Source organism: Streptomyces longispororuber (genome assembly GCF_024448165.1).
GTDB classification, from domain to species: Bacteria; Actinomycetota; Actinomycetes; order Streptomycetales; family Streptomycetaceae; genus Streptomyces; species Streptomyces longispororuber_A.
On record NZ_JAMOLN010000075.1, the window covers coordinates 1 to 41,651 of the forward strand.

The 41,651-nt window shown below is 73.5% G+C and carries 41 protein-coding genes; 12 read left to right on the plus strand and 29 right to left on the minus strand.

Features of this window, described 5'->3' with window-relative positions:
• Both M4J07_RS21465 and M4J07_RS21470 read right to left on the minus strand, forming a co-directional pair.
• Positions 1 to 529, minus strand: a 529-nt coding sequence (locus tag M4J07_RS21465; protein WP_255974333.1) for an MBL fold metallo-hydrolase, incomplete at its 3' end; no start/stop codon positions are given.
• A gap of 100 nt (positions 530 to 629) precedes the next feature.
• Complete coding sequence (locus tag M4J07_RS21470) at positions 630 to 1,445, minus strand: GntR family transcriptional regulator (RefSeq protein WP_255974335.1); 816 nt, start codon at positions 1,443 to 1,445, stop codon at positions 630 to 632.
• Between the two features lie 130 nt (positions 1,446 to 1,575).
• On the opposite strand from M4J07_RS21470, the gene M4J07_RS21475 reads away from it, so the two are divergent.
• Both M4J07_RS21475 and M4J07_RS21480 read left to right on the plus strand, forming a co-directional pair.
• Positions 1,576 to 2,781: an NAD(P)/FAD-dependent oxidoreductase gene (locus tag M4J07_RS21475; protein WP_255974337.1), complete on the plus strand. Its 1,206-nt coding sequence runs from the start codon at positions 1,576 to 1,578 to the stop codon at positions 2,779 to 2,781.
• A gap of 272 nt (positions 2,782 to 3,053) precedes the next feature.
• Positions 3,054 to 3,569: a DinB family protein gene (locus tag M4J07_RS21480; RefSeq protein WP_255974338.1), complete on the plus strand. Its 516-nt coding sequence runs from the start codon at positions 3,054 to 3,056 to the stop codon at positions 3,567 to 3,569.
• Between the two features lie 42 nt (positions 3,570 to 3,611).
• On the opposite strand, the gene M4J07_RS21485 is transcribed toward M4J07_RS21480, so the two are convergent.
• Complete coding sequence (locus M4J07_RS21485; protein ID WP_255974340.1) at positions 3,612 to 4,697, minus strand: DUF5937 family protein; 1,086 nt, start codon at positions 4,695 to 4,697, stop codon at positions 3,612 to 3,614.
• 100 nt (positions 4,698 to 4,797) lie between these two features.
• Between M4J07_RS21485 and M4J07_RS21490 the strand changes: the two genes are divergently transcribed.
• On the plus strand, positions 4,798 to 6,006 hold the full coding sequence (locus tag M4J07_RS21490) for an MFS transporter (protein ID WP_255974341.1): 1,209 nt from the start codon (positions 4,798 to 4,800) through the stop codon (positions 6,004 to 6,006).
• Between the two features lie 72 nt (positions 6,007 to 6,078).
• Here the strand turns inward: M4J07_RS21490 and M4J07_RS21495 are convergent, their stop codons facing one another.
• The 5 genes from M4J07_RS21495 to M4J07_RS21515 all read right to left on the minus strand — a co-directional run bounded on the left by M4J07_RS21495 (position 6,079) and on the right by M4J07_RS21515 (position 13,581).
• A complete protein-coding gene (locus M4J07_RS21495; RefSeq protein ID WP_255974343.1) occupies positions 6,079 to 6,513 on the minus strand; it encodes a DUF6299 family protein in 435 nt (144 codons plus the stop codon).
• 63 nt (positions 6,514 to 6,576) lie between these two features.
• Entirely contained in the window at positions 6,577 to 8,133 is a 1,557-nt protein-coding gene (locus M4J07_RS21500) for a hypothetical protein (RefSeq protein ID WP_255974344.1), read from the minus strand.
• A gap of 113 nt (positions 8,134 to 8,246) precedes the next feature.
• A complete protein-coding gene (locus tag M4J07_RS21505; RefSeq protein WP_255974346.1) occupies positions 8,247 to 8,810 on the minus strand; it encodes a GNAT family N-acetyltransferase in 564 nt (187 codons plus the stop codon).
• Between the two features lie 10 nt (positions 8,811 to 8,820).
• Entirely contained in the window at positions 8,821 to 11,577 is a 2,757-nt protein-coding gene (locus M4J07_RS21510) for a cation-translocating P-type ATPase (protein WP_255974347.1), read from the minus strand.
• A 96-nt stretch (positions 11,578 to 11,673) separates the two neighbouring features.
• Positions 11,674 to 13,581 carry an ATP-binding protein gene (locus M4J07_RS21515; RefSeq protein ID WP_255974349.1) on the minus strand — a complete coding sequence of 636 codons (1,908 nt, stop codon included), beginning with the start codon at positions 13,579 to 13,581 and terminating at the stop codon, positions 11,674 to 11,676.
• A 713-nt stretch (positions 13,582 to 14,294) separates the two neighbouring features.
• Between M4J07_RS21515 and M4J07_RS21520 the strand changes: the two genes are divergently transcribed.
• Positions 14,295 to 14,477 (plus strand): hypothetical protein, encoded by a 183-nt coding sequence (locus M4J07_RS21520; protein WP_255974351.1) that lies wholly within the window; start codon positions 14,295 to 14,297, stop codon positions 14,475 to 14,477.
• Positions 14,478 to 14,582: 105 nt separating this feature from the next.
• Here M4J07_RS21520 and M4J07_RS21525 read toward each other — a convergent pair whose 3' ends face one another.
• The 9 genes from M4J07_RS21525 to M4J07_RS21565 form a co-directional block, all read right to left on the minus strand.
• On the minus strand, positions 14,583 to 15,386 hold the full coding sequence (locus tag M4J07_RS21525; protein WP_255974353.1) for a MerR family transcriptional regulator: 804 nt from the start codon (positions 15,384 to 15,386) through the stop codon (positions 14,583 to 14,585).
• Positions 15,379 to 15,915: a VOC family protein gene (locus M4J07_RS21530; RefSeq protein ID WP_255974355.1), complete on the minus strand. Its 537-nt coding sequence runs from the start codon at positions 15,913 to 15,915 to the stop codon at positions 15,379 to 15,381. Before M4J07_RS21530 ends, M4J07_RS21525 begins: the two co-directional genes overlap by 8 nt.
• An 87-nt stretch (positions 15,916 to 16,002) precedes the next feature.
• Positions 16,003 to 16,647, minus strand: coding sequence for a dihydrofolate reductase family protein (locus M4J07_RS21535; protein WP_255974357.1), 645 nt, complete (start codon positions 16,645 to 16,647; stop codon positions 16,003 to 16,005).
• A 123-nt stretch (positions 16,648 to 16,770) separates the two neighbouring features.
• A complete protein-coding gene (locus M4J07_RS21540; protein WP_255974359.1) occupies positions 16,771 to 17,259 on the minus strand; it encodes a carboxymuconolactone decarboxylase family protein in 489 nt (162 codons plus the stop codon).
• Between the two features lie 123 nt (positions 17,260 to 17,382).
• Entirely contained in the window at positions 17,383 to 17,940 is a 558-nt protein-coding gene (locus M4J07_RS21545; protein WP_255974361.1) for a hypothetical protein, read from the minus strand.
• A 70-nt stretch (positions 17,941 to 18,010) separates the two neighbouring features.
• On the minus strand, positions 18,011 to 21,166 hold the full coding sequence (locus tag M4J07_RS21550; RefSeq protein ID WP_255974402.1) for a discoidin domain-containing protein: 3,156 nt from the start codon (positions 21,164 to 21,166) through the stop codon (positions 18,011 to 18,013).
• A gap of 118 nt (positions 21,167 to 21,284) precedes the next feature.
• Complete coding sequence (locus tag M4J07_RS21555; RefSeq protein ID WP_255974363.1) at positions 21,285 to 21,905, minus strand: TetR/AcrR family transcriptional regulator; 621 nt, start codon at positions 21,903 to 21,905, stop codon at positions 21,285 to 21,287.
• 84 nt (positions 21,906 to 21,989) lie between these two features.
• The gene (locus tag M4J07_RS21560; protein ID WP_255974365.1) at positions 21,990 to 22,892 is read right to left on the minus strand and encodes an SDR family oxidoreductase; all 903 of its coding nucleotides are present in this window, start codon (positions 22,890 to 22,892) and stop codon (positions 21,990 to 21,992) included.
• 55 nt (positions 22,893 to 22,947) lie between these two features.
• Positions 22,948 to 23,697, minus strand: coding sequence for an SDR family oxidoreductase (locus M4J07_RS21565; RefSeq protein WP_255974367.1), 750 nt, complete (start codon positions 23,695 to 23,697; stop codon positions 22,948 to 22,950).
• 179 nt (positions 23,698 to 23,876) lie between these two features.
• On the opposite strand from M4J07_RS21565, the gene M4J07_RS21570 reads away from it, so the two are divergent.
• The gene (locus M4J07_RS21570) at positions 23,877 to 24,464 is read left to right on the plus strand and encodes a TetR/AcrR family transcriptional regulator (RefSeq protein ID WP_255974368.1); all 588 of its coding nucleotides are present in this window, start codon (positions 23,877 to 23,879) and stop codon (positions 24,462 to 24,464) included.
• Between the two features lie 16 nt (positions 24,465 to 24,480).
• Here M4J07_RS21570 and M4J07_RS21575 read toward each other — a convergent pair whose 3' ends face one another.
• A complete protein-coding gene (locus tag M4J07_RS21575) occupies positions 24,481 to 25,239 on the minus strand; it encodes a DeoR/GlpR family DNA-binding transcription regulator (protein ID WP_255974370.1) in 759 nt (252 codons plus the stop codon).
• Between the two features lie 58 nt (positions 25,240 to 25,297).
• Between M4J07_RS21575 and M4J07_RS21580 the strand changes: the two genes are divergently transcribed.
• Positions 25,298 to 25,681 carry a DUF4406 domain-containing protein gene (locus M4J07_RS21580; RefSeq protein ID WP_255974372.1) on the plus strand — a complete coding sequence of 128 codons (384 nt, stop codon included), beginning with the start codon at positions 25,298 to 25,300 and terminating at the stop codon, positions 25,679 to 25,681.
• A gap of 5 nt (positions 25,682 to 25,686) precedes the next feature.
• A complete protein-coding gene (locus M4J07_RS21585; protein ID WP_255974404.1) occupies positions 25,687 to 26,361 on the plus strand; it encodes an NUDIX domain-containing protein in 675 nt (224 codons plus the stop codon).
• On the opposite strand, the gene M4J07_RS21590 is transcribed toward M4J07_RS21585, so the two are convergent.
• Complete coding sequence (locus M4J07_RS21590; RefSeq protein ID WP_255974373.1) at positions 26,362 to 26,796, minus strand: hydrolase; 435 nt, start codon at positions 26,794 to 26,796, stop codon at positions 26,362 to 26,364.
• 216 nt (positions 26,797 to 27,012) lie between these two features.
• Between M4J07_RS21590 and M4J07_RS21595 the strand changes: the two genes are divergently transcribed.
• Both M4J07_RS21595 and M4J07_RS21600 read left to right on the plus strand, forming a co-directional pair.
• A complete protein-coding gene (locus tag M4J07_RS21595; protein WP_255974375.1) occupies positions 27,013 to 28,854 on the plus strand; it encodes a glycoside hydrolase family 3 protein in 1,842 nt (613 codons plus the stop codon).
• Positions 28,855 to 29,050: 196 nt separating this feature from the next.
• Complete coding sequence (locus tag M4J07_RS21600) at positions 29,051 to 29,533, plus strand: GNAT family N-acetyltransferase (protein WP_255974377.1); 483 nt, start codon at positions 29,051 to 29,053, stop codon at positions 29,531 to 29,533.
• A 53-nt stretch (positions 29,534 to 29,586) separates the two neighbouring features.
• Here the strand turns inward: M4J07_RS21600 and M4J07_RS21605 are convergent, their stop codons facing one another.
• The 4 genes from M4J07_RS21605 to M4J07_RS21620 all read right to left on the minus strand — a co-directional run bounded on the left by M4J07_RS21605 (position 29,587) and on the right by M4J07_RS21620 (position 34,313).
• The gene (locus M4J07_RS21605) at positions 29,587 to 31,611 is read right to left on the minus strand and encodes a hypothetical protein (RefSeq protein ID WP_255974378.1); all 2,025 of its coding nucleotides are present in this window, start codon (positions 31,609 to 31,611) and stop codon (positions 29,587 to 29,589) included.
• Positions 31,612 to 31,782: 171 nt separating this feature from the next.
• A complete protein-coding gene (locus M4J07_RS21610) occupies positions 31,783 to 32,280 on the minus strand; it encodes a hypothetical protein (RefSeq protein ID WP_255974380.1) in 498 nt (165 codons plus the stop codon).
• A gap of 243 nt (positions 32,281 to 32,523) precedes the next feature.
• Positions 32,524 to 33,603: an endonuclease/exonuclease/phosphatase family protein gene (locus tag M4J07_RS21615; RefSeq protein ID WP_305127995.1), complete on the minus strand. Its 1,080-nt coding sequence runs from the start codon at positions 33,601 to 33,603 to the stop codon at positions 32,524 to 32,526.
• A 23-nt stretch (positions 33,604 to 33,626) separates the two neighbouring features.
• A complete protein-coding gene (locus M4J07_RS21620; protein ID WP_255974384.1) occupies positions 33,627 to 34,313 on the minus strand; it encodes a M15 family metallopeptidase in 687 nt (228 codons plus the stop codon).
• A gap of 87 nt (positions 34,314 to 34,400) precedes the next feature.
• On the opposite strand from M4J07_RS21620, the gene M4J07_RS21625 reads away from it, so the two are divergent.
• The gene (locus M4J07_RS21625; RefSeq protein ID WP_255974386.1) at positions 34,401 to 35,093 is read left to right on the plus strand and encodes a response regulator transcription factor; all 693 of its coding nucleotides are present in this window, start codon (positions 34,401 to 34,403) and stop codon (positions 35,091 to 35,093) included.
• Positions 35,086 to 36,177: a sensor histidine kinase gene (locus tag M4J07_RS21630; protein ID WP_255974388.1), complete on the plus strand. Its 1,092-nt coding sequence runs from the start codon at positions 35,086 to 35,088 to the stop codon at positions 36,175 to 36,177. The genes M4J07_RS21625 and M4J07_RS21630 overlap by 8 nt, the downstream gene beginning before the upstream one ends.
• Before the next feature lie 33 nt (positions 36,178 to 36,210).
• On the opposite strand, the gene M4J07_RS21635 is transcribed toward M4J07_RS21630, so the two are convergent.
• On the minus strand, positions 36,211 to 36,591 hold the full coding sequence (locus tag M4J07_RS21635; protein ID WP_255974390.1) for a nuclear transport factor 2 family protein: 381 nt from the start codon (positions 36,589 to 36,591) through the stop codon (positions 36,211 to 36,213).
• A gap of 48 nt (positions 36,592 to 36,639) precedes the next feature.
• Positions 36,640 to 38,052 (minus strand): aminopeptidase P family protein, encoded by a 1,413-nt coding sequence (locus M4J07_RS21640; protein ID WP_255974392.1) that lies wholly within the window; start codon positions 38,050 to 38,052, stop codon positions 36,640 to 36,642.
• A 143-nt stretch (positions 38,053 to 38,195) separates the two neighbouring features.
• On the opposite strand from M4J07_RS21640, the gene M4J07_RS21645 reads away from it, so the two are divergent.
• Entirely contained in the window at positions 38,196 to 39,179 is a 984-nt protein-coding gene (locus tag M4J07_RS21645) for a LuxR family transcriptional regulator (protein ID WP_255974394.1), read from the plus strand.
• On the opposite strand, the gene M4J07_RS21650 is transcribed toward M4J07_RS21645, so the two are convergent.
• The 4 genes from M4J07_RS21650 to M4J07_RS21665 all read right to left on the minus strand — a co-directional run.
• Entirely contained in the window at positions 39,073 to 39,687 is a 615-nt protein-coding gene (locus tag M4J07_RS21650) for a hypothetical protein (protein ID WP_255974396.1), read from the minus strand. The genes M4J07_RS21645 and M4J07_RS21650 overlap by 107 nt on opposite strands.
• Positions 39,688 to 39,748: 61 nt before the next feature.
• Entirely contained in the window at positions 39,749 to 40,633 is an 885-nt protein-coding gene (locus tag M4J07_RS21655; RefSeq protein WP_255974398.1) for an aldo/keto reductase, read from the minus strand.
• 149 nt (positions 40,634 to 40,782) lie between these two features.
• Entirely contained in the window at positions 40,783 to 41,259 is a 477-nt protein-coding gene (locus M4J07_RS21660; RefSeq protein ID WP_255974400.1) for a helix-turn-helix domain-containing protein, read from the minus strand.
• A 103-nt stretch (positions 41,260 to 41,362) separates the two neighbouring features.
• Positions 41,363 to 41,651, minus strand: a 289-nt coding sequence (locus M4J07_RS21665; protein WP_305127990.1) for a GNAT family N-acetyltransferase, incomplete at its 5' end; no start/stop codon positions are given.

The window sequence follows — 41,651 nt, forward strand, 5'->3', positions numbered from 1 at the left end:
ATTCCAGCCGCTCGGTCAGCTTCCCCTCGCGGCCGACCATGCGCCGCACCCGCTGGGCCCGGGCCAGTTCCTCGGTCAGTCGTGGTTCGACCAGGTCGGGGCGGCCCACGGTGCCGATCAGCAGCGATCCCCCGGTGAACACCGCGGCCACCGTGCCGTGCTGTTCGAGCGCGTACGCGGTGTGGTGCGGGGTGTGTCCTGGTGTGGCCAGCGCTTCGAGGACGAGGCCGGTGTCGACGGCGGTGCGGTCGCCGTCGTGCACGGGTGTCCGCTCGAAGGAGACGCCGGCCTTGGCGGGCACGAGGTAGACGGCGCCCGTGAGGCGAGCCAGTTCCAGGCCACCGGTGACGTAGTCGTTGTGGATGTGCGTCTCGGCGACGTGCGAGATCCGCACCCCGCGGCGGGCCGCCGCCGCGAGCACCCGGTCGATGTCGCGCGGCGGGTCGACGGCGACGGCGGTGCGCTCGCCGCCCGCGAGGTAGCTGCGGTTGCCGAGTCCGGCCGTCTCGATGGTGTCGACGAAGAACATGGCGTGCACTCCTTCCGGCACCCGGCCGGCCTGTGGGCCACCGGGTGCGGGGTGTGGGCGTTGACTGCTTCTCGGGCGAACCGGCCCGGCCCGGTGGGGTTCAGAGGACCGGGTCGAGTCCGCGGAGGCTCCGGCGCGGGCGGGTGAAGGGGGCCGGGGCGGGGTCCAGGCGGTATCCGGTGCGGGCGTCGAAGCGGGCCACGACGCTGAAGCGGTCGCCTCGGATGAGGGTCGTGCGCCATTCGACGGTGCGGCCGTGCGTACGGCCGAGCCGCTCGATGGAGAACGCGGCCACTCCGTCGGGAAGGCCGAGGAGCTTCTGCTCGGCGGCCGTGGGGGTGACGGCCTTGATGTGCTCCTCGCCGCCGACCAGACGGATGCCGCAGCGCACGGCGAGTTCGTCGTAGAGCGCGGTGTGGCCGAAGTCGACGTCGAGCAGGGCGCGGGCGTCCGAGGCCAGCATCCACACCTTGTCGTGCGCGAGGGGTTCGCCGTCGGCCAGGCGGATGCGCTCCAGGTACAGCAGGGGCGTGGACTCCTCCATGCCGAGGCGCACCGCGACGTGCGCGTCGGCGCGGACGTCGAGGGCGCGGACGATGCTGCGCTGCTCCAGACCGGCTGCCTCGACGGAGGCGAACAGGCTGTAGACGGCACCGACGGGCTGCTCTATGACGGCCTCGCCGGCCGCCCGCGGCCGTCGGCCGCGCGCCGCGGTGACCAGGCCTTCCTGCCGCAGGTCGCGCAGCGCGGCCCGAACGGTGTGCCGGCTCACCTCGTACCGCTTGGCCAGCTCCATCTCACCGGGAAAGGAGTCGCCGAACTCCCCCTGCTCCAGCCGGGCCCTGAGGTCGTCACGCACATGACGCCACAGCGGGGTCCGGTCCCGGCCGCCCTCGGGGGTGGGTTCCTCGCTCATGATTCCCATCCTTGTGTACGTACATTTGACTGGCTAATGTACGTACATTAACGCGCACCGCCAGAACAGGGAAGCACGACCCCCGCACCGGCCAGTCGGCACGACCCCTCGAACCGGATGGAGCACGGGAATGACCACGCACGCGCACCACAAGGTCCTCATCGTCGGCGGCGGCAGTGCCGGCGTCAGCGTCGCCGCGCGGCTGCGGCGCCAGGGCGTCGCGGACGTCGGACTGGTCGAGCCGTCGGACACGCACTACTACCAGCCGCTGTGGACCCTGGTCGGCGGCGGCCGGGCGGCCGCCCGGGAGAGCGCCCGGCCGCAGCGTTCCGTCATGCCGAAGGGGGTCTCCTGGATCCGCGACCGCGTGGCGGGCGTGGCTCCCGGGGAGCGGACGGTCGCCCTGGCCGACGGCCGGACCGTCGGCTACGACCGGCTCGTGGTCTGCCCGGGCATCCAGCTCGACTGGGACGCGGTGCCCGGCATGGCGCAGGCCGTCACGGCGCCGCACACCTCCAGCAACTACGCCTACGAGCTGGCGCCCAAGACCTGGGACCTGATCCGCTCGATGCGCTCGGGCACGGCCGTGTTCACCATGCCGTCGGGGCCGATCAAGTGCGCGGGTGCGCCGCAGAAGATCGCCTACCTGGCCGCCGACCACTGGCGCGAGCAGGGCGTCCTCAAAGACATCCGGGTGGTGCTCGTGCTGCCGACGCCCGGGATGTTCGGCGTCCCCGTGTTCGCCCGGGAACTGGAGCGGGTCGCGGCCCGGTACGGCATCGAGGTGCGCACCAGCAGCGAACTGGTCGAGGTGGACCCGGACGGCCGCGCCGCGACGGTGGTCGATCACGGGACCGGCGCGAAGGACCGCATCGGGTTCGACATGCTGCACGTGGTGCCGCCGCAGTCGGCCCCCGACTGGCTGAAGGCGACCGACCTGGCCGATCCGGCGAACCCGGCCGGTTACGTGGAGATCGACAAGTACACCCTGCGCCACGTGCGCCACCCCGACGTCTACGCCCTCGGAGACGCCGGTTCCTCGCCCAACTCCAAGACGGGCGCGGCGATCCGCAAGCAGGCGCCGGTGGTCGCCCGGAACGTCGTCGCCGATCTGGCGGGTGCCGGGGCGCCGCCCGCGTCGTACGACGGGTACGCCTCCTGCCCCATCACCACCTCACGGCACAGCATGCTGCTCGCCGAGTTCGACTACACGCTGCAGCACCGCCCGACCCTCCCCCTGATCGACACGACGCGCGAGCGCCGGGACATGTGGTACCTGAAGCGCTACGGACTGCCGTTCCTCTACTGGAACTTGATGCTTCGCGGACGCGCGTGAGGTGCGGGCCGGACACCTGCCCGGATCCCTTGCGCTTTCCATGCCGAGGCCCATAAGTAGCTGACAGGTAGGGGTCGAGCGAGTCTTCGCGCGGCTGCCGCTCGCCGTCGCCGAGGACACCGGGCAGATCGCCGGTCTCGACCCGGACCTCACGGCCTTCCAGATCGACGCCGTGCTCAACGCCACCAACCAGAGCAGCGGCGGGAGTTCACCGTCGTACGGCGTCGAAAACGTGACGACAGCCGGTGATCGGGCAGGCTAGCGTCGGCTGCATGAGCCCTTCACTCGAACGTCCTCCCCTTCAGGCCGACGAACGGACCGCGCTCGTCGGCTGGCTGGACCTCCAGCGCCAGATCCTGCGGTGGAAGTGCGAGGGCCTGGCCGAGGCGGACGCGCACCGCGCCGTCGTCCCGACCTCCCCGGCGATGACGATGGCCGGGCTGATCAGCCACATGCGGTGGGTCGAACACACCTGGCTTGAGGTGCTGTTCCTCGGCGGCGACGAGAAGCAGAACCCGTCCTTCGACGAGACGGTCGAGGACGCCGACTGGCACACCGACGGCGCCACGCTGAAGGACCTGCTCGCGGCCTACGAGGCGCAGTGCGCCCGCAGCAACGAGATCGCGGCCGCGGCCTCCCTCGACGACGTGGGCCGCCACCCCGACTACCGCTCCGCCAAGGCCAACCTTCGCTGGATCCTCCTGCACCTCGTCGAGGAGACCGGCCGGCACGCGGGCCACGCGGACATCGTGCGGGAGCTGCTCGACGGGTCCAAGGGCTACTTCTAGCCGCCCCTGCCTCGGGCTCGCGCACGGCGGATCTCCTGCACCTCAGCGCAGCACGGCCGCCAGCAGATCGGTGCCCAGCGCCGTCAGACCGGACGGTTCGAGGGTGTGCCGGACGTACCGGCCGTGCCGCCGCGCGGTGAGCAGGCCGGCACGGCGCAGCACCGCGAGATGGCGGGACACCTCCGGGCGGGACAGTTCCCAGACATGGGCCAGCTCGCCGGTGGTGTGCGGGCCGCGGGCCAGCGTGCGCAGCAGCCGCAGGCGCACCGGATGGGCGAGCGCCGCCAGGCGCAGGGTGACCGTCTCCAGGGACACCGGTTCCGCCGGGTTCGGCTCGGCCACCGGGTACTGCACCACCGGATGCCAGCCGGGTGCGTGGACCACCACCAGGTGCGGGCTGTTGAACACGCTGGGGATGAAGGTGACTCCGGTGTCGTCGGCCTGCGTCGCCTTGTCCTGGAGCTTGTCCACCAGGATGCAGTCGCCGTCCGGCGACAGGGTGACCGCACCGGAGACCGAGGCGAGCGCGGCCGCCGCGCCCTGCCGCTTGAGCAGATCGTTCTTCAGGCGCAGATCGGTGGCGAGCCGGACAGCGGCAGCCGTCCAGGCCGTGTCGAAGAAGGCCTCGGCGCACTGGGTGAGGGTGTCCCGCACCCGTTCCCGCACCGCCGCCGGGTCCGCGAGCAGCCGTTCCGCGAAGGCCTCCTGGCGCGGGCCACGGGCCTGGGCCAGGTCGAGCGCCCGCTCCCGCGCCGTCGCGTCGGTGAGCGGCGACCGCGCGGCGACGGGTGCCCGGATGCCGCCGCACGTGGTGACGAGCGCGGCGGTCACGTACGTCTCGTCGTCGATCCGGTCCACGTCGTCCAGCTCGTCGGCGAGCGCCGGCCGGGGCCGCGCGGGGAACAGGAAGTCGGCCTGCGAGGACCGCCAGAGGAACTCCGCCTCCCTGAGCCGTTCGGCCAGTTCGGGCCGCAGCCCGGCCCAGACGTCCGCGGCCCACACCGCGTGTCGCGGATGGTGCCCGGGCTCGGCCAGCACGTGCAGCATCGCGGTCAGTTCGGCCAGCGGGGAGGCCGCGAACCGCAGCCGCTCCGACGGCACACCGCCGATGTCGATCCTCAACGTCATCCCCTCATGATCGCGGCTGCGCCGGGCGGGACCGGCGCCGGTTGACGGATAACGTCAACCGACGTGCCCGGTCCGGGTGCCGACCGCATCGTTCGGTGCCATGACGACCACGACCGGCCTGCGGCCCCGCGCCCTCGTCCGTGCCTCCGGAGGCCCCCGCTACGCCGTCGCCCTGGCGGTGGACGCGCTCGGCACCGGCCTGCTCCGGCCCTTCCTGCTGCTCTACGGCGTGACGGTCCTCCGGCTGTCCGCGCCGGTGACCGGCGTCGCCATGACCGTCGGCGTCGTGGCCGGTCTCGTGTGCATGCCCGCGGTGGGCCGGTGGCTGGACCGGGGCGCCCGCAGCACGGTCGTGGCGGCGTCGATGCTGGTGCGCGTGGTGGGCGTCGCGCTGCTCCTGGCCACCCCTGAGGGGAACACCGGGCTGTTCGCGGCGGCGGCGCTCTTCCTCGGTGTCGGCAACCAGGCCTGGCCGGCCGCCCACGCGGCGCTCGTGGCGACCGTCACCCACGGCCGGGAGCGCGACACGGCTCTCGCGGCGGGCCGCGCGCTGCGCAACGGCGCGCTGGGCGTGGGCGCGCTCATCGCCACCGCCTGCCTGGCCGGTGGCACCACCGCGCTCCAGGCGCTCGCCGCCGTCACCGGGGTCGCCTATCTCGGCGCGGCCGCCCTGGCCTGGTCGGTCCACCTGCACGCCCGTCCCGCCACCACGTCCACGGACGCGGACGCAGACCCGGACCCGGACCCGGGAAAGGGCGCCGTACCGCGGATGCGCGCCCTGCTCGCCGCCAACGTGATCTACGTCTTCTGCCTCAACGTCCCCGAGATCGCACTCCCGTTGATCCTGGTGACGCAACTGCACGCGTCCCCGGTGTGGTCGGCGGCCGTCTTCGTGGCCAACACGGTGCTGGTGGTCACCCTCCAGGTCCCGGTCACCGCGTTCATGTCCCGCTTCCCGCGCCGCACCGTCCTCGCGCTCGCCGGGGTGGTGCTCGCCCTGTCCTACCTGGGATTCCTCGCGGCGGCGTCGCAGGGACCCGGCTGGGGCGCCCCGGCCGTCGCCGCCGTCTCCGTCGTCTGCACGCTCGGCGAGATCCTCTACGCGGGCAGCGCCACCGCGCTCGTCACCGCACTCGCCCCCACCCGCGTCCTGGGCCGCACCCTCGCCCGCTTCGAACTCTCCACGGGCCTGGGCCTGGCCGTCTCCCCCGCGGCCATCACCGCGCTCGCACCGCACGGCCCGGCCGCCCTCTGGGGCACGCTCACCGCCGCGACACTGGCCGCCGCCTCCGCCGTCCGGGGCCGGTGAGCACCACGGCAGGAGCGGGGGAGGTACGGGGCCAGTTCGGCGGGCGTCGGACGGCCGTCGTGCCGCGCGGGCTCAGTCCTGCGCCGTCAGCGTCGCGTCCTCCTTGTCCACCGCGTGGAAGTACGGCAGGGGCAGACCGTTCTTGGAGCGGAGTTCCATGACGGTCGCCTCGATCTGCACGGCGCCGGGCGCGACCGTGTCCGCCGGTGGCGTGCCCGTGTTCACCCACGGGTGCTCCAGGCCGTCGCACACGGCCGGGGTGCCGCCGATGCCGTGCCGCGCGGGGTCGGAGCCCTGCCGCACCGACGACGAGACGAAGGCGAGGCCCGAGGTGTCGTGGCACCGGTACGTGCCGGACAGCGTCACCGTGCCGTCCGGGGCGACGGATCCGACCTTGTCGATGGTCACGGACTCGTCCGGGGCCGCGGCGGTCGCCACCGGTGCCGCGAGCAGCAGGGTCACGGCGCCGGCGGCGGCTCCGAGAGCCGGACGGATACGGGATGACATGGGAGAACCTCCTTGTTGGGGGCCTCCATTGATATCCGGGTCACCCCGGGCGCCCGCCGATCATCACCCCTTAGACGGCGAGTCCCGACGGGCCCCTGACGCCCTCCGGACACGTCGGCGGAGCAGCAGCGCTCCGACGGCCGTCACCCCGGCCACCGCGACGGCGCCGACCGTCCACGCGAGGGTGCCGCTGCGCGCCGCGGGTGGGGCGGCCTCGGCCGGAACCACCACGACCCGGGCCGTGTTGTCGGACGGATCGGGGTCGGCGGTCCGCTCGTCCGGGGCGCCGCGCGGCTTCAGCCGGACGAGTCCGTCGCCGTCGCCTGCCGCGAGGCGCAGCGTGAAGGTGAGGGTCCGCTCCTCGCCGGGTTCGTGGGCGGTGCTCGGACAGGTGTAGGTGTCGCCCTTGTGCGGGCACAGCGGCTCGAAGACGTCGTCGTCGATCTCCTGCATCGGCTCCTTCACCACCGTGCTGCCCCGCGGCGGGGTGAAGACGAGGTCGAAGGCGCCGCCCTGGCCGGGGTCGCCCGGGCCGTCGTTGCGCGCGCCGATCCGCACGTCGCGGACATCGCCCGGCGCGCCCGCCACCCGGTCGCCGATCGCCACGTAGTCCGCCGGGTTGTCCGTGTGGACCATGGTCCACACCTCGGCGTCGTCGCTCCACGCACCCCGGCCGCCCGCGCGCACCACCGGTTCGAGCCGGGGACCGTCGCCGGCCGGACCCGGGCTCGTCATGCGCACGGCTTCGTACGGGCCGAGGTCGAGCGGCCAGGCAGACTGGCGCAGGTCCGCGTGGTCGATGACCTTCGGGGTGCGCATCCGCAGGCCGGGGCCGAACACCACGGTCCGGCCCGGTGGCAGGCGCAGATCGGGGAACGTACAGTACGCGGTCTGCGCACCGCGATCGGCCCCGCTGTAGCGGCAGTTCGCGAAGTGCTGTGACAGGGGAAGCTCGTTGTCGACGGTGAGCAGCAGGGCGATGCCGTGGGCGGTGGTCTCGCCCGTGTTGCGCACCGCGAGGTCCATGCTCGTCTCGGCGCCGGGACGGATTCCGTCGACGACCTTCGGGGCGCGGACCTCGAGGATCGGTCCGCCGACCACCACGCGCGTCGTCGCGGTGGCGACGTGCCCGTCGGGAGCCTCGTACGTCATGCGCAGCCGACCGCTGTCGCCGGCCTTGCTGCCGGGTGCCGCGTAGGGCAGCGCACCGGACCAGCCCGCCCAGCTGTCGTACCGCGTACCGACGTCGCACACCACGACGAGGTCCGCGGTGTTCGTACAGCCGCTGCCGAACTTCTTCAGGCGCAGCACGTCCTTGGCGGCGCTGACGTCCATGGTCAAGTGCCCGGACTTCGGGCCCACTTCGCCCGCGGCGTCCGGGTCGTCCGGGGCGTACCGGATGTGGAGGCGCTTGTCGCGCTCCGGCCGCTTCCGGCCGCCGGGCGGCTTCACGTGATAAGTGCCGGGCGCCGTGAGCACGGGCCGTTCGCCCGGTGCGGGACCCGCCCGGAACTCCCTGAGGGTGAGCACGGCGAGGGCTCCGGCGGCCAGCACGGCGACGGTCACCGCGAGCGGGCGGAGCACGCGACGCCGGTCACGCTCCGTAGGGTGTGCGGGCATGCCGGTCAGTCGAACACGGGTGGGTTCGCCCCGGCCAGGATCCCGGTGTCACGACTGGGCAACAGCCGTCGGCCCTGGTGGACGGGTCGGGCACGCGCCGCTCGTCCGCCCCTTCAGGACGTGCGCTCCGCGAAGGCCGCCGGTGAGAAGGTGAACGCCACGTAGGTGCGTCCGCCACGTTCGAACCGCGCCGCCTCGGTCATCCCGTAGTGGCGGTGCACGGCCAGGGAGCGTTCGTTGGCCGTCTCGACGAACGCGACCGCGAGATCGAAGTCGTCCCGAAGGGCCCGGCTCAGCGCCGTGATCAGCCGGGTCAGCACGCCGCGGCCCTGGAACCGGTCGTCGACCGCGACCGGCCCGTAGAGGAACATCCTGCCCAGGTCGCGTCCTCGGGCCGCTTCGACGACCGCGGTGACGGCCGCCGACGCCGGGTGCTCGGGCGGCAGTCCGCCCGCTTCGCTCGTGATCGCGAAGCCGGCGAGTTCCCCGGCGGCGTCGGCGACGAAGATGCCGGGCCCGTCCTGGAACCGTTCGAGGAGCTCCGGGGTCATGCTCCCCTGCACGAAGCCGCGCCGGGCCCGCTCCTCGTCGCTGAGCCCGAGTCCGCGGGCCCGGTCCATCAGGGCCAGGATCGCCGCGTGGTCGTCGGGCCGGGACCTGCGCACGGTGATCGTCACTCGGCAGACCCTACGCAGCCGGGCCGTGGTCCGGGACCGAGAGGGACGCCCGTGCGTGGCGGCGCTCCCACGCCTTGCCCGCCTCGACCAGCAGGAAGATCACCACGGCGAACCCGATGGTGAGCCCCCACTCCCGCAGCCCCACCGAGGCGGTCGCGAACCAGTCGTGCATGAACGGCGTGTACGTGAAGAAGATCTGGAAGGCGATCAGCAGGGCGCTCGACCACCAGATGACGGCGTTTCCGCGCAGCACGTCGGGGGTGAGGCTGGAGCGGTTCAGGAAGCGGCAGTTGAACAGGTACGCCAGCTGCCCGAGCGCCAGCATGAGGACGGCCGTCGTCTGCGCCTCGGCGAGCGGCACGCCCCGCGCGGTCTCCATGTAGAAGACACCCATCGTCGCGGCGCCGATCAGGACCGAGCCGACGGCGATGCGCCGGGCGAACTCCGCGTTCAACAGCGGGGCGTCGGGGGCCCGCGGCGGCCTGGTCATGATGCCGCTCTCGGCCTTCTCGCCGGCCAGCGCCAGGGAGAGGGTGACCGCGGTGACCATGTTGATCCACAGCACCTGCACGGGCTGCAGCGGCAGGGTCCAGCCGAACAGCACGGCGACCAGGATGACCAGCGACTGGGCGCCGTTGGTGGGCAGCAGGAACAGCACCGACTTGCGCAGGTTGTCGTAGATCCTGCGGCCTTCCTCGACCGCGCGCTCGATGGTGGCGAAGTTGTCGTCGGCGAGCACGATCTCCGCCGCGTCCTTGGTCGCCTCGGTGCCCTTGATGCCCATGGCGACGCCGATGTCGGCCTGGGTCAGTGCCGGGGCGTCGTTGACGCCGTCGCCGGTCATGGCGACCACTTCGCCGTGGTGCTGCAGCGCGGACACGATACGGATCTTGTGCTCGGGCGAGGTCCGTGCGTACACGTCGACGTCGCGCACCACCTGCCGCAGTTCCGCGTCGTCCATGGCCTCCAGTTCGGCACCGGTGAGGCGGCGCGGTTCGGCGGCGTCGACGATGCCCATCTCCCGGGCGATGGCGACGGCCGTGCCCGCGTGGTCACCGGTGATCATCTTGACCCGGATGCCGGCCCGCAGGCACTCGGCGATGGCCGTGACGGCCTCGGGGCGCGGTGGGTCCACGATGCCGACGACGCCGAGGAACTCCAGGCCGGTCCCGACGTCGGCGGGATCGAGCCGGGTGCGGTCGGGGGCGGCCGGGAGCCGTGCGGCGGCCAGCACCCGCAGCCCGCGCGCCCCGATCTCGTCGATCTGCGCCTCCCAGAATGCGGCGTTCAGCGGCTCGGCGGTGCCGTCGGCGGCGGTCTGGGTGGTGCTGCGGGCGAGGATCCGGTCCGGGGCACCCTTGACGAGGACGTGCCGGGAGCCGTCGGCGGCCTCGTCGAGCACGGCCATGTACTTCGTGTCGGACTCGAAGGGGATCACCGCGCGCCGCCGGTGCTCCGCCCCGTCGTGGCCCGCGGTCATGCCGAGCGTGCGCAGCGCTCCCTCGGTGGGCTCGCCGACCAGCTCCCAGCGGCCGCTCTCACCGCGGACGACGCGGGCGTCGTTGCACTCGGCCATCACCTCGATCAGCGCGCGCAGGTCCGGATGGGCGGTGAGCGGGGCCGGTGCGCCGTTCAGGGTCACCTCGCCCTCGGGTGCGTAGCCGAGGCCGCTGACGTCGTAGGCGTGCGCACGGGTGCGGACGAGCCGGGCGGTCATCTCGTTGGTGGTGAGCGTGCCCGTCTTGTCGGAGCAGATCGTGGTGACGGAGCCGAGCGCCTCCACGGCGGGCAGCTTGCGCGTGATGGCCCGCCGCCGGGCCATCTGCTGCACGCCGAGCGCCAGGGTGATGGTCACCAGCGCGGGCAGGCCCTCCGGGACCGCCGCGACGGCGAAGCCGATGGCCGCCGACACGAGCTCCGATCCGGTGAAGTCGTGCAGGACCCCACCGACCAGGAGCATCACGGCGGCCGCCACCAGGATCACCACCGCGAGCCGCTTGCCGAACGCGGCGAGGGTCCGGGACAGCGGTGTCTCCAGCGACTCGACCTCGTCGATCATCGTCTGGATCCGGCCGATCTCGGTGGCCCCACCGGTGGAGACGACCACGCCGGTGCCGGTGCCCGCCGCGACCAGGGTGCCGGAGTACAGCATCGAGGACCGGTCGCCGATCCCCGCGTCGGCGTCGACCGGGTCGGTGCGCTTGGCCGCGGTCACCGACTCGCCGGTCAGGGCCGCCTCGTCGACCTGCAGCGCGGTGGCCTCCAGCAGGCGCAGGTCCGCCGGGATCCGGTCGCCCGACCGCAGCCGCACCACGTCGCCCGGCACCAGGTCCTCGGCGTCGACCTCCGCCCATGCGCCGTCCCGGTGAACGTGCGCGGAGACGGAGAGCATCGCCCGGATCCCGTCGAGCGCCTTCTCCGCCCGCCCCTCCTGGACGAAGCCGATGGCGGCGTTGATCACCGCGACGGCGAGGATCACCGAGAAGTCCACCCAGTCGCCGAGCAGTGCCTTCAGCACGGCGGAGACGAGCAGGATGTAGATCAGGACGTCCTGGAAGTGCGACAGGATCCGGCGCCACAGCGGCGTGGGCGCGGGCGGCGCGAGCCGGTTGGGGCCCGTCTCGGCGAGGCGGCGGGCGGCCTCGGTTCCGGTCAGGCCGTCCTGTGCCGAGTCCAGGCGGTCGAGGACCGCCTGCCCGGACAGCGACCACGGTGCCGCCGGCTCCTCACGGAACCGGGGCGGCTGCGTCTCTGGTGCACCCGTCATCGTTCCAGTCAATGCCGGAACCGCTGCCGTGTCGCGGTGAGAACGTCCCGAACGCGCGGGCACGAGGGCCCGGGACCAAAGCCCTCCTGCCGGGGGTCACCGGGAGATTCCCGGGACGGGACGGCGGTCGAGGACCGCGGCGGCCCGCTCCACCCGGGTGGCGCACGGCACCGTCTCGCCCGACTCCACGGCGTGCAGCAGGTCCTTGAGCGCGGCGTACGTGTTCGGCGCGCAGATAGCGGCGCCCGGCTGGGCCAGCGCCCGCCTGGCCCGGTTCCAGGCCCGGGCGGTGCGCCCCTGCTGCCGGTCGACGAAGGCCCGGGCGTAGTGGGCGCGCAGCGCCGACCACTGGTCGTCGCGCAGTTCGGGCTGGGCCAGTGCGGCGCGGGCGGCCCGCTGCGCTGCGGCCGGGTCCTGGACGGTGCGGGCGACCGCGAGCGCGGCGAGGTAGACGGCCCGCCCCGGTCCCCCGGGCGCCCGGTCGGGCGTGCACTCGCTCGCGTGCTCGAAGCATTCGGCGGCCTTGACCGTGTCCCCGCGGAACAACGCGACGAGGCCCTGCACGTGGGAGATCCGGGCGATCAGCAGGTCGTCGCCGGCCAGCAGCGCCTGCGGCCACAGGTGGCGCAGCAGGGTCTCGGCGGTGTCCGGGTCGCTGCGTGCGGCCAGCCAGGCGGCGAGCCACTGGGCGGTGCCGCTCTCCGGCCGGTCCAGGGGGTGGAGGCTGAGCAGCTGCAGCAGATGGCGCAGGCCCTCTGACGTGTGCTGCCGCTTGGTCCACCAGAACCACAGCCGGCCCGCGGCGTCGAGGGCGTCCTGCGCCAGGTCGGGCCGCTGCACCGCGTGCCGCATCATGGCCTTCAGGTCGTGCTGTTCCTCCTCCAGGAGCTGCATGGCGTGGCCCTGGCAGCCGTGCTGCCACAGGTGCTCGGCGATCTGCGCGACCTGCCGTACGTGGCTGGCCCGCCGCTCCAGCGCGACCTCGGTCTCGCCCGCCTCGGCCAGTCGCAGGCCGCCGAACTCCCGTACCGCGCGCGGCATCCGGTAGCGGGGCTGCGCCGGGCCGTGCGGATCGTGGTCGCTCTCGAGGACGCCCTGCGCGGCCAGCCGGGCCAGCAGTCCCGGCACCTCGTGGGCCGCCACCCCACCGCCGGCGCACACCAGTTCCGCGGCGGCCTGGCCGAACGGTCCGGCGAAGACACTGGCGCGGCTCCAGACGATGCGCAGCTGCCGCTCGCAGCGGGCGTAGCCGGCCCCGATGGCCCGGGCCAGGCTGCGGTGGCGGCGCAGTGCCGGGTGCGGGCTGCTGAGCCAGCACTGGCCGTGCCGCACGAGTTCGGCCAGTTGCTGCGCCGAGTGCGTGCGGGTCTTCGCCGCGGCCAGTTCGAGTGCCAGCGGCAGCCCTTCCACGGCGCGGCCGATGTCGTCGGCGGCCCGCAGCACGGTGCGGTCCTGGCGCAGACCGGTCAGCCGGGCGGCTCGGCTGAGGAACAGGGCGGCCGCGGGCGACGGGACGCCGTCAGCGGGTGCCTCCGTGGCCAGCGGGGCGAGTTCGAGCAGGCCCTCGGCGCCGAGTCCCAGGGGTTGGCACGAGGTGACCAGCACGTGCAGCCACGGTCGCTGCATCACGGCTCGCTGCACCCAGCCCGCGCACTCGGGGTGGGCCGCGTCGACGTCGTCGAGCAGCAACAGGGCCTGACCCCGGCTGCCGCGAGGACCCGTCGTGCGCGGCGCTCTGCGGTGCGGGCGCAGTCCGGCCAACGCGTCGTCGGCGGCGCGGGCGAGCCGCTCCTGGGCCGTGGGGCCGCCGGGGCAGCGCAGGCAGGCGGCGCTCTGCCAGGACGACTGGAAGGCCCTGACCGCGGCCCGGGCGAGATGGCTCTTGCCGACCCCGGTCCGGCCGGTGACCGTGACCACCTGATGGTGGGCCAGCAGGTCACCCAGTTGCGCCAACTCCCTTTCCCTGCCGATGAGTTCGCCCGGTTCGCCCGGCGGGCCGCCCACTGTCGGCAGAGTGGTTCTGGGCTGGTGCAGCACGCTGTGTCCCCCGGATGGTTCTGATGCGGATCGTTCGGGCTCCCCCGCCTGCCCGGCACTGCCGCGGGCCCGGACAGCGATGCCGGACCGACCACTGCAGAACCGTCACTGCTCGGGAGTCACGCACTCCCAACGCGCCCCTCGTACCCCGGTTGTGCGCCAGATCGGGGAATCACCCGCACAGGTGAGATGTCCGTGCCCGGAAGAGCCGTCGTTGACCGGCCGCACCGTGCCTCCGCACCGTGCGCACGCGATGTCCACCACGGCAGACGGACCCGGAGAGTCCGCCTCCGCGGCGGTCACGGCACAATCCGGCCCGCCCTCCGTCCGACGCCTCCCCCGGCCCGCCGCGCACCGGGACGGCCGCGCGTACCGGAACTCCGCACGTACGGGGCCGATCCACCGCCCGCCCGGGCGGCCCGCCCCCGCCGGGGGGCCGGTGCGCATCCGGCCAAGACGTCCGCTCACGCCACGCCCGCACACCCCTGGTGCCTACGCTGTGAGCGGCCGTCTCGGTGGATTCCCCCGTGCCACCGAGGCGGCCTTCCCCCTGCGGCACGCGGCGTCACGCGCTCCGCGGACCGGGCTGACCGGCGGCCGCACCACCAGTGGCGGTGGCCGGGGGCCAGGATCCCTGGCGTTCGGGTGACAGGGGGAACGGCCTTCGAAGGAGCCGGGGCATGAGCGACGATCCGATCCACGCCGAGCTCGACCAGCGGGCCACGGCCGTCGAGCAGCAGGTCGTCGCGTGGCGGCACCACCTCCACCGGAACCCAGAGCTGTCCCATCGCGAGGTCGCCACGGCCGGGCTGATCGCGGGCGGACGCGGGATGGCCCCAACCACAACCCGCGCGTCTACGTGAACGACGACGCCCTGCTGCACGGCGTGCGCCTGCACCGCAACGTCGCCTACGACCACCTGACCGGCACGCTCGCTCCCCGGACGTGACGCGGGGCCCCGCCCGCTGCTACTCCCAGGTCGCGGTGTCCGGGTCGATGCCGTGGGCGCGTGCACTGGCGTCGACGATGCGCCGGAACCAGGTGGCGAGGCCGGTGCGGATGCCGTCGTAGTGCGCGGCGAATCCCGGGTCGGTCTCGTACGTGCGACCGAGGCACACCTGCATCTGCCGGGTCAGCGGAAAGTACGCGGCGAACACGTGGCGGTGCCGCTCGACGAGTGCGTTCGCCGCTGAACTGCCCGGTGCCACATCGGCGTCCATCGCCTCGGCCAGCGCGCGGTCGAGGTCGGTCATGGTGTCGGTGACGGCCTGCCAGTCCTCCGGGCCGCGCGCGGCGGAGCGTTCCGCGAACTGCTGCCACTGGGGCGTGTCCCCGTAGAGCTGGCGGGCCTTGACGGGCCCTTCCGGGTCCCAGCCGGGGCCGAAGACCGCGGCCTGCTCCTCGACGGTGAGCAGCACGCCGCGCTGGTGGGCGTCGATCATCCGGTCGAGTGCGGCGCCGAGCCGCTGGAGTCGTTCGATCCGCTCGGCGACCTGGGTGCGCTGGGCCCGCAGGGCGCCGGGGACGTCCATGGCCGGGTCGTCCAGGACGGCCCTGATCCGGTCCAGGCCGAGTCCCAGCTCGCGGTGGACGACGATGCGGTGCAGCCGTTCCAGGTCCGCGGGAGTGTAGAGCCGGTATCCGGCGGCCGTGCGCAGCGAGGGCCGCGCCAGGCCGATCTCGTCCCAGTGGTGCAGCGCGCGAACCGTCACGCCCACCCGCGCCCCGGCCTGACCGACGGTCAGGCCCTCGGTGTCCCGTGCGTCATGCATGGGCCACATTGTCGCCCGGGCCGCTGTCGGGTCCGGTGATCCCGATGGCCGCGAGGTTCCGTGCCTCCTCGCCGGCCGGGTCGTAGGGCTTCGCCGCGGTGAACACGATCCGCGCGTTCTCGGGGGTGATCACTTCCACGTCGCGGGTGTTCCAGGGAGTGTCCCGCGGTCCGTCGACCGAGTCCGGGCGCACCGCACGGCAGGCCTCGACCAGGGCATCGACCTGGCCGAGCACGCACGCGAAGCTGACGGAGATCGCCGGCGCCGTCTCCGGCGCGCTCGCCCCGGTGACGAGGAGGACGTCCTGGAACGCCCACCGGCGCAGATGGACGAGCCTGCCGGGTATGCCGAACAGTTCGAAGAATCCGAGTCCACGGGTCCAGAAGTCCACGGAAGCAGCCAGGTCGTCCGTCGGGATCGTCACGAACGCGGGCATGCCGTAGATGCCGCGGAACAGCTCCGGCGGCACGGCGTCCGGGCCGGGGTCGGGCACGGGGCTCATCTCGAACGCGTTGTAGTAGTCGCTCATGGACGCCACTTTCGGCCCTCCCGCAGCGTGAGGGTCAAGCCGCGTCCGAACCAGCACGCCGGCTCGCTCCCGCCCGCCCGGTCCCGCTCAGTCGGCACTCCCCAGGCCCCGGTCGGGCGCGCTCATGTCCCCGGTGGCGGGGACGCCGTCGGCGAGCCCGTAGCGCAGGTACACGGCGCCCTTGGAGCTGGCGACCGGGGGTTCGAGCAGCTTGACGTTGGTGGGCACCGCGCCGTCCTCGAACACCTTCTTCCCGGCGCCGAGCACGATGGGGTGCAGCCAGAGGTCGATGCGGTCGAAGAGCCGCTCGCGCAGCAGGCTCTGCACGAGGTCCAGGCTTCCGACCACCTTGATGTTCTCGTGCCGCTCGCGGAGCTCGCGCACCGCGTCGGCCAGATCCGGGCCGAGCTGGGTGGACCCGTCCCACGGCAGGTCGGGCTTGCCGCGCGAGGCCACGTACTTCGGGATGCTGTTGAAGAGTGTGGCGATCTCGTTGTCGGGACCGCCCTTCTGGTGCGGCCAGTAGGCGGCGAAGATGTCGTACGTGCGCCGGCCGAGCAGCAGCGCGTCGGTGCCTTCGTAGGCGGCCTGGATCTGCGCTCCGACGGCTTCGTCGATCAGGGGTGCCTGCCAGCCGCCGAACCGGAAACCGGCCGGATCCTCCTCGGGGCCGCCGGGCGCCTGCCCGACCAGGTCGAGGGTGGCGAAGAGCTCGAGGTGGATGAGGCCCATGGTCTGCTCCCGGTGAGTCGGTCGTTCCCCGTCAAGAGATAGACCGGCGGGCGCCCGCAGACTCATCGCCGCGCCGAAGGTCCCGGGCCGGCCCGTCGCCGGGCCCGGCGTCCGAGGACGGTCTCAGTCCCACTGCTCCTGGGCGAGGGAGTCGACGGGCTGCGGCTTGCCGATGAGGGCCAGGGCGATGAAGAAGTTGATCTGGCCGATCGCGATCATCAGGGTGGCCAGCGCCTTCTGGTCGTAGTGCCGCGCCACCTCGGCGTACAGCTCGTCGGAGACGCGCTCCTTGCCGGTCGCGGCGGGCTGGAGGGTGGCCTCCACCAGGGCGAGGGCGGCGCGTTCGGCGGGGGTGAAGTACGGGGCGTCCTGCCAGGAGGAGACGGCGGTGATGCGGTCCTCGGACTCCCCGGCCTTGCGCAGGAAGCTGGTGTTCAGGACGGTCAGATAGGTGTTCTGGACGATCTGTCCGGCGCGCAGGTGGACGAGGCTCATCGTGGTGCGCGGCACCGAGTGGTTGCCCGTGGCCCGGAACAGGGCGGCACTGATGTCGCCCAGCTCCGGTACGAACTCGGTGGGGTTCGGCATCCGCGAGATCGAGGTGCTGGTCATGGCTGGTCTCCTTCGCTCCGGCCTGGCGGCCCGGTCGGCGTCTTCACTGTCATGACGGACCGGCTCACGAAGGTGTGACGGGATGCGGGAAGTTTTCTCGCGGCGGGAGTGTGACGACAGGCCTCAGTCCGTCGGGGCCGCTTCCCCGGCCATGAACTCCCCCACCAGGTCTGCCGGGTTGGCGGCCGCGGTCAGCTCGAACATCGCGTCGGGGTCGAACATGTCGTAGAGGACCACGGGCGTCGGGCGGCCCAGCGCCGCCACGATCCGGCCGCTCTCGTGGAGGTGCCGGGCCGCGCCCACGCACACCTCGGCGAACCACTCGGCCAGCCGCTCGTCGCGCTCGTCCGGCTCCTCGTCGTCCTCGAACCACAGTCCCCGGGCCTCGGCCTCCCGCCGATGGGCCAGGCCCGCGCCGTCGTCCCGGCCGGCGACCCGTACGCCTTCGAGGCCCGTCGGCGGGAAGAACGCGTAACTCCAGCGCGCCTCCCAGGCGTCCGACGTCTGCCCGGCGGCCTCCGCGGCGTCGGCTTCGGTGGTGTAGCCGACGGCCACGTACGGATAGCGCGGGTCCTGGTCCACGCTGTCGATCCGGAACGTCACCGCGTAGATCCCGCGATCCGCCGGAAACCCGCCGACCACCTCGTCGGCGACGTGCTGTACCTGTTCCGCGAACGTCATTCGGCCTCCTCGTCCGTGCCGAGGATTCCAGAGCCGGTGGCGCCCCGGCGGACCGGGGCGCCGTCGACGTTCAGGATCCGGGCGTGACGGTGACCGCCGAAGGCCGGGCGTCGGTCCGGGACCAGCCGCGCACGCCGACGGCGACGTACCGCGCGGTGCCGTCGAGCCGGACGCTGCTCTGCCGCGTCGGCCGTGGGCCGCGCCGGTAGGTACGGCCGTCCTCGCTGAACTCCGCGTACCAGTCGGGGACGTGCCCCGTGAGCCATGCGACCCGCACGTCCGCGATCGGGCGGACCGCTCCGAGGTCGACGACCATCCGGCCGTCGGGGCCCGGCGTCCAGGCGGTGGCCGGGTCGCCGTCGACCAGGACCGCCGGGTCCGACATTCCGGCCGGCCGTGGCGCGGTGGGGAACGTGGTCCGTCCCAGCGCGAGATCGGCCACGGGGAAGCGGACGGCCCGCGGCACCGTGACCGTCGTCGTCCGCCCGGCGTGCACCACGGCCTGCCTGCTGCGGCCCTGCGCCGTCACGGTCACCCGGCCCGCGGCACCGCCCAGCCGGACCGTCGCCGCGTCGACGACCTCGGCACGCAGGCCCTGCGGGAGCCGGGCCGCGGTGAGGGTCATGCGCGGCGGCAGGACGACCGCCTGGGCCGCTTCCAGACGGACCGTCAGCTCGGTGCCCTCGTCCCGCACGGTCTGCGCCCCCTCGAACAGGACGGTCGCCGCCCCCTCCGACGTCGTCCCCCTCGCGGTCGCCCCCTGCGGCACGCGGACCCGGGTGGTGACCGGCGCGTCCGAGAGGTTGAACAGCGTCAGGTGCCCGTCCACGAGCGCCGCTCGTACCTGGGGCGCGTCGGTCGTGGGCGTGGAGCGTGCGGCCAGGTCGCCGAGTTCCTTCGCGCTCGCGCCGGGGTGCCCTTCGACGAGCAGCGGCTCGGGTCCGCCGTCCGAGAGGATCACGGTGTTGCCGTACACCGACAGCGGGTTGGTGGCCCGCGTGTCCCCCGCGCCGCGGCGCAGGACGAATCCGGCCCGTCCGTCGACGTCGAGCCAGTCTCCGGTTGCGGTGAGCACGGGCCGGGGCCACACGACGAGGTCCGTCCAGGTGCGGCCGTCCGTCGAGCCCTGGACCCGGAAGGCGCGTCCGGCGGCGCTCTCCCAGCTCAGCGTCACCCGGTCGACGTCCTGTTCCGCACCCAGGTCGACGGCGATCCAGCTGTCCGCCCGGGGCCGGTCGGCGCGGGACACGGCCCACCGGGTCGCGGCGTCGCCGTCGACCGCGCGGGTCGGCTCCTTGCCCGTGTCGGAGGAGGAGGCGGCGCAGGCGGCGCCCCGGGCCAGGTCCGTCCCGTCGGCGCCGGCCCGGACCTCGAACGCGTACAGCGAGTACCCGTAGGCGGGGTCGGGCCGCACGCCGAGCATCCGCACGTGCCGCACCCGGCTGCGCGGGAAGGTGAGTTCGTCCACGCGCGGGCCGCCCTCGTCCTGGGTCGGTGTGACGTCCGCCGCACCCCCGGCCGTCCGGAAGGTGCGCCGGCCGGTCAGCCCGGGCATGCCCGGCATGTCGAGGTTGTGGACCTTGACGACGCCTTCTCCCGGCCCCGTGCCGGTCGTCGCGTAGACCACCGCGCCGGAGGGCAGCGTGGCGAACCCGGCGTACCCGGCGTCGGCCAGGGTGAACAGGGAGGCGCTCGCCTCGAAGCCGTCCCGGCCCTTCTCGTAGGTGACGACCGAGCGTCCGATGACCTTGGCGGCGGTCGAGGGCAGGAACACGGGGGTGCTGCCGCTGAGCGCGAACAGCCAGTCGTCGTGGTCGGGCTGCCAGGCGAACTTCACGAACCCGGCCTTGCTCACGGCGCCGGCCCAGGCCCGCCGGGTCTGGTGCGCCACAAGACCGGGCCCCGCCCCGAAGTCCACGGCCCCGCCGGCCCGCTCGAACAACTCCTGTTGCGTCAGGGGCTGTACGGCCGGACGGCCCGAGCGCGAGCGCCACTCGTGGAAGAGGTAGCTGATGGCGACCTCGGCGCGGGCCTCCGGCTCGTACTTGGGCTCGCCGGAGAACTTGGCGATGCGGTGGGTCGGCGGATACTGCTGATACGCCTCCAGGCGCCGGGCCAGCGCGAGTTCGCAGGCCGCGGCCGACCGGTCGCCCAGGACCTGGGCGAGGAAGGCGAGCGGAATCACGTCCCTGCCGTACAGGTGCTCCCGGTCGGCGACCATCGGCATCAGCGGCTCGCCCGCGTCACTCATCACCGTCAGCAGGGTGCGCCAGAGCGGCCCCGCGTTCGGCTGGTCGGTGAGCACCTGGGGCAACTCCCGCCCGGCGAGCAGGAAGTGGACGGCGTTGCGCCCCGCGGTGCGCCACAGTTCTTCCTGGTAGTGCGGGCCGAACGAGCCGTGGTTCTCGACGATGAACGTGTCGTAGAGGTTCTGCGCGGTGTTGGCGGCCACCGGCACGCCGTCCACGCGCGCCGGATTGGCGAGGTCCGCGGCCGGCAGCCCGGCCTCGTTGCGGCTCCACCGTCCGAACGCGTCGCTCCAGTCGCCGTGGCGCGGATCGTCCGACGCCCAGGCGAGGGCGGGGGCCAGCGACTGCGCGTAGACGCCCATCTCCTCCAGCTTGGTGTCGCCGACGAATCCGCCGGTTCCTCCGTGCGGCGTCCAGTCGCCGGACGCCGGGTCGTCGGCCGTCCCCAACTCCGTGGTGAACGCGGCCTGTTCGCGGGTGATGGCGTCGATGTCCGCCCGGACCTGATCGTCCAGGTCGGCCCAGAGCAGGCGGGCGGCGAGGACGAAGTACGACTGGAAGGTCGTGTCGAAGAACAGCTTCTTGCCCCACACGCCGCCACCGGTCAGCCGGTTGGTCGCCGCGAACTGCTTGATGGTGGCCAGCGTCCGCTTCCGCAGGGTCTCGCGGTCGACTCCGGCGCGCTCGGCGTCGTACGTGCCGCGGGTCAGCAGGACGGCGTGGCCGAGGACGACGGCGAACCCGAAGTCCTTGTCCGTGTAGAAGCCGCGGGCGGCGTCCCACTGGGTCTCCGACCACCGCGTGTGGTCCAGGAGCACGCGGTAGTACGTGTCCGCCACCTCGTCGGTACCGGGCGCGGTCGCGGCGCGGGCCACCGCCGCTTCCGGGAACGTGAGCGTCGGCACCGCGGTCAACGCGGCGGCCGAGCCGGCCAGTTGGACGAACCGGCGACGGCTCGGACCGGACCCTGGAAACATCATGCGCCCCACCCTCACGACAACGTTGTCAGATCGCGATCATTGTTGGCCGCCTCCCCACCGCCGTCAAGGGTTCGCTCGCACCGCGCCGCACCGACGACCCCCGGCCGCCGCCCGCCTACTTCGGGCCGACGCCATCCAGGAGGTTGCCGACGAGCGCGACGACGAAGGCGTCGGTGACGGGTTCGTCCGGGATGAGGAGCCGGTGGTACGCGGCGCCCCAGAGCTGGTCGACGAGGACCTGCACGTCGACGTCGGCGCGGATCTGGCCGGCTTCCTGCGCCCGCTGGAGACGCTCGCCGGCCAGTCGGCGCCGGGGCGAGGAGTACAGGTTCCGGTACGCGGCGGCCAGGTCCTTGTCCGTCTGGGCCGCGCCGATCAGCTCGGCCAGCACCCGTCCCCCCGGGGTCCGCGTCATGACGTGGGCGAAGGAGCGGAGCTGGGTGAGCAGGTCGGCGCGGACGTCCCCGGTGTCGGGGAAGGCCAGCGTCTCCTCGACGGCGTGGAAGTAGCCGTCCAGGGCGAGCGCGCCCTTGGAGGGCCACCACTTGTAGAGGGTGGTCTTGCTGACGCCGGCGGCCTTGGCGACGCGTTCGAAGGTGAGGTCGCCGGTGCCTTCGGCGAGCAGCAGGTCACCGACGGTGCGCAGGACGTCCGCCCGGACCTCGTCCGCGGGACGGCGCCCCCGCCCGCGGCCGCCGCCTTCCTTGGCGGCCAATCCGCCGGTCTTGTTCGTCACGTGTGCTCCTGCTGGGTCCCGGGTGGTGGCGGACGGGGCGTCACCGCTGGTCATACCGATCCTCTCAGGTCGTCACCGGTCGCCTCAGGGCCGGACCGTGAGGAGGTCGGCGAGGTCGATGCGGGTGAGGAACTCGCGGCGGATCCGGTCGGCGGTGTCGGAGACCTCCTGGGACCCGTCGTCGGCGGGGTCGACGTGCACGCGGAAGGGGCGCTTCCCGGCAGGCAGGGCGATGACGCGGGCGATCTCGTCGGAGACGAGTGACGCGGTCACGCCTTCGGGAGCGAGGGCGGCGAGCTTGCCGGCCACCTGGTCCATCAGCCCGGCGTACCTGGTCTCGTACGCGGCCTCGACGGCGGCGTCGTCGGGGTGGCCGGAGTGGGCGAAGTGGTTGGTGCCACTGGTGAACGAACCGGGGACGACGATGGTGGTCTCCACTCCCCAGCGCGCGAGTTCGCCCGCGTAGGACACGGCGAGCGAGTCCATGGCCGCCTTGGCGGCGAAGTACGGGGCGAGGTACGGCGGGGTGCCGCCCTTGACGCTGGAGCTGGACACCCAGAGGACCAGTCCCCGGCCGCGCCGTCGCATGCCGGGCAGCGCCGCGCGGTTGACGCGCTGGGTGGACAGCACGTTCACGTCGTAGAGCTCGGCGAGCTGGTCGGGGGTGAACGCCTCGGCGGGGCCGGTCGCCATGTGCCCGGCGTTGTGGATCAGTACGTCGATGCGGCCGTGCTCGGCCTCGATCCGGGCGATCGCCGCGTCGACCGACTCCTGGGAGTTCACGTCGAGTTCGACGGCGCGCAGGTCGACCCGGTGCTCGTGCGCGTAGTCCGCGGCGGCCTGCACCTGCGGCGCGTTGCGGCCGGTGGTCAGGCGCATGCCGGCGTACACGGTGTGGCCGGCGTCGGCCAGCGCGCGGGCGGTGAGCGCCCCGAAGCCGCTGGAGGCGCCGGTGATGACGACGATGTCGCCGGTGGTGGTGGTCATGATCGTGGTTCCTTCCCGGGAGGCCGGTGGGGCGGGGTTCGGTGGGCGGTGCCGGTCAGGCGAGGCCGCCGTTGGCGTAGAGGACCTGGCCGTTGACCCAGCGCGCGGGTCCGGCGAGGAACGAGACGGCCTCGGCGATGTCCTCGGGGCGCCCCAGTCGTTCGAGCGGGGCCGCCTGGCCGAACTTCGCGATGGTGGCGTCGTCCTTGCCGTCCAGGAACAGCGGGGTGGCGGTGGGGCCGGGCGCGACGACGTTGACGGTGATGTCGCGGCCGCGCAGTTCGCGGGCCAGCGTGAGGGTCATGCCCTCGACCGCGGCCTTGCTGGCCACGTAGGCGCCGTAGGTGGGCAGCTGGGTGCGGACCACGGACGTGGAGAAGTTGACGATCGCGCCGCCGGGGCGGATGCGCCGCGCGGCCTGCTGGGCGACGACGAAGGTGCCGCGGATGTTCGTGCGGTGCATGCGGTCGAGGTCGGCGAGGTCGAACGTCTCGATCGGCGCCAGGACCATGATGCCCGCGGTGTTGACGACCACGTCGATGCCGCCGAAGGCCGACTCGACCGCGTCGAACGCGGCGCCCATGTCGGTCTCGTCGGCGACGTCGCCGCCCACCGCCATGGCCCTGCCGCCCGCCGCGGTGATCGCGGCCACGGTGTCCTCGGCCTTGGCCCGGTTGCCCGCGTAGTGCACGGCGACCGCGAGGCCGTCCTGGGCGAGCCGCTCGGCCACGGCCCGGCCGATGCCGCCGGAGCCACCGGTGACGAGGGCGACGCGGGCGACTCGGTCGGCGAGAGGGGTGCTCATGAGGGTTCTCCTTCGATCACTTCAAATGAACGCTGCGTCCATATAACCACGAAATGAACGAGCCGTCCACATACCTGACGGCTCCGGCGCGCACTCGGGGCGAGCCGGCCCGGCGTTGCGTTGGACACCGATGTCGACGGGCGGGCCGGCTCCGCCGGCGGGTCGGCGGAGGTGGTCCCATGGCCGGAGTGCGCCAGTTCGACGAGCGGGAGACGCTCGGACGCGCCCTGGAAGTCTTCGGCCTGCGCGGGTACCGGGCGACGTCGATGCCGGACCTCGCCACCGGGACCGGGGTGCAGCGCGGCTCGCTGTACCACGCCTACGGCGGCAAGGAGCAGCTCTTCCTGCGCGTCTTCGACACCTGCACGCGGGAGTTCCTGGCCGACACGGCCCGGGCGCTGCGCGCCGCTGACACGCGCTCCGCGCTGCTGGCCTTCTTCGACCACTGCGTCCGCTCGATCGCCTCGGGCACTCCGTCGCGCGGCTGTCTGTCCACCCGGACGGTGATCGACGCGAGCGCCGACGTCCCGCAGGTGGCGACGGCGGCCCGCGCGTTCCTCGACGACCTCGAATCGGTCGTCCACGACGGGCTGGTGGCCGTCGGCGACGCCGGCACCGTCCTCGGACCGCGCCCGGCGGCCCGCCTCGTGGTCACCACGACCCGGGGGCTGGCTGTCATGGAACGGGCGCACCACACACCCGACGAGCTGCGGAGCATCGCCGCCGACTTCGTCGACTGCCTCACCGGCGGCGCCGGGACCCGGTAGGGCGGTCGCCCGCCGGTCAGCCTGCCGCCAGGACCTCCACGCCCCGCGCCGCGAGTTCCCCGACGACCGGGTGGCGGGGATCGGCGTCGGTGATCAGTCCGCTGATGCCGTCCCAGGGCAGGACCCGGAACCGGGAGGCGGTTCCGATCTTCTCGGACGACGCGAGGACGTAGGTGTCCGCGGCACGGGCGGCCAGGGCGCGCTTCATCGCGGCCTCCTCGGCGTCACCCGTGGTCAGTCCCGCATCGGGGTGGACGCCGGTGACACCGAGGAGACACAGGTCGGCCGAGACGTTCTGCGCGGCTTCGAGTGCGGCGGCGCCGCAGGCGACCGCGGAGTGCTTGAAGACGCGGCCGCCGAGCAGGAAGAGCTCGGCGCGGGGATGGTCGAGGAGTGCGGCGGCGACGGTGGGGCTGTGCGTGATCACGGTGCAGTCGAGTTCCTGCGGCAGGGCGTGGGCCACGGCGAGCGCGGTGGTGCCGCCGTCCAGGATCAGGGCGCTGCCCGGCCGGACCAGCGCGGCGGCGACCGCGGCGACCTTGCGCTTGCCGTCGGGCGTGACCGCCTGCCGGGCCGCGTAGTCGACGACGGCCGGGGACACCGGGAGGGCGCCGCCGTAGACCCGCTGGCACAGGCCCTCGGCGGCGAGGTCTCGCAGGTCGCGCCGCACGCTGTCCTCGGAGATGCCCAGGTCCGTGGCGACGGACTTGGCGACGATCTTGCCCTCGCGGGCGAGCAGTTCCAGCAGGTGGTCGCGTCGCTCAGCGGCCAGCATCCGCACTCCTTCACGGTCTTGCACGTTTCTGCACGTTCTCTGTGTATCGTAGCGCGTCATGACCGACAAGCCGATGCTCATCCTCATCGCCGGGCCCTACCGCTCCGGCACCGACGGCTCTCCGGAGGCCATGACGGCGAACCTGGCCCGTCTCGAAGCCGCCGCATGGCCGGTGTTCGCCGCCGGGCATGTCCCCGTGATCGGCGAGTGGATCGCCCTGCCCGTCCTGCGTTCGGCCGGCGCGGGCCCCACCGACGACCTCGCCGACCAGGTGCTCTATCCGACCGCCCGGCGCCTGCTGACCCACTGCGACGCCGCGCTGCGGCTGCCGGGCGACTCCACCGGAGCCGATCAGGACGTCGCCGTCGCGCGCCGCCGCGGCCTGCCCGTCTACCACCACGTCGACGAGATCCCCCACCGCTCGCCGCAGGAGGCCGCGTGACCAGCCTGTCGGCCGGCCCCGGCCTCGACGTCCCCGACCACCGCGGCCGCACCGGACTCGACCGCGCCGGACGCGATCTGGTCCGCAACCCCGACGTCGTCGTCCGCGACGTGGAGCTCACGTCCCAGGGCTGGCACGTGCTGCGCCGCACCACCTACGACTACCGGCGCCGCGACGGCCGCTGGGAGACGCAGCAGCGCGAGACGTACGACCGGGGCAACGGCGCGGTCGTGCTCCCCTACGACGCGGAGCGCGGCTGCGTGCTGCTCACCCGTCAGTTCCGGTACCCGGCCTACGTCAACGACCATCCCGACGGCATGCTCGTCGAGGCGGCGGCCGGACTGCTCGACGACGACGCGCCGCAGGCCGCCGTCCGGCGCGAGGCCGCCGAGGAGCTCGGCGTCGAGCTCGGCCCGCTCACCCACGTCCTCGACGCCTACATGAGTCCGGGTTCGGTCACCGAACGCCTGCACTTCTACGCCGCTCCGTACACCCCGGCCGATCGCACGGGCAGCGGCGGCGGCCTGGCGGAGGAGGGCGAGGACATCGAGGTGCTCGAACTCCCCTTCACCGAGGCCCTGGCCATGGTCGGCGACGGCCGCATCGCGGACGGCAAGACCGTCCTGCTCCTGCAGTGGGCTGCGCTCCACGGCCCCTTCTCCCCCACGGCAGCGGGGTGATCAGCCCGGCGCCGGCCGCCCGGTCACCCGCTTGATCCCCACCAGGACGCGATACCGCCGCCGCGCCGCGAACTCGGCCAGCCCCCACACGGCGGGCCGCCCCACCTCGGCGCACAGGTGAAGCACCGCGTCCTCGCCGGCCCACAGGCCGACATGAGCGCCGTAGGCGTCGCCGTCCGCGCTGAAGAGCAGCAGGTCCAGGGGCTCAGGGGACGGCACGCGCACGCTGTGCTCCGCGTCCTCCCACAGCTCGCTGGAACGCAGGTCCGCGGGCCGGCGGCCGAAGTGCCGCAGCACCTCGTACGCGTACAACTGACAGTTGGCCCCCGCCGCGACCCCGGGCAGCCCGGCCACGACGGCCGCCCCGGGGAAGCGCGCCCCGTCGTACCGCACGTCCCGGAGAGCGGCCGGGAGCCGGGAGAGGATCGGTTCCACGTACCCATCATGCCAACCGGCGCACACCGGGGCCGACTTCCTCTCCCGCCCCTCTCCCACGCCTCTCTCGCACCTCTCTCGCACCTCTCCCGCGCCCGCCGCGTCCGGGGCATCGGCAGCGAAGGGGCCACCGAGCCGCACCACGGGATGCCTCGCCGGGCGGGGCGCCTTTCGCGGCAGGTGTCGCATCGCTCAGTAGAGTGCGGTGATTCGTCCGTGTTTGTTCTCGTCGGCAAGGAGCGGTCCATCGCCACGCAGCCCTCAGGTTCCCGGATGACGTCCCGCAGGCACGCTCTGGCCGGACTGGCCGGTGCCGCTTGGGCGTTGAGCGGCGTCGGGTCGCCCTCCGCCGCCGCTGCCGTCCGTGACACCGCCCGTGCGCTCGCCGGCCGGATGACGCTGGAGCAGAAGGTAGGCCAGCTCTTCGTCATCGAGGTGGCGGGCCAGGACGCCTTCCACGTGGACGAGGCGGCCGCGGCGCTCAACCAGCAGCGTTACGGGGTCGCCACGCCCGCCGAGGCGGTCCGCGCCTTCGCCCCGGGCGGAGTGATCTACTTCTCCGCCCGGGGCGACGACAACCTCCGCTCACCGGGCCAACTCGCGCGCCTCTCCAACGGGTTGCAGGAGGCGTCCACCGGTGTCGCGGGCATCCCGTTGATCATCTCGGTGGACCAGGAGGGCGGCGCCGTCTCCCGGATGCCCACCCCGCCCGCCACGCCCCAGCCCGGCAACATGGCCCTGGGCGCCACCTGGTCACCGGCGGACGCCCACCGCGCGTACCGGATCACCGGTGCCGAACTGCACGCCTGCGGCATCACCGCCGACCACGCGCCGGTGGCCGACGTGAACGTCGATCCGGCCAATCCGGTGATCGGGGTCCGCTCGTTCGGCTCGGAGCCACGGGCCGTGTCCGCCTTCGTCCGGGCCGCCGTCCGCGGGCTGCACCACGGCGGGGTCGCCGCCACCGTCAAGCACTTCCCCGGCCACGGGGACACGGACACCGACAGCCACGTCGGGCTGCCCCGGATCACCCACAGCCGGGCCCAGCTCGACGCCATCGATCTGCCGCCGTTCCGCGCGGCCGTCGCCGCGGGCGTCGACATCGTCATGACCGCGCACATCAGTGTCCCCGCGCTCGATCCCTCCCTCGCGCCGGCCACCATGTCCCGGGCCGTCGTCACGGGCCTGCTCCGCGAGGAGCTGGGCTTCGACGGACTGATCGTCACCGACGCGCTCGACATGCAGGGCGCCAGCGCCGCCTACCCGCCGGACAAGGCCGCCGTCACCGCGATCGGCGCGGGCGTCGACATGCTCGTCCTCTCCCCCGACCTGCCGCGCGCCCACGCGGCCGTCCTCGCCGCCGTACGGTCCGGAGAGATCCCCGAGTCCCGGCTCGACGCCTCGGTCTTCCGCATCCTCAGTCACAAGATCCGCCACGGCCTGCGCCACGTCCGGAGCAGCGAGGCGCGAGCCGAACGCGTCGTCGGCTCACCGGCGTTCCTGGCCGCCGCCGACGCGATCACCGGCCGCAGCACCACCCTGATCAGGAACGAGGGCTCCGCGCTCCCCCTCGCCCCCGGCGCCCGGAGCGTGCTGGTCACCGGCTGGGACGCCACCGCGGTGACCCACCTGGACGCCTCGTTCGGCGCGCGCGGCCACACCACGACCGCGCTCGCGACCGGCGCCGTACCGGACCGGGCGGCGACGGACGCGGCGGTGCGCGCCGCGGCGTCCGCGGACCTCGTGGTCGTCGCCAGCTGTCTGGCCCTGGCCGGCAAGGAGGAGAACGGCGTCGCCCAAGTGACCTTGATCGAGGCCCTGTTGTCGACGAGCCGACCGGTCGTCGTGATCGGGGTGCGCAACCCGTACGACATCAACCGCTTCCCCTCCGCGCCGCTGTACCTCGCGACGTACGGCACGGGCACCGGCAACCTCGACCACGCGGTGCAGGTGATCCTCGGCGAGCACGGCCCGCGCGGACGCCTCCCCGTGGCCGTCCCGGCGGCCGACGATCCGTCGCGGGTTCTGTATCCCGTGGGGCACGGCCTGCGGTACTGAATCCGCGCGCGCCCGACCGGTCCCGCCGGTCCGCCGACAGGGCTACGATGCGCGCCATGGAGTGTTACGCCGCCGGACGTACCCGCCGCTGAGGGCCCGGCTCACCGCCGGTCCCCGGCCGTGAGCGGGCCGACCCGACGCCCTGGTCGACCAGGGCCCACCGGATCCCAGGCCCCAGCCCGAAAGGCGCACTCCCATGCTCATTCGCGCGTACACCCCGCACGACCTGACCCCCCTCACCGACCTGACCATCGAGACGTTCCGGCCGTTCTACGAGGACTCCTTCCGCCCCCTGGTGGGAGAGACCGTCTTCGCCGTCCAGCACGGCAACTGGCGCGACGACTACCGCACCCAGGTCGCCGGGCTCCACGCACCCGAACGGCACGCCCACGTCGCCGTCGCCCTGGTCGACGACGCCATCGCGGGCTACGTGGCGTGGACCGTCGACCCCGCCGGCCGGAAGGGCACGGTGGTGCTCCTCGCGGTCGCGGACGGCCACCGGCGGCACCACGTGGGCACCGGGCTCTGCGAGCACGCCTTCGCGCACATGCGGGAAGGCGGCGCGGAGGCGGTCGAGATCGGTACCGGCGGCGACGCCTTCCACGCCCCGGCCCGGGCCCTCTATGAACGGCTCGGATGCACTCCGCTCCCGGTCGCGGTCTACTTCCGCGAGCTGTGAACGCCTGGCCGTACACCAGGTGATGCTCCGTCAGGGTCGCTCCGTGCCTGCGGTCACTTCCGGCGCCCGCCCCGCCGCTCGTCCACCACGGCGACGACCCGCGTGCTGTCCTCGCCGTCCCGGCACAGCACCAGCGCCGTCGCGGTGGTCGTGTCGGCGAGCAGGCTCCGCGTGCCGTCGCATTCCTCGCGGGCGATCTCGCTCGTGGGGCCTGCTTCGAGGCGGGTCGTCAGCGAGGGGCCGTCGTCGGTCGTCTCCGCGTCGACGTGGTACGTCACGGAGGTCAGGCGACCCGAGGCGCCCAGGGCGAGCAGCGCGTCCCCGTCGCCCGCCCTGTCGCGGGGTCCGGCGAGCGCGACGATCCGCTCGCCCGCGCGGACGGTCACCCGTCCCCTCCAGTGGTTCTCGGCCTCCCCGGACCCGAGCCCGACCCCGTCGCCGACCGCCGCCACGTCGTCGTACTTGGCCTCGGCGATCGGCAGTACGGGCACCTCTCCGGGCGCCCGGCGCCGCCACGGCGCGAAGCGGTCGGCGTCGGGGTCGGGCCGGGTCAGGTCGAGGCGCCGGTTCGCGGTGGTCCTGCGCCCGGTCCTGCCGCAGGCCCAACTCCCGGTCAGGAACACGTGGTGGCCGTAGGAGCGGATGCGCTCGACGTCCCCGTCCCGGCACCCGGCGGGGCCGGACACCGTCATGTCGGCGTCCGCGAACAGCGGGGGCAGGACCGGGGAGCGGTAGTCGACGGCGCGCTCCGGCCGGTCGAGCCGGGAGACGTCGGGGAGGGGCACCAGGACGTCGCCCGCTCCGCACCCGCCGGCGAACAGGGTGCCCGGCGAGCCGGGTCCCCCGTAGTCGACGAGGTAGGAGCAGTAGGCCCGGCCGACCCCCCAGGCCAGCGGGTGGACGTCCGCGCGCCGGACGGCGACGACACCGGCCTCGGCGGCGGCCACGTGCAGGAGGTCGGCGGCCGGCAGCGTCACCAGGGCGGGCGGCCGGTCGGCCTGGCGGTAGGAGGTGACGAATCGCCAGCCGTCCCGGCCGGGCTTCGGCAGCACGGTGCCGCCGTGGGCCCGGCCCGTGTACGTGTCGATGCCGATGAGCACCGACCCGATCAGCACGAACACCGAGCAGCCCGCGCTGACCGCCACCTGCCCGAGTTCCGTCCGCTTTCCCAGGCGCACGGTGAAGGCCCAGCGGCGGCTGCCGTCACGGGTGTCGTGGCCGGTGACCGTAGCCTTGGCTCGAGTGCGCTCCAGGGCGACGAGTGTCGCGCGTGCGTGCCCGTCGTGGGCGCAGGTGCTCAGGGCGGTGGGGCCACGGAACGTCCGCCGCCAGGCGACGTGTTCGGGCCGGGTGGGGAGTCCGGGCTCGGCGGCTCCCCTGGCGTCCCCGTCGCCGCTCTTGTTCGCGCTGTTCGCCCGGTCCGCCTCGGTCAGGCGCCGTGCGCCCCGATGGAGCTTGTCGGCGGGTACGGGCCGCGACGCGGTGTACTCGCTCCACCAGGGGCCCAGGGCGTCCGTGCGGGTCGCGCGGATCTGCTGGGCCCCGAGGACGCTCGCCTCGGCCAGCAGCACACCCACCACGATCCCGGCCACCGCGCCGTACATGACGCCGCGGGGCCGTGCCGCCCTCGGCTGCCGCTCGGAAGCGGCCGGTTGCTCGCCGTGGGGCTCGGGCCACGCCCCGGACGCCGACACCAGCGCGATCACCGCCACCCCGGCTGCCGCCAGGGCCACCGCGAGGCTCGCCGCGGTCGGCCAGGCGGTCAGGAGGGCGTGCAGTTCCCGGTCGACCGGCCCCATCCACCACGCGCCCGACGACGCGGCGGCCCGGTCGGCGGCCCGCGCGTCGGCGATCTCGTCGGCCCGGCTCCACAGCACGAACCTGAGCGCCCCGCCGACGGCGACGGCCGTCGCGACGCCGGCCGCCGCCGTGACGTAGCGCCGCCGGCGCTCCACCACTCCGACGAGCAGCACCACCCCGGCCACCGCGAGCGGCACCCGCAACCACCAGGGTGCGGTGCCGAATCCACCGGCGCCGCCCTCGTCCTGCCCGACCCACCAGGGAAAGGCGCCGGCCACGGCCAGCGCCCCTCCGCCTGCTGCCAGGAACGGCCGCCACCGCCCCGCAGCCCTCGCACGGACCCGCATATCGCCCCCCTGAGGGAGCGTAAGCGCGAATTGTCCCTTCCGTGCCGGGCAGGTGGCCGGGGGCGTCCGCTGACGCCGACGCCCCCGGCCGGGAGGTCCGGCTCAGTCGAACACGAACGGGCCGGGCGCCTGCGCGGACGTGGCGGTGCAGCTCGCGGTGATGCCGAACACCACCACGGTCAGCGAGGTGGCCTCCAGGCTGTCGCCGGCCGCGACGGTCCCGTTGAGCGGGCCGGTGGAGACCGCGCTGCCCGCGGGGATCGCGGGGTTGGAGTTGCCGGTGAACGTGACCTCGCCCGCCCCGTGGTTGGTCAGGGCGAGCGTGGAGTTCACCGAGCCCGCGGCCACGTCGATGGGCGCGGTGATGGCGGAGGTGGACACCTCGATGGTGGCCGCGGTGCCGTTCTGGGTGGCGGTCAGCGTGGCGCTGCCGGAACCCCAGGTACCGCAGTCGAAGGAGATGGTGGCGCTCTGGGGTGCGACGGCGCCGGCGGCGGGCGCCAGGGCGAGCACGCCCGTGGCGGCCGCGCCCGCGCCGAGAGCGGCGCACAGCCCGAGCCGTCGGGGGCCGCGCCGGGAGGAAAGGATGCCGTGTCTCATGGGGGGTTGCCCTTCATGTGGGGGAAGGTCGTGCCCGTGGGGATCGTCGTGCGGTGTCGTGCGGGGCACACCATCTCTGACGGTCCGTCAGTGGCGATGGCGGGCCCATTGAGGCACGACGCCCTCGAGACAACAACCCACAGGCCACCCCTTATTGACACGCTACGAACAAAACAAGCCTGCCTGCGCAGAGGCGGGGTGGCTTCACAACTCCCCTTGATTCACGGCTGGTTCAGAGCACGTTCACCAGTCCAACGCCGCCGCCACCGGGCGGTGGTCACTGCCGTTCGACGGCAGCACCGACGAGCTCACCGGCTCGACCCCGCGGACCAGGATCTGGTCGATCCGGGCCACCGGGAACGTCGCCGGCCAGCTGAAGCCGAAGCCGTCCCCGGCCGCGTCCTGGACCGAGCGCAGCCGCGAGGTGAGGCCGTCGAAGGCACGGTCGTCCGTGGTGCCGTTCAGATCGCCGAGCAGCACCACCCGCTCGTTCTTCTCGGCGGCGACGGCCTCCGCCAGCGCCGCCGCGTTGCGGTCCCTGGTCTCCGTCCAGAAGCCCGTCCGCGGAGTCACCCGGACCGATCCGAGGTGGGCGACGTACACCGCCAGCGGCCCGTGCTCCGTGGCCACCGTGGTGCGCAGCGCCCGGTTGTCGACCAGTTTCACGGCGTCCGGCTTGGTGTCGCCCAGCGGGCCGACGTCCGTCTTGATGTCGACCGGCTCGGTGTCCGACAGCGGAAGCCTGCTCCACAGCCCGACCGTGCCCTGCACCGTGTGGTGCGGGTACGCCTCGGCCAGTTCCTTCTCGTACGTGCCCCGGGCCCGGTCGGCCAGCTCCTCCAGCGCCACCAGGTCCGCGCCGGAGGCGGCCAGGGAGCGCGCCGTGCCGGCCGGGTCGGTGTTCTCGGCGCCGACGTTCTGGCTCACCACGGTGAGGTCGCCACCCTGCCCGGACTTGTCCCCGAGCAGCCCGCCGAACAGGCTCAGCCACGCCACAACCGGCAGCAGCAGCGCGACCACCGCGGAGGCGGAGCGCCGCCACAGCGCCGCGGCCAGCAGCAGCGGCACGAACAGACCGAACCACGGCAGGAAGGTCTCCACCAGGCTGCCGAGGTTCCCGGCGCCGTTCGGGATCCTCGCGTGCAGCAGCAGAAGGAGGCCCAGCAGCAGCGCCAGAGCGGTGAGCACCGGGCCGCGCTTCCAGGCGTCCGGCCGGGTGCCCCTGCGGATCACCCGGCGGACGCCCGCCCGCCGGGTCCCGGCTGCCGCAGCTCCGGCCCCGGCTGTTCTGCGCCCGACGTCCGCCGTGTCCGCCGGTGTCATCGTCGTTCCTCGCTCGGTGCCGGTCACTGCTGCATCCTCGGGTCATGGGTGGGGTCGGCGTACTGGCGCGGGCAACCGCCGTCGGTCGCGTCGGCGCGCAGTTCGTAGTGCCAGGGTTCGTTGGCGTAGATCTGACAGAGCCCGTACGCGGCGCCGTGGGCGGACAGCCAGGCCGTGGCGGCGGAGCGGCCGAGGTCGACCGCGTCCCCCGACACGTGCGGCGAGGTGTCCGCGGTGGCCACCCAGCGGGCGGCCTCGGCCTCGGAGCCGTACGTGGCGACCGCCTTCCGCAGAAGCTCCGTCTGGTACTCCGGGGAGCGCCAGCCGCTGTTCACGTAGAAGGAGACTCCGTCGTCCCCGGCGTCCGTCGCCGCCCGTCGCAGGACCTTCAGCAGATCCGGATCGAGGTTGGCGACGGCCGGGAGCGTGTCGTCGAAGACGGTGACGCCGTCGGGCACCGCGCCGCCCGCCTCGCCCAGCCCGCCGCCCAGCTGCCGGCGTCCGGTGTGCGGCGAGGGCGCCGAGCCGGTCCCGGGGGGCGACTCGGCCGCGGCGGTCCCCCTGGGTGGTGCGGCCGTGGAGGACGTGGACGTCGATGTCACGTGCACGAGGACCGCGGTGATCGCCGCGACCACGGCCACCAGGCCGATGACCAGGAGCGGGCGGATCCGGCGTGGCGTCGTCCGCGCTGACGGTGGGTTTCGAGTCATACCGGCAGTCAAGAGAGGGCGCTGTTGCCGACGCGTATGCGGTTTTCGATATGCCGACGATACGCGGCTGCTCGTAGCCTCGACGGCATGCGTGTGCTGATCGTCGAGGACGAGCCCTATCTGGCAGAAGCCATCCGCGACGGCCTGCGCCTGGAAGCGGTCGCCGCCGACATCGCCGGTGACGGCGACACCGCTCTGGAACTGCTGAGCGTCAACAGTTACGACATCGCCGTCCTCGACCGCGACGTCCCCGGCCCGTCCGGTGACGAGATCGCCCGGCGCATCGTCGCCTCCGGCAGCGGCCTGCCGATCCTCATGCTCACCGCGGCCGACCGGCTCGACGACAAGGTGTCCGGGTTCGAACTGGGCGCGGACGACTACCTCACGAAGCCCTTCGCGCTCCAGGAACTCGTGGTCAGGCTCAGGGCGCTCGACCGCAGACGGGCCCACAGCCGGCCGCCCGTGCGGGAGATCGCGGGTCTGCGGCTCGACCCGTTCCGCAGGGAGGTCTACCGCGACGACCGGTACGTCGCCCTGACCAGGAAGCAGTTCGCCGTCCTCGAAGTCCTCGTCGCCGCCGAAGGCGGTGTCATCAGCGCCGAGGAACTGCTGGAACGCGCGTGGGACGAGAACGCCGATCCGTTCACCAACGCCGTGCGCATCACCGTCTCGGCCCTGCGCAAGCGGCTCGGCGAGCCCTGGATCATCGCCACCGTGCCGGGCGTCGGCTACCGCATCGACACGCAGCCCGCGGCCGGCGGGAGCGAGGACCGTGGATAGGGAGCCCGGCCTGAGCGTCCGGATCAGACTCACCCTCAGCTACGCCGGATTCCTCATGGTCGCCGGCGTCCTGCTGCTCGGGGCGATGTACTGGTACCTGGTGCACTCCCTGCCCGACGTGACCAGCGTCGCCGGCGGACACCTCCTCGTCCGCTCCGAGCTGCTGCGCGGCTTCCTGCCCGCGGCGGTCGCCGTCATGGCGGTCCTGCTGGTGCTCGGCCTCCTGGGCGGCTGGATCCTCGCGGGCCACATGCTCGCCCCGCTCACCCGCATTACGCACGCCACCCGGCTCGCCACCCGCGGATCGCTGGCCCATCGCATCGGGCTGCCGGGCCGCCAGGACGAGTTCCGCGAACTCGCCGACGCCTTCGACGGCATGCTGGCGCGCCTGGAGGCGCACGTCGCCGAGCAGCGGCGGTTCGCGGCGAACGCCTCCCACGAGCTGCGCACCCCGCTCGCGATCTCGAAGTCGCTCCTCGACGTCGCCCACGCCACCCCGGACCAGGACACGGGCCGGCTCCTGGACCGCCTCCGGGTGGTCAACACCCGGGCGATCGACCTCACCGAGGCACTGCTCCTGCTCAGCCGCGCCGAGCAGCGGTCCTTCACCCCGGAACCCGTCGACCTGTCCCTCCTGGCGGAGGAGGCCACCGAAACCCTCCTCCCCCTCGCGGAGGAACAGGGCGTCACCATCGAGACCCGCGGCGAGATCGCCCGCACGAACGGCTCGCAGGCACTCCTGCTGCAGCTGACCACGAACCTCGTGCACAACGCGATCGTCCACAACCTGCCCGGCCTGGGCGCCGTGTGGGTCGACACCACGGCAGGACCCGGAACCGTGACGCTCACGGTCGAGAACACCGGCGAGAAGCTCTGTCCCGAACTGGTCTCGACGCTCGCCGAACCGTTCCGGCGCGGCACCGAGCGCGTGCGCACCGACCATGCGGGCGTCGGCCTCGGCCTGGCCATCGTGCAGACCATCGCCCAGGCCCACCACGGGACACTCACCCTCGCCCCGCGCCCGGCCGGCGGCCTCCGCGTCACCGTGGAACTCCCGGCGGCAGCCCGGCCCGCCGGCCCCTGAGCGGCCGCTACGCCGGACCGGCCGGGGGCCGGGTCACGCCCGCGCCCCGGCCGGGTTGGCGTCCTCGCCGAGATAGGTGCCGGCGCCCTCGACGACCAGCGGGCCGTCGAAGTTCAGCACCTCGTTCACGAGGCCGCCCTTCTGGTTGCGGTAGTTGATGACCACGCAGTCCACGCCGACGTAGTGCCCGACCACCTCGAAGCGCAGGTCCGGGATCCGCCGCAGGCCCTCGGTCCAGTAGGCGCGCAGCCCGTCCTTGCCCCGGATCACCCCGTCGCCGCCGAGGAGTTGCGCGGCCACCGGCGACCGGAACGTGACGTCGTCCGCGAAGTGGGCCAGCAGGGCTTCCAGGTCGTGCGCGTTCCACGCCGTCACCCAGGAGTCGACGAACGCCCGCGCTTGTCCATGATCCATGAAGGCCATCATGCCGTTGCCCGCGCGGGCGCCGCCAGTGCCCTTCGGTCAGCCCGCGTGCCGGGACAGCCAGGCCTCGACCTCGTCGGCCGAGCGCGGCAGCCCGCCCGACAGGTTCTCGTGGCCGTCCTCGGTGACGAGCAGGTCGTCCTCGATGCGGACGCCGATGCCGCGCCACTCCTCCGGCACCGTCAGGTCGTCCGGCTGGAAGTACAGACCGGGCTCGACGGTGAGCACCATGCCCGGCTCCAGGGCGCCGTCGACGTACTCCTCGGTCCTGGCCTGCGCGCAGTCGTGGACGTCGAGGCCCAGCATGTGGCCGGTGCCGGCCATCGTGAAGCGCCGCTGCAGCCCGAGCTCGTACGCGCGCTCCGCGGGGCCCTCGATGAAGCCCCACTCGACCAGCCGCGCCGCCAGGTGCCGCTGCGCCGCCTCGTGGAAGTCCCGGTACGCGGCGCCCGGCTTGACGGCCGCGAAACCCGCCTCCTGTGCCTCGTACACCGCGTCGTAGACCTTGCGCTGGACCGGCGTGAACGTGCCGTCGATCGGGAGGGTGCGGGTGACGTCGGCGGTGTAGAGGGTGCGCGACTCGACGCCGGCGTCGAGCAGCAGCAGTTCGCCGGGGCGCACCGGGCCGTCGTTGTCGGTCCAGTGCATGATCGTGGCGTGCTCGCCCGCGGCGCAGATCGTGCCGTAGCCGACGGCGTTGCCCTCCAGGCGGGCGCGGCGGAAGAAGGTGCCCTCGATCCAGCGCTCGGACGTGGCGACGGCCCGGGACAGCTCTCCGACGACGTCGGTGAAGCCGCGCACCGTGGCGTCGACGGCCTTGCGCAGCTCGCCGATCTCCCAGGCGTCCTTCACGGAGCGCAGGTCGCTGAGCGCCTCCTCCAGCTCGGCGTCCCGCTCCGGGTCGGTGCTGACGGCGGCCTCCAGGGCCGGGTCGACGCCGCGCACGATCCGGGTCGGGACGGCCGCGCCGCCCGCGAGGTCGGCGGCCGCCGTGCGGACGTCGCGGCAGGGCAGGCCGAGGACGCGCTCCGCCTCGGCGAGGGAGTGGCGCCGGCCCATCCACAGCTCGGCGTGGGCGCCGGTCCAGAACTCGTCGTCGTTGCGGCTGTCGCGCGGCAGCTGGAAGCAGTAGGCGTCGTGGCCGCCGTCCGCCCGGGGTTCGAGGACGAGCGCGCCGTCACGGGCCTGGTCCCCGGTCATGTGCACGTAGCCGGAGTACGGGCGGAACGGGTACGTGTCGTCGTTGGAGCGGACCTTGAGGTTGCCCGAGGGGACCACGAGCCGCTCGCCGGGGAAGCGCGCGGAGAGCGCGGCGCGGCGGGCGGCCGCGTACGGGGCCTGCTCGTCGGGCTGCAGCTCGTGCCGCTCGGTGTCCGCCCAGCCCGTCCGCATCAACGCGGAGAGCTCCTCGGAGATCCCTGAGTACAGTCCGTTCTTCCGGCCTTCCGCCACTGCGTCCGCCTTCCCGGGGTCGGTTGTCGCCGCGCGTCGGCGACGTCGGGACGCTATCCCGCCCCGCCCGCCACCGGCGCCCATGAGTGCCAGTGGCACGGATCGGACACGACGGGTCGCGGCGGGCGGCCGATAATGCGGTCATGACGAACGCGAAACTCGGTGACGCCCTGCGGCTCCTGGGCCTCGACCGGGCGACGGTCCGGGTCTATCTCGCCCTGCTGGAGAAGGCCCCCGCCCCGCTCACCGAGATCGCGGCCGCGGCCGGTCTGGACGGTGCCGCGCTGGTCACGGCGTACGACGCGCTGGTGGACGCCGGTCTGGCGAGCGCCGCCGAGGGCGACAGCGGTGTGGTCGCGCCGGTGCCGCCCGCCGCCGGTCTCGAGGCGCTGGCGCGGCGGCGCGCGGCGGAGGTCGAGGAGTCCCGGATCGCGGTCGGCGGCGCCTTCGAGTCGTTCCGGCGCCAGCGGCTCGCGGCCTACAACGACGGCCTCGTCGAGATCGTCACCGGCGAGGCCGTCGGCCCGCGCATACGGCAGGCCTGGACGAGCGCCCGCGAACAGATCCGGCAGTTCGAGTCCCCGCCCTACTTCCCGCTGGCCACGGCCACCGACGACGCGCTGGCCACCCTGGCCCGCGGGGTCACGCAGCGGGTCGTCTACTCCCGTGCCTCGCTGGAGCACCCGGGGCACCTGAAGAACGTCATCGAACCGTGCGTCAACGCCGGTGAGCAGGCCCGGGTCCTGCCGACGGTCCCGGTCAAACTCGTGATCATCGACGAGGCGTACGCCCTGGTGTCGTTGTCCATCAAGGAAGCCGACGTGCACAACACCATGCTGGTCGTGCAGCCGTGCGGACTGCTCTCCGCGCTCATGGCGCTGTTCGAGCAGTCCTGGCACAACGCCCTGCCGTTCCACGGCAGTACGGCCCGTCCGGGCGGACTCGCGCCCGCCGACCGCCGACTGCTGTGGCTGCTGGCGGGCGGCGCGGGCGACGAGGTCATCGCCCACGAGCTGGGCATCAGCCGGCGCACTCTCTTCCGCCGCCTGCAGATCCTGATGGCCAGGCTCGGCGCCGCCAACCGCTTCCAGATGGCCCTTCAGGCGCAGCGCAACGGGTGGCTGTGAACCTCGCCCTCAGCCCCGGCCCGGGCCAGGGCCTGGCACGCGCCGTGGCGAGCTCCTGCTCGGTGCGGGCGAGCCAACGCCGGTACCACTGCGCGAAGTCGAGCCCGGTCGGCACGATGCCCCGGTCCATGGGCCGCAGGTCTTCCCAGATCTCGCCGCGGTGCGGGCCGGTCGTCACGAGCAGCGACGTGTAGCCGCACCCCTGCTCGCCGAGGAACACGGCGCCCGCCTCCTGGGCGTCGTACAGCTCCTCGTAGCGCGCGTTCCAGGCGGCGGACGCCTGCCGGTACGCGTCGTCGTCGGCGAAGTCGTCCGCCCGCGGCTCGTCCGCGTCGAGCACGTCGATCTCGGTCTGCAGCGCGGCATCCAGGGACAGCAGTTGCTCCTCACCGAGGACCGGTCCGAGCCGAAAGCCGTGCCCGCGGGCCCCGAAGACCCGGTCCGCCCCGGGATGCCGGGCGAACCCGCGCACCCGCTCCCGCACACCCGCCCACGTGTCCATGCTCATGAGGCCACGCCAGTGAGCCGCACCCCGGACCGGCACCGCATTTTCCCCGGCTGTCAGGGCCTCATGCCGCGTCGAGGCGGGCCAGTTGCTCCGGCGTGAGGGTGAGGTCGGCGGCCGCGGCCGAGTCGGTGATGGAGGCCGGGCGCTTGGCCCCGGGGATCGGGACGACGACGGGCGACTGGGCGAGTTCCCAGGCCAGGGTGACCTGTTGGGGGCTCACGTCGAGTTCGTCGGCGACGGCCCGGAAGGCGGGGTGGCGGTCGGCGAGGCCCTTGGCGCGGTCGAGGCCGCCGAGCGGGCTCCACGGCAGGAAGGCCAGGCCGAGTTCGGCGCAGACGTCGATCTCGGGGCGGCTGCTGCGGAAGGCGGGCGAGAACTGGTTCTGGACGCTGACCAGCGCGGTGCCGAGCACGGCGTGGGCCTGCCTGATCTGCTCGGGGTTCGCGTTGGACAGGCCGAGCATCGCGACCTTGCCGCTGTCGTGGACCTCCTTGAGGGTGCCGAGGACCTCCTCGTAGGGGACGGCGGGGTCGGGGCGGTGGTGCTGCCACAGGGCGATCTGCTCGACGCCGAGGCGGCGCAGCGAGTCGTCCACGGACTTGCGCAGATGCGGCGCCGAGCTGTCGGTGTCCCAGCCGCCGCCGTCGGTGCGGACGTGCCCGGCCTTGGTGGCGAGCAGCACCTGGTCGCGCACGCCGAGTTCGTCGAGCAGGCCGGCGATCAGCTGCTCGTTCTCGCCCTGCGCTCCCGCGCCCTTCTCCTTGCCGGGACCGTAGGCGTCGGCGGTGTCGAAGAGGGTGACGCCGGCGGCCAGTGCGGCACTCACCGTGTCGAGCAGCTGCTGTCGCGGCTGGGGCCCGGTCTGGTCGAACGTCATCAGACCCAGGCCGACGGCCCCGACCTCGTGCCGTCCGACGGTGTCGTTGCCGATGGTGCGCGTGTGCATGCGGGGCTTCCTCATCCTCGGTCTGGCGGTGGCCGGTGGTACGTCGGATGTGCCGACGCCCACCGACGTTACCGGCGCCGGACCGGTTCAAACCTGGCGGGCGTGGGCCGGGCACCGGGGTGCCCGGCCCACGCTGTCGCCGGAGCGCGTCAGCGTGCCGCCGCCGGAGCGGCCGCGGCCGCCGACCAGCGTCCGTCCTCCGTCTGTTCGGCGAGGCCGCCGTCGGCCAGCGCCTTCAGGTGGCGGCTGACCGTGCGCGGCGTCCAGCCGACGGCTTCACACATCTGCTCCAGCGTCATGCCGCCGGGCGCCTGCTCGAGCCGCTGCCAGGTCAGGCGCGTGTTCTTCCCCAGGTCCCCCAGGGCAACCGGGGCCTGGGCCGCGGGCGTTGCGGGGGCCGCCGGGGCCGGACGCTCTCCCGGGTACGGGGCGGGCGCGGCCGGAGCCGGCACCCGCAGCCGCCCGTAGCCGAGTCTGCGCAGGACCCGGTCCACGTCGGGCCCGCTCTGCTGCTGCGGCACCGGTGCCGTCGTCCGCTCCGCGGTCGCCGCCGTGGTGGTCACCGGCCGCGGGGTGCGGTTGACCGTGCGGTGCCTGCGGCCCTTCTTCTTGGTCCTGTTGCTCATCCGCCGTCTCCTCGAACGCGTTGATCATGGTCACGTGTTCAACGACGAACCCGCCGTGAGGACTCGCCCACGGCTCCATCGGGGGGACCGGCGGCCGGTCGGGTCAGCGCTTGAGGACGCCGTCCAGCCACTCCAGGACCTCAGGGGTGACCGGGTCGGTGATGTCGGCGTACTCCTCGTGCTTCTTGAGGAACTTCGCGACGTACGGGCAGACGGGGACGATCCGCTTGCCGGAGCTCCGCACGTCGTCCAGGGCTTCCCTGACGAGGATCGAGGCGAGGCCCTGGCCCGCGTACGCGTCGTCGATCTCGGTGTGGAAGAAGACCCGCCGGTCGTCCCGGTCGCGGTAGGCGGTGAAGCCGGCGGTGGCGCCATCGACCTCGATCGCGTAG

Bases quoted from the DNA above. Each gene is read 5' to 3' on its own strand.
- M4J07_RS21470 (WP_255974335.1), bottom strand. From the start codon at position 1,445: ATGAGCGAGGAACCCACCCCCGAGGGCGGCCGGGACCGGACCCCGCTG.
- M4J07_RS21475 (WP_255974337.1), top strand. From the start codon at position 1,576: ATGACCACGCACGCGCACCACAAGGTCCTCATCGTCGGCGGCGGCAGT.
- M4J07_RS21480 (WP_255974338.1), top strand. From the start codon at position 3,054: ATGAGCCCTTCACTCGAACGTCCTCCCCTTCAGGCCGACGAACGGACC.
- M4J07_RS21485 (WP_255974340.1), bottom strand. From the start codon at position 4,697: ATGACGTTGAGGATCGACATCGGCGGTGTGCCGTCGGAGCGGCTGCGG.
- M4J07_RS21490 (WP_255974341.1), top strand. From the start codon at position 4,798: ATGACGACCACGACCGGCCTGCGGCCCCGCGCCCTCGTCCGTGCCTCC.
- M4J07_RS21495 (WP_255974343.1), bottom strand. From the start codon at position 6,513: ATGTCATCCCGTATCCGTCCGGCTCTCGGAGCCGCCGCCGGCGCCGTG.
- M4J07_RS21500 (WP_255974344.1), bottom strand. From the start codon at position 8,133: ATGCCCGCACACCCTACGGAGCGTGACCGGCGTCGCGTGCTCCGCCCG.
- M4J07_RS21510 (WP_255974347.1), bottom strand. From the start codon at position 11,577: ATGACGGGTGCACCAGAGACGCAGCCGCCCCGGTTCCGTGAGGAGCCG.
- M4J07_RS21520 (WP_255974351.1), top strand. From the start codon at position 14,295: ATGAGCGACGATCCGATCCACGCCGAGCTCGACCAGCGGGCCACGGCC.
- M4J07_RS21525 (WP_255974353.1), bottom strand. From the start codon at position 15,386: ATGCATGACGCACGGGACACCGAGGGCCTGACCGTCGGTCAGGCCGGG.
- M4J07_RS21530 (WP_255974355.1), bottom strand. From the start codon at position 15,915: ATGAGCGACTACTACAACGCGTTCGAGATGAGCCCCGTGCCCGACCCC.
- M4J07_RS21535 (WP_255974357.1), bottom strand. From the start codon at position 16,647: ATGGGCCTCATCCACCTCGAGCTCTTCGCCACCCTCGACCTGGTCGGG.
- M4J07_RS21540 (WP_255974359.1), bottom strand. From the start codon at position 17,259: ATGACCAGCACCTCGATCTCGCGGATGCCGAACCCCACCGAGTTCGTA.
- M4J07_RS21545 (WP_255974361.1), bottom strand. From the start codon at position 17,940: ATGACGTTCGCGGAACAGGTACAGCACGTCGCCGACGAGGTGGTCGGC.
- M4J07_RS21550 (WP_255974402.1), bottom strand. From the start codon at position 21,166: ATGTTTCCAGGGTCCGGTCCGAGCCGTCGCCGGTTCGTCCAACTGGCC.
- M4J07_RS21560 (WP_255974365.1), bottom strand. From the start codon at position 22,892: ATGACCACCACCACCGGCGACATCGTCGTCATCACCGGCGCCTCCAGC.
- M4J07_RS21565 (WP_255974367.1), bottom strand. From the start codon at position 23,697: ATGAGCACCCCTCTCGCCGACCGAGTCGCCCGCGTCGCCCTCGTCACC.
- M4J07_RS21570 (WP_255974368.1), top strand. From the start codon at position 23,877: ATGGCCGGAGTGCGCCAGTTCGACGAGCGGGAGACGCTCGGACGCGCC.
- M4J07_RS21575 (WP_255974370.1), bottom strand. From the start codon at position 25,239: ATGCTGGCCGCTGAGCGACGCGACCACCTGCTGGAACTGCTCGCCCGC.
- M4J07_RS21580 (WP_255974372.1), top strand. From the start codon at position 25,298: ATGACCGACAAGCCGATGCTCATCCTCATCGCCGGGCCCTACCGCTCC.
- M4J07_RS21600 (WP_255974377.1), top strand. From the start codon at position 29,051: ATGCTCATTCGCGCGTACACCCCGCACGACCTGACCCCCCTCACCGAC.
- M4J07_RS21610 (WP_255974380.1), bottom strand. From the start codon at position 32,280: ATGAGACACGGCATCCTTTCCTCCCGGCGCGGCCCCCGACGGCTCGGG.
- M4J07_RS21615 (WP_305127995.1), bottom strand. From the start codon at position 33,603: ATGACACCGGCGGACACGGCGGACGTCGGGCGCAGAACAGCCGGGGCC.
- M4J07_RS21620 (WP_255974384.1), bottom strand. From the start codon at position 34,313: ATGACTCGAAACCCACCGTCAGCGCGGACGACGCCACGCCGGATCCGC.
- M4J07_RS21625 (WP_255974386.1), top strand. From the start codon at position 34,401: ATGCGTGTGCTGATCGTCGAGGACGAGCCCTATCTGGCAGAAGCCATC.
- M4J07_RS21635 (WP_255974390.1), bottom strand. From the start codon at position 36,591: ATGGATCATGGACAAGCGCGGGCGTTCGTCGACTCCTGGGTGACGGCG.
- M4J07_RS21645 (WP_255974394.1), top strand. From the start codon at position 38,196: ATGACGAACGCGAAACTCGGTGACGCCCTGCGGCTCCTGGGCCTCGAC.
- M4J07_RS21650 (WP_255974396.1), bottom strand. From the start codon at position 39,687: ATGAGCATGGACACGTGGGCGGGTGTGCGGGAGCGGGTGCGCGGGTTC.
- M4J07_RS21655 (WP_255974398.1), bottom strand. From the start codon at position 40,633: ATGCACACGCGCACCATCGGCAACGACACCGTCGGACGGCACGAGGTC.
- M4J07_RS21660 (WP_255974400.1), bottom strand. From the start codon at position 41,259: ATGAGCAACAGGACCAAGAAGAAGGGCCGCAGGCACCGCACGGTCAAC.